This window comes from Desulfovibrio oxyclinae DSM 11498 (genome assembly GCF_000375485.1).
Classification (GTDB): Bacteria; Desulfobacterota; Desulfovibrionia; order Desulfovibrionales; family Desulfovibrionaceae; genus Pseudodesulfovibrio; species Pseudodesulfovibrio oxyclinae.
Map to the genome: position 1 here is coordinate 173,015 of NZ_AQXE01000006.1, position 46,661 is coordinate 219,675.

55 protein-coding genes and 5 tRNA genes (1 of these 60 cut by a window edge) are annotated in these 46,661 nt (G+C 59.0%); 6 read left to right on the forward strand and 54 right to left on the reverse strand.

All coding sequences use genetic code 11. From position 1 onward, the window contains the following. The 4 genes from dinB to B149_RS0108280 all read right to left on the reverse strand — a co-directional run. A protein-coding gene (gene dinB, locus B149_RS0108265; RefSeq protein WP_018124716.1) for a DNA polymerase IV crosses the window boundary here: on the reverse strand, positions 1 to 1,019 show its 5' portion. It extends 157 nt beyond the left edge of the window; the window shows 1,019 of its 1,176 coding nt (coding positions 1–1,019); its start codon is at positions 1,017 to 1,019; the stop codon falls past the left edge of the window. A 9-nt stretch (positions 1,020 to 1,028) separates the two neighbouring features. Then, on the reverse strand, positions 1,029 to 2,378 hold the full coding sequence (locus B149_RS0108270; RefSeq protein ID WP_018124717.1) for a cobyrinic acid a,c-diamide synthase CobB: 1,350 nt from the start codon (positions 2,376 to 2,378) through the stop codon (positions 1,029 to 1,031). 14 nt (positions 2,379 to 2,392) lie between these two features. Beyond that, positions 2,393 to 3,142 (reverse strand): tetratricopeptide repeat protein, encoded by a 750-nt coding sequence (locus B149_RS0108275; protein WP_018124718.1) that lies wholly within the window; start codon positions 3,140 to 3,142, stop codon positions 2,393 to 2,395. Positions 3,143 to 3,234: 92 nt separating this feature from the next. Then, complete coding sequence (locus tag B149_RS0108280) at positions 3,235 to 4,074, reverse strand: 1,4-dihydroxy-6-naphtoate synthase (protein WP_018124719.1); 840 nt, start codon at positions 4,072 to 4,074, stop codon at positions 3,235 to 3,237. A 128-nt stretch (positions 4,075 to 4,202) separates the two neighbouring features. Between B149_RS0108280 and B149_RS0108285 the strand changes: the two genes are divergently transcribed. From B149_RS0108285 to B149_RS0108300, 4 genes are read left to right on the forward strand one after another with little or no spacing between them, the layout of a single operon-like run. Next, positions 4,203 to 4,841: a TetR/AcrR family transcriptional regulator gene (locus B149_RS0108285; protein WP_026167529.1), complete on the forward strand. Its 639-nt coding sequence runs from the start codon at positions 4,203 to 4,205 to the stop codon at positions 4,839 to 4,841. Then, positions 4,838 to 5,944: an aminofutalosine synthase MqnE gene (mqnE, locus tag B149_RS0108290; protein WP_018124721.1), complete on the forward strand. Its 1,107-nt coding sequence runs from the start codon at positions 4,838 to 4,840 to the stop codon at positions 5,942 to 5,944. Before B149_RS0108285 ends, mqnE begins: the two co-directional genes overlap by 4 nt. Beyond that, positions 5,938 to 7,002 (forward strand): cyclic dehypoxanthinyl futalosine synthase, encoded by a 1,065-nt coding sequence (gene mqnC, locus B149_RS0108295; RefSeq protein ID WP_018124722.1) that lies wholly within the window; start codon positions 5,938 to 5,940, stop codon positions 7,000 to 7,002. Before mqnE ends, mqnC begins: the two co-directional genes overlap by 7 nt. Continuing rightward, entirely contained in the window at positions 6,999 to 7,829 is an 831-nt protein-coding gene (locus B149_RS0108300; protein WP_018124723.1) for a menaquinone biosynthesis protein, read from the forward strand. The genes mqnC and B149_RS0108300 overlap by 4 nt, the downstream gene beginning before the upstream one ends. Here B149_RS0108300 and B149_RS0108305 read toward each other — a convergent pair. The 48 genes from B149_RS0108305 to B149_RS0108535 form a co-directional block, all read right to left on the reverse strand. Further along, a complete protein-coding gene (locus B149_RS0108305) occupies positions 7,754 to 8,731 on the reverse strand; it encodes a selenium metabolism-associated LysR family transcriptional regulator (RefSeq protein WP_018124724.1) in 978 nt (325 codons plus the stop codon). The two genes, B149_RS0108300 and B149_RS0108305, sit on opposite strands and share 76 nt — an antisense overlap. 100 nt (positions 8,732 to 8,831) lie before the next feature. Further along, positions 8,832 to 9,245, reverse strand: coding sequence for a 50S ribosomal protein L17 (gene rplQ, locus B149_RS0108310; protein ID WP_018124725.1), 414 nt, complete (start codon positions 9,243 to 9,245; stop codon positions 8,832 to 8,834). Further along, the gene (locus B149_RS0108315) at positions 9,235 to 10,275 is read right to left on the reverse strand and encodes a DNA-directed RNA polymerase subunit alpha (protein WP_018124726.1); all 1,041 of its coding nucleotides are present in this window, start codon (positions 10,273 to 10,275) and stop codon (positions 9,235 to 9,237) included. The genes rplQ and B149_RS0108315 overlap by 11 nt, the downstream gene beginning before the upstream one ends. A gap of 12 nt (positions 10,276 to 10,287) precedes the next feature. Beyond that, positions 10,288 to 10,914, reverse strand: coding sequence for a 30S ribosomal protein S4 (gene rpsD, locus B149_RS0108320; protein WP_018124727.1), 627 nt, complete (start codon positions 10,912 to 10,914; stop codon positions 10,288 to 10,290). A gap of 18 nt (positions 10,915 to 10,932) precedes the next feature. Further along, positions 10,933 to 11,319 (reverse strand): 30S ribosomal protein S11, encoded by a 387-nt coding sequence (rpsK, locus tag B149_RS0108325; protein WP_018124728.1) that lies wholly within the window; start codon positions 11,317 to 11,319, stop codon positions 10,933 to 10,935. 71 nt (positions 11,320 to 11,390) lie between these two features. Next, a complete protein-coding gene (gene rpsM / locus B149_RS0108330) occupies positions 11,391 to 11,762 on the reverse strand; it encodes a 30S ribosomal protein S13 (protein ID WP_018124729.1) in 372 nt (123 codons plus the stop codon). Positions 11,763 to 11,776: 14 nt separating this feature from the next. Beyond that, entirely contained in the window at positions 11,777 to 11,890 is a 114-nt protein-coding gene (gene rpmJ / locus B149_RS18300) for a 50S ribosomal protein L36 (protein ID WP_083909188.1), read from the reverse strand. A 111-nt stretch (positions 11,891 to 12,001) separates the two neighbouring features. After that, positions 12,002 to 12,772 carry a type I methionyl aminopeptidase gene (gene map / locus B149_RS0108335; RefSeq protein WP_018124730.1) on the reverse strand — a complete coding sequence of 257 codons (771 nt, stop codon included), beginning with the start codon at positions 12,770 to 12,772 and terminating at the stop codon, positions 12,002 to 12,004. A gap of 2 nt (positions 12,773 to 12,774) precedes the next feature. After that, the gene (gene secY, locus B149_RS0108340) at positions 12,775 to 14,091 is read right to left on the reverse strand and encodes a preprotein translocase subunit SecY (RefSeq protein WP_026167530.1); all 1,317 of its coding nucleotides are present in this window, start codon (positions 14,089 to 14,091) and stop codon (positions 12,775 to 12,777) included. A gap of 20 nt (positions 14,092 to 14,111) precedes the next feature. After that, entirely contained in the window at positions 14,112 to 14,573 is a 462-nt protein-coding gene (gene rplO, locus B149_RS0108345) for a 50S ribosomal protein L15 (protein ID WP_018124732.1), read from the reverse strand. After that, complete coding sequence (gene rpmD / locus B149_RS0108350; RefSeq protein WP_018124733.1) at positions 14,570 to 14,743, reverse strand: 50S ribosomal protein L30; 174 nt, start codon at positions 14,741 to 14,743, stop codon at positions 14,570 to 14,572. Before rpmD ends, rplO begins: the two co-directional genes overlap by 4 nt. A gap of 10 nt (positions 14,744 to 14,753) precedes the next feature. Continuing rightward, positions 14,754 to 15,245: a 30S ribosomal protein S5 gene (rpsE, locus tag B149_RS0108355; protein WP_026167531.1), complete on the reverse strand. Its 492-nt coding sequence runs from the start codon at positions 15,243 to 15,245 to the stop codon at positions 14,754 to 14,756. A gap of 14 nt (positions 15,246 to 15,259) precedes the next feature. Then, positions 15,260 to 15,613, reverse strand: coding sequence for a 50S ribosomal protein L18 (rplR, locus tag B149_RS0108360; protein WP_018124735.1), 354 nt, complete (start codon positions 15,611 to 15,613; stop codon positions 15,260 to 15,262). 12 nt (positions 15,614 to 15,625) lie between these two features. Continuing rightward, positions 15,626 to 16,162, reverse strand: coding sequence for a 50S ribosomal protein L6 (rplF, locus tag B149_RS0108365; RefSeq protein WP_018124736.1), 537 nt, complete (start codon positions 16,160 to 16,162; stop codon positions 15,626 to 15,628). 10 nt (positions 16,163 to 16,172) lie between these two features. Continuing rightward, positions 16,173 to 16,556 (reverse strand): 30S ribosomal protein S8, encoded by a 384-nt coding sequence (gene rpsH, locus B149_RS0108370; protein ID WP_018124737.1) that lies wholly within the window; start codon positions 16,554 to 16,556, stop codon positions 16,173 to 16,175. A gap of 17 nt (positions 16,557 to 16,573) precedes the next feature. After that, a complete protein-coding gene (locus B149_RS0108375; protein ID WP_018124738.1) occupies positions 16,574 to 16,759 on the reverse strand; it encodes a type Z 30S ribosomal protein S14 in 186 nt (61 codons plus the stop codon). Positions 16,760 to 16,769: 10 nt separating this feature from the next. Then, on the reverse strand, positions 16,770 to 17,309 hold the full coding sequence (gene rplE / locus B149_RS0108380) for a 50S ribosomal protein L5 (RefSeq protein WP_018124739.1): 540 nt from the start codon (positions 17,307 to 17,309) through the stop codon (positions 16,770 to 16,772). Positions 17,310 to 17,318: 9 nt separating this feature from the next. After that, positions 17,319 to 17,633: a 50S ribosomal protein L24 gene (gene rplX, locus B149_RS0108385; protein ID WP_018124740.1), complete on the reverse strand. Its 315-nt coding sequence runs from the start codon at positions 17,631 to 17,633 to the stop codon at positions 17,319 to 17,321. A 9-nt stretch (positions 17,634 to 17,642) separates the two neighbouring features. Beyond that, complete coding sequence (gene rplN / locus B149_RS0108390) at positions 17,643 to 18,011, reverse strand: 50S ribosomal protein L14 (RefSeq protein ID WP_018124741.1); 369 nt, start codon at positions 18,009 to 18,011, stop codon at positions 17,643 to 17,645. A 9-nt stretch (positions 18,012 to 18,020) separates the two neighbouring features. Continuing rightward, on the reverse strand, positions 18,021 to 18,287 hold the full coding sequence (gene rpsQ / locus B149_RS0108395; RefSeq protein ID WP_018124742.1) for a 30S ribosomal protein S17: 267 nt from the start codon (positions 18,285 to 18,287) through the stop codon (positions 18,021 to 18,023). Between the two features lie 3 nt (positions 18,288 to 18,290). Further along, positions 18,291 to 18,482, reverse strand: a complete 192-nt coding sequence (gene rpmC / locus B149_RS0108400) for a 50S ribosomal protein L29 (RefSeq protein ID WP_018124743.1) — start codon at positions 18,480 to 18,482, stop codon at positions 18,291 to 18,293. Next, positions 18,482 to 18,898: a 50S ribosomal protein L16 gene (rplP, locus tag B149_RS0108405; protein ID WP_018124744.1), complete on the reverse strand. Its 417-nt coding sequence runs from the start codon at positions 18,896 to 18,898 to the stop codon at positions 18,482 to 18,484. The genes rpmC and rplP overlap by 1 nt, the downstream gene beginning before the upstream one ends. Beyond that, the gene (rpsC, locus tag B149_RS0108410) at positions 18,898 to 19,539 is read right to left on the reverse strand and encodes a 30S ribosomal protein S3 (protein ID WP_018124745.1); all 642 of its coding nucleotides are present in this window, start codon (positions 19,537 to 19,539) and stop codon (positions 18,898 to 18,900) included. The genes rplP and rpsC overlap by 1 nt, the downstream gene beginning before the upstream one ends. Positions 19,540 to 19,541: 2 nt before the next feature. Further along, positions 19,542 to 19,874 carry a 50S ribosomal protein L22 gene (gene rplV, locus B149_RS0108415; RefSeq protein ID WP_018124746.1) on the reverse strand — a complete coding sequence of 111 codons (333 nt, stop codon included), beginning with the start codon at positions 19,872 to 19,874 and terminating at the stop codon, positions 19,542 to 19,544. A 10-nt stretch (positions 19,875 to 19,884) separates the two neighbouring features. After that, entirely contained in the window at positions 19,885 to 20,160 is a 276-nt protein-coding gene (gene rpsS / locus B149_RS0108420) for a 30S ribosomal protein S19 (RefSeq protein WP_018124747.1), read from the reverse strand. 11 nt (positions 20,161 to 20,171) lie between these two features. Continuing rightward, the gene (gene rplB, locus B149_RS0108425; RefSeq protein ID WP_018124748.1) at positions 20,172 to 21,002 is read right to left on the reverse strand and encodes a 50S ribosomal protein L2; all 831 of its coding nucleotides are present in this window, start codon (positions 21,000 to 21,002) and stop codon (positions 20,172 to 20,174) included. Between the two features lie 3 nt (positions 21,003 to 21,005). Next, a complete protein-coding gene (gene rplW / locus B149_RS0108430) occupies positions 21,006 to 21,296 on the reverse strand; it encodes a 50S ribosomal protein L23 (RefSeq protein WP_018124749.1) in 291 nt (96 codons plus the stop codon). After that, positions 21,296 to 21,916 carry a 50S ribosomal protein L4 gene (gene rplD, locus B149_RS0108435; protein ID WP_026167532.1) on the reverse strand — a complete coding sequence of 207 codons (621 nt, stop codon included), beginning with the start codon at positions 21,914 to 21,916 and terminating at the stop codon, positions 21,296 to 21,298. Before rplD ends, rplW begins: the two co-directional genes overlap by 1 nt. A gap of 20 nt (positions 21,917 to 21,936) precedes the next feature. After that, complete coding sequence (gene rplC / locus B149_RS0108440; RefSeq protein WP_018124751.1) at positions 21,937 to 22,569, reverse strand: 50S ribosomal protein L3; 633 nt, start codon at positions 22,567 to 22,569, stop codon at positions 21,937 to 21,939. A 10-nt stretch (positions 22,570 to 22,579) separates the two neighbouring features. Beyond that, the gene (rpsJ, locus tag B149_RS0108445) at positions 22,580 to 22,897 is read right to left on the reverse strand and encodes a 30S ribosomal protein S10 (protein ID WP_018124752.1); all 318 of its coding nucleotides are present in this window, start codon (positions 22,895 to 22,897) and stop codon (positions 22,580 to 22,582) included. A gap of 120 nt (positions 22,898 to 23,017) precedes the next feature. Beyond that, positions 23,018 to 25,090, reverse strand: a complete 2,073-nt coding sequence (gene fusA / locus B149_RS0108450; RefSeq protein ID WP_026167533.1) for an elongation factor G — start codon at positions 25,088 to 25,090, stop codon at positions 23,018 to 23,020. 20 nt (positions 25,091 to 25,110) lie between these two features. Further along, entirely contained in the window at positions 25,111 to 25,581 is a 471-nt protein-coding gene (gene rpsG / locus B149_RS0108455) for a 30S ribosomal protein S7 (protein ID WP_018124754.1), read from the reverse strand. Between the two features lie 91 nt (positions 25,582 to 25,672). Further along, complete coding sequence (rpsL, locus tag B149_RS0108460; protein ID WP_018124755.1) at positions 25,673 to 26,044, reverse strand: 30S ribosomal protein S12; 372 nt, start codon at positions 26,042 to 26,044, stop codon at positions 25,673 to 25,675. A 180-nt stretch (positions 26,045 to 26,224) separates the two neighbouring features. Next, complete coding sequence (gene rpoC, locus B149_RS0108465) at positions 26,225 to 30,364, reverse strand: DNA-directed RNA polymerase subunit beta' (protein ID WP_018124756.1); 4,140 nt, start codon at positions 30,362 to 30,364, stop codon at positions 26,225 to 26,227. Between the two features lie 73 nt (positions 30,365 to 30,437). Then, on the reverse strand, positions 30,438 to 34,556 hold the full coding sequence (gene rpoB, locus B149_RS0108470) for a DNA-directed RNA polymerase subunit beta (RefSeq protein WP_018124757.1): 4,119 nt from the start codon (positions 34,554 to 34,556) through the stop codon (positions 30,438 to 30,440). A gap of 290 nt (positions 34,557 to 34,846) precedes the next feature. After that, positions 34,847 to 35,236 (reverse strand): 50S ribosomal protein L7/L12, encoded by a 390-nt coding sequence (gene rplL / locus B149_RS0108475; RefSeq protein WP_018124758.1) that lies wholly within the window; start codon positions 35,234 to 35,236, stop codon positions 34,847 to 34,849. A gap of 42 nt (positions 35,237 to 35,278) precedes the next feature. Beyond that, entirely contained in the window at positions 35,279 to 35,800 is a 522-nt protein-coding gene (gene rplJ / locus B149_RS0108480; RefSeq protein WP_018124759.1) for a 50S ribosomal protein L10, read from the reverse strand. Between the two features lie 139 nt (positions 35,801 to 35,939). After that, the gene (rplA, locus tag B149_RS0108485; protein ID WP_018124760.1) at positions 35,940 to 36,647 is read right to left on the reverse strand and encodes a 50S ribosomal protein L1; all 708 of its coding nucleotides are present in this window, start codon (positions 36,645 to 36,647) and stop codon (positions 35,940 to 35,942) included. Positions 36,648 to 36,661: 14 nt separating this feature from the next. Further along, positions 36,662 to 37,087, reverse strand: coding sequence for a 50S ribosomal protein L11 (gene rplK, locus B149_RS0108490; RefSeq protein ID WP_018124761.1), 426 nt, complete (start codon positions 37,085 to 37,087; stop codon positions 36,662 to 36,664). 54 nt (positions 37,088 to 37,141) lie between these two features. Then, the gene (gene nusG / locus B149_RS0108495; RefSeq protein WP_018124762.1) at positions 37,142 to 37,702 is read right to left on the reverse strand and encodes a transcription termination/antitermination protein NusG; all 561 of its coding nucleotides are present in this window, start codon (positions 37,700 to 37,702) and stop codon (positions 37,142 to 37,144) included. A 23-nt stretch (positions 37,703 to 37,725) separates the two neighbouring features. Beyond that, positions 37,726 to 37,983 carry a preprotein translocase subunit SecE gene (gene secE / locus B149_RS0108500; protein WP_018124763.1) on the reverse strand — a complete coding sequence of 86 codons (258 nt, stop codon included), beginning with the start codon at positions 37,981 to 37,983 and terminating at the stop codon, positions 37,726 to 37,728. A gap of 27 nt (positions 37,984 to 38,010) precedes the next feature. Continuing rightward, positions 38,011 to 38,087: transfer RNA gene (locus tag B149_RS0108505), tRNA-Trp, on the reverse strand. 13 nt (positions 38,088 to 38,100) lie between these two features. After that, positions 38,101 to 38,250 carry a 50S ribosomal protein L33 gene (gene rpmG, locus B149_RS0108510; RefSeq protein ID WP_018124764.1) on the reverse strand — a complete coding sequence of 50 codons (150 nt, stop codon included), beginning with the start codon at positions 38,248 to 38,250 and terminating at the stop codon, positions 38,101 to 38,103. Between the two features lie 3 nt (positions 38,251 to 38,253). Next, a complete protein-coding gene (tuf, locus tag B149_RS0108515) occupies positions 38,254 to 39,447 on the reverse strand; it encodes an elongation factor Tu (protein ID WP_018124765.1) in 1,194 nt (397 codons plus the stop codon). Between the two features lie 52 nt (positions 39,448 to 39,499). Further along, positions 39,500 to 39,575 (reverse strand) — tRNA-Thr (locus tag B149_RS0108520). A 52-nt stretch (positions 39,576 to 39,627) separates the two neighbouring features. Continuing rightward, positions 39,628 to 39,704: transfer RNA gene (locus B149_RS0108525), tRNA-Gly, on the reverse strand. 54 nt (positions 39,705 to 39,758) lie between these two features. Next, positions 39,759 to 39,844, reverse strand: a tRNA-Tyr gene (locus tag B149_RS0108530). A gap of 7 nt (positions 39,845 to 39,851) precedes the next feature. Continuing rightward, a tRNA-Thr gene (locus B149_RS0108535) sits at positions 39,852 to 39,927 on the reverse strand. Between the two features lie 326 nt (positions 39,928 to 40,253). Here B149_RS0108535 and B149_RS0108540 point away from each other — a divergent pair. Beyond that, positions 40,254 to 41,237: a tRNA dihydrouridine synthase gene (locus B149_RS0108540; protein ID WP_018124766.1), complete on the forward strand. Its 984-nt coding sequence runs from the start codon at positions 40,254 to 40,256 to the stop codon at positions 41,235 to 41,237. Between the two features lie 86 nt (positions 41,238 to 41,323). Then, complete coding sequence (locus B149_RS0108545; protein WP_018124767.1) at positions 41,324 to 42,286, forward strand: chemotaxis protein; 963 nt, start codon at positions 41,324 to 41,326, stop codon at positions 42,284 to 42,286. An 80-nt stretch (positions 42,287 to 42,366) separates the two neighbouring features. On the opposite strand, the gene alaS is transcribed toward B149_RS0108545, so the two are convergent. Continuing rightward, positions 42,367 to 45,003, reverse strand: coding sequence for an alanine--tRNA ligase (gene alaS, locus B149_RS0108550; protein WP_018124768.1), 2,637 nt, complete (start codon positions 45,001 to 45,003; stop codon positions 42,367 to 42,369). A 91-nt stretch (positions 45,004 to 45,094) separates the two neighbouring features. Continuing rightward, positions 45,095 to 46,150 (reverse strand): recombinase RecA, encoded by a 1,056-nt coding sequence (gene recA / locus B149_RS0108555; RefSeq protein ID WP_018124769.1) that lies wholly within the window; start codon positions 46,148 to 46,150, stop codon positions 45,095 to 45,097. Positions 46,151 to 46,661: the final 511 nt, after the last annotated feature.

The window sequence follows — 46,661 nt, forward strand, 5'->3', positions numbered from 1 at the left end:
CCGAAGTTTGACACCCCCACGCCGATCAGCCGCACGGGCAGACGCAGGGTCAGCGCGTCCAGCAGCTCCACGGCGATGTCGTATATGGTTCTGTTGCGGTCCGTGGCCTTGTCGAGGCTCTTGCTGCGGGTCACGCTGCGGTAGTCGGAAAACTTGACCTTGATGGTGACGGTGCGCCCCTTGTAGCCGTGCGCCCGAAGATCCGCGCCCACGCGTTCCGACTGAGCCAGCAACCACTTGCGAAGCGTCTCGCGGTCTGTGGTGTCTTTCTGGAAGGTGTTTTCCGCGCTACTGGATTTGGCCGCCCCGGGCCGCTGCACGCCGTTCGGGTCATAGCCGCGCGCCCGGTCGTGCAGCACGCCGCCCCATTTGCCGAGCCGCTCCTGCCAGTATTCGCGCGGGTGCCTGAGCAGATCGCCGCAATGATGCACATTCATCCGCCGCAGCGTCTCCAGCCCGCGCTTTCCCACGCCCGGCACCTTGCCCACGGGAAGCTCACGCAGAAACTGCTCCATCTGTTCGGGACGGATCACGGAAAGGCCGTCGGGCTTGTCGAGGTCTGAGGCTATCTTGGCAAGAAAACGGATCGGCGCAATACCCACGGAGCAGGTCAGGGAAGTTTCCTCCTGCACGCGCTGCTTGATGCGCCTGCCGATGTCCTCCACCGGACCGAAAAGCCGCTCCAGCCCCGTGGCGTCCACATAGGCCTCGTCAATGCTCGCGGGCTCCACCAACGGTGAGAACTCCCCGAGCACGCCCATGACCTGCCCGGATATCTCCTTGTACCGGCCCCGGCTGCCGCTCACGAGGATCAGCTGCGGACACAGCCGCTTGGCCTTGACCACGCTCATGGCCGACCGCACGCCGAACTTGCGCGCCTCGTAGGATGCGGCAGAGACAACGCCCCGGTCCGAGTCGCCGCCCACGGCCACGGGCAGGCCCCGCAGCGCCGGATTGTCCAGCTGCTCCACGGACGCGAAGAAGGCATCCATGTCGATGTGCATGATCCACTGCTGCATGTGTCGCGATCAGCCGCGCGCGGCGGCCACGAGATGTTCGGCTAGGTCCGGATTGCTGGCGAAGTGCAGGTGGACGTAGGAGCCGAGCGTGTTGTTGATGAGAAACCCCTCGCATCCGGCGGCATTGCCCTTGCGGTCCACGGTGGCGTAGATTGCGGGCATGGAATCCGGCAGAAACGCCGTTTCGATGGAGGAGTAATGAAATTCGTGGCCGCGCGCCACGGTACCCGGCGGGCCGAGGGGGCAGTCCTTGAGCGCGGTAATTTCCCGATACCCCAGCGCCTTGCGACGATCATTCATGGCGGCCCGCACCGGGAACACGCCGCACATGGCGAAACGGCCGCGCTCGGTGACCAGGTCGTTCATGAGATACATGAATCCGCCGCACTCGGCATAGATCGCTCCGCCCTTTTCCGAAAAGGCTCGCACGTCCTTTCGCATCCGGGAGTTCTGGCCCAGCTCAAAGCCGTAGAGTTCCGGATACCCGCCGCCGATGTACAGAGCGTCGAGATCCGGCGGCAAGCGCTTGTCGTGCAGCGGAGAGAAATTCACCAGCTCGGCCCCGGCCAGACGAAGCATGCGCAGATTTTCGGCGTAGTAGAAACAGAAGGCTTCGTCGCGGGCCACACCGATACGCACCGAAGGGGCAGGCGGCTCCACGTCCTCGACAGGCGCAAAGGAACGCTCCGGCATCCGCTCCAGCAAGCCGTCCACATCAATGCCCCGCTCCACCCAGTCCGCGAGGCGATCATAGACGCCCTCGTCTTCCTCTTCGGCCGTTCGAAGGCCGAGATGCCTCGAAGGGACGGCGATGTCCTCGTCACGGTCCAGACAGCCGAGCACCGGAATACCGGCAGTATCCATGGCCTCACGCAGCAAATCTTCATGGTTGGCGCTGCCAACGCGGTTGAGCACCACTCCGACCACGTTCACGCCGGGGTCAAAATTGACATACCCGGAGACAAGGGCCGCGGCTGAACGCGCCATGCTGCGCACGTCGGCCACGAGCACCACCGGCAGATTCAGAATCTTGGCGAGTTGGGCCGTGGAGCCCACTTCGTCGCTGCCGGAAGCGCCGTCGTACAGGCCCATGACACCCTCGACCACGGCGACACTTGCATCGACCGCGCGGCGCGCGAAAATTTCCGGGATGATGGACGGATCCTGCATCCAGCCGTCGAGCGTGACAGAGGGACGTCCGCAGGCGCGGGCATGGTGGCCGGGGTCAATGAAGTCGGGACCGCACTTGAAGGGCTGCACGGCGCGCCCCTTGCGCGCAAGGGCCTTCATGAGCCCGAGCGAAACGGACGACTTGCCGCACCCGCTGTGCGTTCCGGCTATGACGAATCCCCGGCACATGCGCCCTCCTGCGGCTAGGCCAGTCCCTTCTTCTCAATGTAGGCCTTGATCTTGAGCCCCTCGGGATGGTTCGGGGCCAGCGCGAGACATTCGTTCGCAGCCTCCAGCGCCTGTCGGTAATTACCGCTTTCGAACTCGGCCCGCGAGAGGTTGTAGAAAAGATTCTCATCGTCGCGGGTCAGCTCCAGCGCGCGCTGATAGTAATCCACGGCCTCGTCGAACATTTTCTTCTTGCGCAACTCGATGCCGTATTCGTTGAACAGATGCTTGTGTTCGTCCTGAAAGGCGGCGTCCAGCTTGATGATGCGGTCGAAGACCTCCTTGGCCTTGTCCTCCTCGCCGCGCTGCATGTAGCACATGCCGATGCCGAAGTTGGCGCGCACGTTCTGCTCGTCGAGCTGAAGCGCCTTGCTGAACTCGAACTCCGCCGTGAAGGTTTCGCCGCGCTTGCGTCGCTTTTCGCCGCGCGCCACGGCCTTTTGCACCTCACGGAGCTTGCTCATGACCTCGTTGTAAAGCGACGGCTCAGGAAGATAATCCTCCAGCAGCTCGTCCTTGGTGATTTCCGCCTTGGCGCCGGATGGCACGTTCTCCGGATTAAGTCCCTGAAGAACCACCGTGTCCTCATCCACCTGCTCGGCAAAGAAGTACACCTGCTGCTTGACGCGCCGCGCCGTGGTTCCGGTGCCTATTTTCCCGGTCTTTTCAATGGAAAAAACACCTTTTATGTAATTGTCTTCTTCAACATGAGGAAGCGTTGCCATGCGAGTACCTCGTCTTCAGTCCCTTTTGTGAATGTCCCGCAACCATACCGGGAAATCCGTCGCAAGAAAAGTCGCTAAACACATCTCCGGACTCAGGCAAAGACACCGCCTTCCGGCGGTTTGCAATCCGCCTCGCGACTGGCCTCGCCAAGCAGTGCCGTCACTGCCCGCTCACCTTCCTCGCCCACATCAAGGCTGTAGTCGGTCACGAATGTTTCGATATGCCGTGCGACCACTCCCGCGTCCATTTCCTGAGCGTGGGATCGTATCCACTGGCGTCCGGCTTCAGGATTCTCTCTGGCGTACAGGATGCTCCGGCGCACGGCCTCGTCCAGCTCGCGTATCATCTCCGATCCCAAGCTGCGGCGTACGGCAATGGCTCCCAGCGGAATGGGCAGGCCGCGGCTTTGCTCCCACCAGTCGCCAAGGTCCAGCAGTCTGGCAAGCCCGTGCTCGGCAAAGGTGAAGCGGCCTTCGTGGATGACCACCCCGGCCGCCACGTCGCCGCGATTCACCGCAGGCATGACCTCATCGAAAACCATCTCCATCCGCTCCGGCTTCAGGTCCTTTTCCCGGCAGCAGAGCCCGAACAGCAGGTTCGCGGTGGTCATGCGGCCCGGGATGGCCACCTTGCGGCCGTCCAGATCGTCGAGGCTCACGCCTTCCTTCGCCACGAGAATCGGGCCCACACCGAAGCCCATGGCACCGCCGGACCGCAGCAGCACATATTCATCCAGCACACCGGCGGCGGCCGCCACCGAGAGCTTGCAAACGTCTGCTTCTCCGCGCCGGGCCATGCCGTTGAGCACCTCCACATCCGCCAACACCGGATCGAAACGCACCGGGGCGTCCACGAGACCATGCAGCAGGGCGTGGAAAATAAATGTATCGTTAGGACAGGGGGATATGCCAATTCTGAGTATATCTGTCATGATTATTTCTCCGGGAACCCTTTTTCCGGTTTGACACGGACGGCGGTCATGTCTATTGGTGATGACCACCCGGTCACCGAATACCTTCGCGGACCGGCAAAGGCAAGGACGATATGGGCGGAAACGGCATGGACACCTTCAAGCGCCTCGACGTTGAGAAACGCGAGCGCATCCTCGACGCTGCTGCGGGCGAGTTCGCCTGCCACGGCTTCCACAAGGCGAGCGTCAATCGTATTGTGGGCGCAATCGGCATCGCCAAGGGCTCGCTTTTCAAATACTTCGGCACCAAACAGGGGCTGTTCGAATATCTCTTCGAACGCGCTCTTGAGCGGGTCAAGGCTCCCCTCAAGGAAGTCCGCACGAAGACCGAAGGGCAGGACTTTTTCCTGCGCCTGCACGCCGTGGCGCACGCTGCCGCAGGATTCGCCGTGGAGCATCCCCGAGCCTATCGCATCTACCTCAAGATGCTCTTTCAGGAAGACTTTCCCCTTCGCGACAGGGTGCTTCAGGCCCTGCGCGACGAGTTCGCCGACTTCCTCGGCCCCATGGTGGATGCCGCGGTCGAAGCCGGAGAACTTCGGGCGGACGTACCACGCGACGCCGTGGTCTTCCACATTCAGGCAGTCATCGACCGCCTGCTGCAGGGGGCGCAGGTTCCCGGCCTCGACGGCGGGCTGGACTTCTCGGCCCCCGGCGCACTGGCCGAAAGACTCGACGAACAGCTCTGCATCATCCGCTACGGACTTGCCGCAAAGGAGCAACAATGATCTTCAAGACAGAATATTTCGAAAGCATCGGCCTCGCGGACATTCGCGAAAAAGTGGCACGCGGTGAGCGCCTGACTGCCGAAGAAGGCCTGCGGCTCTTCGAGTGCCCCGAACCGCTGGCCGTGGGTGCCCTCGCCAACTTCTCCCGTAGCCGCATGCACGGGCAGCGCGCCTATTACGTGGTGAACCGCCATGTGAACTACACCAACGTATGCGTCAACGCCTGCACCTTCTGCGCCTATCAGCGCGAGGAGGAAGAACAGTCGGGTGCGTTCCGCCTGACCACGGAGGACGTGCTGCAAAAGCTCGCCAGCAGCCCCGCCGTACCGCGCGAAGTGCATATCGTGGGCGGCTGTCATCCCAAGCTGCCGCTTACCTATTTTGAAGAGATGCTTTCCGCGATCCGTGCCGAGTACCCGGAGACAGTTCTGAAGTGCTTCACCGCTGTGGAAATTGGTCATTTTGCCCAGCTTGAAGGCATCGACTCCAGAGAAGTGCTCGAACGCCTCCAGCGGGCCGGGCTCGATATGCTTCCCGGCGGCGGAGCCGAAATTTTCGCTCCCCGCGTCCGCGAACAGGTCTGCCCGCGCAAGCTCACCGGCGACCAGTGGCTGGACGTGCACCGCAAGGCACACGCACTCGGCATGAAGACCAACTGCACCATGCTCTTCGGCCATATCGAGACCCGCGAGGAGCGGCTTGATCATCTGACCCGGCTGCGTGAGCTGCAGGACGAACACCACGGCTTCGTGTGTTTCATCCCCCTGCCCTTCCTTACGGAGAACAGCGCCCTTCGCATCGACCACCCTCTCACCGGACTGGAAAAGCTGCGCACCATCGCCGTGAGCAGGCTCATGCTCGACAACGTCCCGCACATCAAGGCCTACTGGGTGATGCTCGGCGTCAAGGAAGCGCAGGCCGCCCTCAAGTTCGGCGCGGATGATTTCGACGGCACGGTTGTCGAGGAAAAGATCGGCCACGAAGCCGGAGCCTCCACCTCGCAGGGCATGACCCGCGAGGGTATCCGCGAAATGATCGAAGGATGCGGCTTCTCTCCCGTGGAGCGCGACTCCTACTTCAACTCCGTGGAGGAACAGTGCTGAACCGTATTTTCGAAAAAGTGATCGCCGGGGAGCGCATCGGCTTCGATGAGGCCGACCTGCTCTACTGCGAAGCCGACTTCCACGAGCTGGGGACGCTGGCCCACGCCGTTCGCATGCGCAAGCATCCCGAAAAAGCCGTCACCTATGTGGTGGATCGCAATATCAATTATTCCAATGTCTGCACCTGTGGCTGCAAGTTCTGCGCATTCTACAAGGCCCCGGACGCCGAGGGCGGCTATGTGCTGGACTTTGACGAACTGGATCGCAAGATCGAGGAAACCCTCGCGCTCGGCGGCACCCAGATTCTCATGCAGGGCGGGCACCATCCCGATCTGCCGCTGTCCTGGTACGAAGACATGCTACGCCACATCAAAGCCAATCACGCCGTGCACGTCCATGCATTCTCTCCCCCGGAGATCGTGTACTTCAGTGAACTGAACGACATGACGCCGCGCGAGGTCATCCGCAGACTGCACGAAGCCGGGCTCGATTCCATCCCCGGCGGCGGCGCCGAGATTCTTGTGGATTCCGTCCGCAGCGAGATCGCTCCGAGAAAATGCCCTGCAGGCGAATGGCTCGGGGTGATGGAGGACGCGCACCATCTGGGGCTGAAAACCACCGCCACCATGATGTTCGGCCACGTCGAATCTGCCCGGCAACGCTTGGAACACCTTTTTGCCGTTCGCGAGCTTCAGGACCGCACCGGCGGATTCACGGCGTTCATTCCGTGGACATTCCAGCCGGACCATACGGCCCTGTCCCACTGCCGCAAGCTCACCAGCATCGAATACCTGCGGATGCTCGCAGTATCGCGCATCGTGCTGGACAACGTGGACAACGTGCAGGTTTCGTGGGTGACCATGGGCCCGGACATTTCGCAGCTGGCCCTGTTCTTCGGCGGAAACGATTTCGGCTCCACCATGATCGAGGAAAACGTGGTCAAGGCGGCCGGGGTGTCCTTCAGGCTCTCGCGCAACGAGATACACCGTCTGGTGCGGGACGCAGGCTTCGAGCCGCGCCAACGCAGCATGGATTACACCGTGCTGGAGGACAGATGATCCGCCTCGGCAGGATCGGCTACCTCAACGTGTTGCCGATTTACCATCCCATCGAATCCGGAAGCATGGGCAACGGATACGAGATCGTCTCCGGTCCGCCAGCGGAGCTCAACGACCTGATGTCCCGCGGCCAGCTGGACGTGTCCTCCACGTCAAGTATCGAATACGCTCGCAATCCGGAGCGGTATTATCTGGTGCCGAATCTGGCCATCGGCAGCTGCGGGCCGGTGCAAAGCGTCCTGCTGCTTTCACGCCGGCCGGTGGAAGAGCTGGATGGCAAGACCATTCTGGTGAGCTCCCAGACCCATACTTCGGCCGCTATGCTGAAAATTCTGGCCAGCCACTGGGGCATTACCCCCGAATACGTCACCGGTGACGCCACGAGCACGTTATCTACCGGCGAACGACCGGAAGCGATTCTGGCCATCGGCGACGAGGCGCTCAACCTGCGTTATCACCCGGACTACCCCGTTCGTATTGATATGGGCGAAGCATGGCGCGACATGACCGGACTGCCGTTCGTTTTCGGCGTCTGGGTTGTCCAGCGCGCGGACTTCGAAGCACGCCCGGAAGAAGTCAGACAGGCCTGCGACGTGCTGCTGCGCTCCAAGAAATGGGGCAACGAGCACATCGAGACCATCTGCGAACTTGCCTGCGAGAACAGTTGCCTCGACATGGCGGAGATGCGCTCATACTTTGACGGGCTTGTGTACGACATCGGCCCCGAAGAGCTTGCGGGGCTGCGACGGTTCTACGCGGAGTTGGCCTCCACCAGCCTGATAGACGCCGAGCCCGAGCTGGTCTTTCTGCCCGGCATGAGCTGCTGAGGCAGCGTCTCCCGCGCGTTTTCCACATAGGCGAGAAATGCCCGCATGGCCGGATACAGCTTTCGGTCGCTGAGGTATGTCAGGTAAAAACGACGCCGCTTTCGAAGCTCCGGCACGTCAAGAAGCACCAGATCCCCGCTTTCCACATACCGCTGAACGGCAAGTTGCGACGTGGCGCTGACGCCGACTCCGGCGAGCACACATTCGATCACCGCCGTGGTGCTTCCCACGTGGGAAACCACGTTGAGATTCCTGAGTCCCCCACAGGCGTCCAGTGCGTCCTCAAGGGACTTTCTGGTACCTGACCCCTTTTCCCGCATGATCCACGGCAAGGAAAGGACACTTTCAAGCGGTGTGCCGTTCTCTCCGTCCAGGCTTTTAGCCAAAGCCGGAGAGGCAACCACAACCATATCGTCTTCCATCAAAAGACTTGATGCAAGTCCGGGCAGATCAGGCTTGGAGCCGACAAGGCCGAGCGAGAGGTCGCCGTTGTGAACGCGTTTGAGAATCTCAAGCGTGTCAGAAACATCCACTGAAAACGTCACCCCGGGGTGCATCCGCATAAACCCGGATATCAGACGAGGCAGGATCAGGTTGGCCGGAATGGTGCTGCCGCCTATCTGCAACTCACCCACGACTTTGTCGCGCAGCATGTGGATCTCTGACTGCACGTCATCAAGGCTCTGGAAGAGCTCCTTGGCCGTGCGATAGAGTAAATCCGCAGGCTGCGTGGGTACCGTGCGCTTGCCGAGCCGATCGAACAGAAGCACGCCCAATTCGTCTTCAAGATGAGAGATGTGGGAACTGATTGTCGGCTGAGAAAGAAATAGCTCCTGTCCGGCCTTCGAAAAGCTTCGCAGCTCGAAAACCTTACAGAAAGCCTCCAGCTTTCGGATATCCATGTGCAACCCCTCTATAGATATTGATAGATGGGGTCTATGGTTACGCTCAAAAAAAAGGCAGGTCAAGCGACCTGCCTTTTTGAACTCGTTGTGCTGCCGTTTATGCTTCGGCTTCTTCAGCCTTGGGGGCTTCGGGAGCTTCTGCTTCGGCAGAGCCGCGCTTGGTCAGCTCGATAATGACCATGGGAGCGCAGTCGCCGCGGCGCGGGGTGGAGAGCTTGACGATACGGGTGTATCCGCCCTGTCCGCCCTCGAAACGCGGAGCGATTTCGTCGAACAGACGCTGCACCAGCTTGTGGTTGTTGAGCGTCTTGTATGCCTGACGGCGAGCGTGCAGGTCGTTCTTCAGGGCCAGGGTGATGAGCTTTTCAACAACCCTGCGAAGTTCCTTGGCCTTGGCCTCGGTGGTGCGAATCCGCTCGTAGGTCAGCAGAGCCTTTGCCATGTTGCGGAACATGGCCCTGCGGTGGGAGTCGCTCCTATTGAGCTTGCGTCCGGATTTTCTATGCCTCATTTTTTTCCTTCCTCTTCAGCCATTCCTGATATTTCTTGTCGAAATCCTCGACGGTCATGCCGAACTTCAGGTTCATGCTGTCCAGGACACGGCGAATCTCGTCGAGAGACTTCCGCCCGAAGTTCTTAGTCTTGAGCATCTGGGCTTCGGTGCGCTGCACCAGTTCGCCCACGAGCTGGATGTTGGCGGCCTTGAGGCAGTTGGTGGCGCGCACGGAGAGTTCAAGCTCGTCGATGCTCTTGAAGAGGTTCGGATTGAGGTCGATGGTCTCTTCGTCTTCCTTGGACGACTCCGTATTCACTTCATCGAAATTGATGAACACGGAAATCTGGTCCTTGATGATTTTTGCGGCGTAGGCGCAAGCATCTTCGGGAATGACGGATCCATCGGTCCAGACCTCGAGGATCAATTTGTCATAGTTGGTCATCTGGCCAACGCGCGCCTGCTCCACGGAGTAGGCGACCTTGGTGATGGGGGAGTAACTGGCATCCATGATGATGAGCCCGATCTCGTCGGCGAGCCCTTCATGCATTTCGGCGGGCACGTAGCCCTTGCCCATGCGGACTTCCAGTTCCATCTTCAGTTCCCTGTCTTCGGACAGGGTGCAGATGACCTGATCGGGATTGAGAACCGAGACGTTCTGGTTCTCCTGAATCATGCCTGCAGTGACCTGGCCCTGCTTGTCCGCTTCGAGGGTCAGAATCTGAGCCTCGTCGGTGGTCATGGCCAGACGGACCTGCTTGAGGTTCAGAACGACCTCGGTCATGTCCTCCATGATCCCGGGCAGGGTGGTGAACTCGTGCTGAACGCCTTCGATACGCGCCGCCACGATGGCCGCTCCCTGCATGGAGGAGAGGAGCACACGGCGGAGCGCATTCCCGATGGTGGTAGCGTAGCCACGCTCAAGCGGCTCGCAGATGAACTTCCCGTAAGTCTGAGAGGACTTGGGGTCGCGCACCACCTTTTCGGGCTTTTCCAGCAGGGTCCAGTTTCTGGTGTTAACCAGTTTGTCGTCGTTCTGAATAAGCATTCATCCCACCTGTTATTTGGAGTAAAGCTCGACGATGAGCTGCTCGTTGATGGGGAACGTGATGTCTTCCCTCTTGGGCAGGGCCTTCACAACGCCCTTGAAGTTATCGGCGTCCACTTCCAGCCACTCGGGGCAGCCGCGGCGGCCGATGACTTCCTGAGCCTCGCCGATGACGGGAATCTTGCGGGACTCTTCACGCACGGTGATCACGTCTTCCACCTTGACGAGCATGGACGGAATATTCACGCGACGACCGTTCAGAACGAAAATGCCGTGCAGAACGAGCTGACGGGCCTGATCGCGGGAGTTTGCGTAACCCATGCGGTAGACCACGTTGTCGAGACGACGTTCGAGAAGGGTGAGCAGGTTGTGACCCGTGTGACCCTTCATCGAGTCAGCGCGCTGATAGTAGGTGCGGAACTGGCCTTCCAGCACGCCGTACATGCGGCGAACCTTCTGCTTTTCACGCAGCTGAACGGCGTAGTCGCTGAGCTTCTTGCGCATGCGACCGGCGTGACCCGGAGCGTAAGGGCGCTTGTCGTAAGCGCACTTGTCCGTGTAGCAGCGGTCGCCCTTGAGAAACAGCTTACCACCTTCACGGCGGCAGAGCTTGCATTTGGCTTCGGTATATCTTGCCACGACTGAACTCCTTGGAACTTAAACCCTGCGGCGTTTGGGCGGACGGCAGCCGTTGTGCGGAATCGGGGTGATATCCCGAATGTACGCTACCTTGAAGCCGACTGCGTTGATTGCACGCATGGCGGCTTCACGACCGGAACCGGGGCCCTTCACCATCACGCCGACAGTACGCATACCGTGTTCCTGGGCGCGACGCGCTGCGGATTCGGCTGCGATCTGGGCGGCGAACGGAGTGCTCTTGCGGGAACCCTTGAAATGGGCGCCGGCAGAGGCCCAGCTCACCACATTGCCCTTCGCATCAGTGAAGGTAATGATGGTGTTGTTGAACGTGGCCTTGATGTGGGCCACGCCAACAGGGACGTTCTTTTTCTCTCTTTTCTTGCCGGTACGGCGGGGTCTAGCCATTGCTGACTCTCCCTATAGTAAGTATTTGCTAGCACGTCGAAGGCCGAAGCCCGCGACGTCCATGTATAGCGCTATTTTTTCTTCCTGCCGACCACGGAACGACGCGGACCCTTGCGGGTGCGTGCGTTGGTGTGGGTGCGCTGTCCGTGACAGGGCAGCCCACGACGGTGGCGAAGCCCACGATAGCAGCCGATATCCATCAGGCGCTTGATGTTGGAGGAGACTTCGCGACGGAGGTCGCCTTCAACCTTGTAGTTGGCTTCGATCTCGTTACGGATGGAGTTGACTTCTTCAGCAGAGAGGTCGTCGGACTTCTTCTGCCAGTCAATCTTGACCGAGTCGAGAATCTCCAGGGCCGTGGTGCGGCCGATTCCATAGATGTAGGTCAGCGCAATATCCATGCGCTTGTTCCTAGGCAGGTCTACACCAGCGATACGTGCCACAGCTAATACCCCTCTTAACCTTGACGCTGTTTGTGCCGGGGGTTGTCACAGATGACCCGCAGCACGCCATTGCGCCTGATGATTTTGCACTTAGGACACATTTTTTTCACAGAAGGTCTGACTTTCATGACCGTCTCCAGTGAATGCTTATTCGGCCTTATGAGGCCAACTTAAAAACGAAGCTGTCTCTTCTACAGCAGCGGCTGCAAAAGAGCAAGTATTTTAGTTATGGTCCCTTCCTAGTCGGAAAGGCTCAGTATTTGCGGTCCCGAAGACGTTATCGCCACCGTGTGCTCGAAGTGAGCAGACAACTTTCTGTCCTTGGTAACGGCGGTCCAGTCGTCGTCGAGGACCTCTACTTCGTGACTCCCGGCGGTGACCATCGGTTCGATGGCGATCACCATGCCCGCCTTGAGCGGAACGCCAGTGATTCCCTGGGGCACGAAGTTCGGGATCTCGGGCTTTTCATGAAGCCGCGCGCCGATCCCGTGTCCGACGAAACGCCGGACGATCCCGAAGTCGAAACCTTCAACATACGTCTGTATTGCCGCGGAGACGTCGAAGAGGTTATTGCCGGGACGGGCCTGTTCTATTCCCTTCATCAGCGATTCCTTGGTGACGTCCATAAGCTGACGGGCCTCATCAGTCACCTGGCCCACCGGAAAAGTCCGGGCGGAATCGCCGCAGAATCCTTCGTACACGACGCCCATGTCGAAGCTGACTATGTCTCCTTCCTTCAGGATACGGTCCTTGGAAGGAAAGCCGTGCACTATCTCCTCGTTGACGGAGCAACACAGGGCGAAGGGAAAGCCCTGATAGCCCAAAAATGCCGGGCGGACGCCGTGCTCTTCGCACCTTGCCCGGCAGATTTCCTCGAAGTGAATGGTGGGAACGCCTGGCTCAACATTCCGGCCCAATTCATCGAGAATCGTCGAAACAATGCGATTGGCCTCACGCATGAGGCCAATCTCTTTATCGTTCTTGAGGAAAATTCCTCTGTATTTCTTCAAGGCTATTGCCTTCCTTTCACTTTGGCGCCCTTGCCCATCAGACCTTCGTACTGACGAGAAATCAGGTGGGATTCCACCTGGCCCATGAAGTCCATGGCCACGCCGACGACAATGAGCAGGGCCGTACCGCCGAAGTAGAACGGCACGTTGAGTTGGGCGATCAGCAGCATCGGCAGCACACAGATGGCGGCCACGTACAGGGACCCCCACAGGGTGATGCGGGCGAGAACCCGGTCGATGTATTCGCGGGTCTTGGCACCCGGACGGATGCCCGGGATGAAGCCGCCCTGCTTCTGGATATTCTCGGAGATGCCCTTCGGATCGAAGATAATCGCCGTGTAGAAGTAGCAGAAGAAGATGATGATCGCCACATACAGTACGTTGTAGAGCACCGAGGTCGGGGTCAGCATCTGACTGATCGACTGGAGCCACTCAACGCTGGAGAAGTTCGCGACGGTGGCCGGGAACATCAGGATCGAGGAGGCGAAGATGGGCGGAATAACACCTGCGGTGTTGATGCGCAGGGGCAGATGCGTTGTCTGCCCGCCGAACATTTTGCGACCCATCTGCCGCTTCGCGTAGTGAATGGGAATCCGACGCTGGCCGCGTTCCATGAACACGATGAACGCCAGCGTAGCCACCATGACCGCCATGATGATCAGCAGCAGGAAAAGGCTGATCTCGCCAACGGTCATGAGGCGGAAGGTGTTGAAGATGGCGGAAGGAAGACCGGCAACGATACCTGCAAAAATGATCAGGGATATTCCGTTGCCGATCCCTTTTTCCGTCAACTGTTCACCCAGCCACATAAGGAAGACGGTTCCCGTCGTCAGGGTCAGGATGGTCATCAGCTTGAAGCTCCAGCCGGCATGCATCACCACCGGAGAACCGGAGGGAGAGGTCATGCCTTCGAGGCCTACTGCGATGCCGAAACCCTGAACGATCGTGATGAGCACGGTGCCGTAGCGGGTATACTGGGTGATCTTCTTGCGTCCTGCTTCGCCCTCTTCCTTCTGCATACGCTTCAGCTCGGGGCTGACCACGGTCAGCAGCTGAAGGATAATAGAGGCGGAGATATAGGGCATGATGCCCAGTGCGAATATGGACAGATTCTTCAGGCCGCCGCCGGAGAACATGTCGAACAGGCCGAACAGTGTGTTCTGCGCGTTCGCAAAGAAGTCGGCGAGAGCGCTGCTGTCGACGCCCGGAACGGGAATATGAATTCCCAGTCGGTAGACAGCGAGCAGCACAAACGTCCACAAGAGCTTCTTCTTCAGCTCGGGCAGGCGGGCCAGGTTTTCCACTCCAGACAGTGCCACGGGTACCCCTTCCGTTTTATCTATTCAGGCGAGTTTTCGCCTTCAATGGCCTTGGCGTTGCCGCCGGCCTTGGCGATCTTGTCGGCAGCGGAGGCGCTGAAACGGTGCGCTTCCACGGTAACCTTGCGATCAACCTCACCCATGCCGAGGACCTTGACCGGAGCGCCGCGCTTGGCGAGACCGCGATCGTAGATGTCGACCAGAGTGATTTCTTCCTTGCCATCGAACATGGCCAGCAGCTGCCCCACGTTCACGACTTCGTATTCCGCACGGAAGATGTTCTTGAAGCCGCGCTTGGGCAGGCGGCGGGCAAGAGGCATCTGACCGCCCTCGAAGCCGGGGCGAACACCGCCGCCGGAGCGGCTGTTCTGACCCTTGTGGCCCTTGGCACTGGTCTTGCCCCAGCCGGAACCGGAACCGCGGCCTATGCGACGGCGGTTCTTGTATTCTTCCGGGAACGGGTAGAGTTCATGAAGTCTCATTGTTCCGTAACCTCCACCAGGTGCTTCACTTTTTCGATCATGCCCCGGATTTCGGGACGGTCCTCAAAGGTCTTCTCCTGGCGGATTTTGCGCAGGCCCAGGGCGTCCAGAGTGGCCACCTGTTTGGGCTTGTTTCCGCATTTGCTTCTGATGAGCTTAACCTTAAGCATTTCCGTCTCCTTACTTCCTGGGCGTGGAAACCGGGCAACCGCGCAGCTTGGAAACGTCCTCGGCGCTGCGCAGGGAGGCCAGGCCTTCCACGGTGGCACGAAGCACGTTGTGCGGGTTGTTGGTTCCGATTGCCTTGGTCAGGATATCATGGACGCCCACGGCTTCCATGACAGCACGCACCGGGCCACCGGCGATGATACCGGTACCGCGGCTTGCGGGCTTCATCAGCACCCGGCCGGCACCGTAGCGACCCAGAACCTGATAAGGCAGGGTGCCCTCGAGCAGCGGCACGGAGATCATGTTTTTCTTGGCTCTGTCGGAAGCCTTACGGATGGCCTCGGGGACCTCGTTGGCCTTTCCGAGTCCATATCCGACACTACCTTCGCCATCGCCGACAACCACAAGGCAGCTGAAGCTGAAGCGGCGGCCGCCCTTGACGACCTTGGCAACGCGATTGAGGTAGACGATCTTCTCGATGAGACCGGATTCGTTCTGTTCCATCATGGCGTCAACCCCTAGAACTTCAGGCCACCTTCACGAGCGCCGTCGGCCAGAGCCTTGACTTTGCCGTGATAGATGAAGCCGTTGCGGTCGAATACGACCGATTCAATCTTCTGCTCAATGGCCCTAGCCGCGATATCCTTACCGACTTTGGCAGCGCTCTCGCGGTTGGCCTTCATCTCGGTGTCGTCCTTGCCCAGCACCTGCGTAGAGGCGCTGCACAGGGTCTGGCCGGCATTGTCGTCCACGAGCTGGGCGTAAATGTGCCGGTTGGAGCGGAAGACGACCAGCCTCGGCCTTTCGGCGGTACCGAAGATCTTCTTGCGAATGCGGATCTTCCTGCGGTGTCTTGCGTTCATGTTTTTCATTTTTTACCCATCCTACTTGGAGCCGGACTTGCCAGCCTTGCGCTTGATGATTTCGTCAGCGTACTTGATGCCCTTGCCCTTGTAGGGTTCCGGCGGACGCACGCGACGGATCTGAGCCGCAGTCTCGCCAACGAGCTGCTTGTCAGAGCCGGAGATGGTCAGCTTGCTACCTTCGGCAGCGGCCTCGATTCCGGCGGGGAGATCAAACTCAACCGGATGGGAGTAGCCGACGTTCAGGACGACTTTCTTGCCCTGCACTGACACCTTGTAACCAACACCGATCACTTCCAGACCTTTCTGGAAGCCCTTGGTGACACCTTCCACGCAGTTGGCGAGGAGGGTGCGACGGAGACCGTGCTGGCTACGGGCGATACGGGACTCATCAGCGCGACCGACATTGATCACGCCGCCTTCAACGGTATAGACGACCTTCGGGTGCACCGGAGTGGACAGGGTCCCCTTGGGGCCCTTGACCGTGATCTCCTCCGCGCCGACCTGAATGTCGACGCCCGAAGGAATCTCTATTGGTTTTTTACCGATTCTGGACATGTGTACCTCGTTACCAGATTTCGCAGAGCAGTTCGCCGCCCACGTTGGCTTCGTGAGCTTTTGCACCCTCGAGCACGCCCTTGGACGTGGAGACGATGCAGATACCAATGCCGTTCTGCACGCGAGGGATGTCCTCGACGCCCACGTAGCGACGGCGACCCGGGGTGCTCACCTTCTTCATTCCGGTGACAAGGGGTTTGCCGTTTGCGTACTTCAGGGTGATGACGATATCCCCGCCCTCGACAGTGTAATCGGCGATGTAGCCTTCCTCTTTCAGGATGCCGGCGATGCCTTCCTTGATCTTGGAAGCGGGCACCGCAACGCTGGTGTGGTATGCACCGTAAGCGTTCCTGACACGGGTCAGCATATCGGCTATGGGATCAACAACAGCCATTATATTCTCCTTGGAAATTACCAGCTCGACTTGCGCACGCCGGGCAGTTCGCCTGCCAGGGCCTTGTTCCTGAAGCAGATACGGCAGATGCCGTAGCGGCGCAGGAAGGCCCGGGGACGTCCGCAAATGGGGCAGCGGTTGTATGCGCGCACCTTGAATTTGGGCTTGCGCTGTGCCTTCACTTTCAGAGCAGTTCTGGCCATGGTATTTCTCCTACTTTTTGAAGGGCATTCCGAGAAGGTCAAGAAGCTTCTTGCCTTCCTTGTCAGTCTTGGCCGACGTCACCACGGTGATGTTCATGCCCTTGACTCGTTCCACACCGTCGATCTCCAGTTCAGGGAAGATCGTGTGTTCCTTCACGCCCAGGGTGAAATTGCCACGACCGTCAAACCCTCTGTCCGGCACGCCGCGGAAGTCGCGAACGCGCGGAAGGGCGAAATTGACAAGCTTGTCGTAGAAGTCCCACATCCTGTCCTCACGGACGGTGACGCGGACGCCGACAGGCATGCCTTCACGAAGCTTGAACGCTGCGATGGACTTCTTGGCCCGAGTCACCACGGCACGCTGGCCAGCGATGCGGGAGAGTTCCTCCACTGCGTCTTCAATCAGCTTGTTGTTCTGGCTGCCCTCGCCCAGACCGATGTTCAGAGAAATCTTCTGCAGTCTGGGGATTTCCATGGGGCTCTTGTATCCGAACTCTTTCTGCAGTTCGGACACGACCTTTTCTTTATATACGCTTTCCAGACGAGTCATAACGCCACCTTACTTGAAGGTCTCACTGCATTTCTTGCAGTAACGGACCTTCTTGCCGTCTTCGGTCTTCTTGTACCCGATGCGAGTCGGCTTGGTGCAGGCGTCGCAAACGACGGCCACATTCGACACGTTGATCGGAGCTTCCTTTTCAACAATACCGCCGGGCTGGTTGACGTACGGGTTGGGCTTGGTGTGGCGCTTGACCATATTCACCTTCTCAACCAGGACCTTGTCCTTCTTGCGGAGGATCTTCAGGACCTTGCCGATTTTTCCCTTGTCCTTCCCGGCGATCACCATGACCTTGTCATCTTTGCGGATTTTCATGGTTACCTCTTAGAGAACCTCGGGAGCGAGGGAAACGATCTTCATGAAGCCGGCGGCACGCAGTTCGCGTGCGACGGGTCCGAAAATACGGGTTCCGACGGGCTCCATGTTATTGTTCAGCAATACGGCGGAGTTGTTGTCGAACTTGATGAAGGAACCGTCCGGGCGGGCGATTTCCTTCTTGGTCCGGACAACGACAGCCTTCATGACCGCGCCCTTCTTCACCTTGGAATGGGGCATGGCCTCCTTCACGGAAACGACGATGATGTCTCCGACACTGGCGTAACGACGACGGGAACCGCCAAGCACCTTCAGACAGGATACTTTTTTGGCCCCCGAGTTGTCAGCCACGTCGAGCTTGGATTCAACCTGAATCATCTCTCTACCCTACTTGGCTTTTTCGACAATTTGCACGAGGTGCCACCGCTTGCGGCGGCTGAGGGGCCTCGATTCCACGATCTGGACCTTATCACCGGTGTTGCAGTCGTTGGCCGGATCATGCGCCATGACTTTCTTGCGCCGACGAATATACTTCTTCAGAAGCGGATGCTTGACCAGAGTCTCAACACGAACGACAACGGTCTTATCGGCCTTGTCGCTGATGACGAGACCGGTCAGCATGCGCCGGTTGCCTTGATTATTCAGCTCAGCCATTGGCTACGCTCCCTGCCTTTCCCGCTGAATCGTCAGGATGCGGGCTATGGTACGTTTCACGTCATTAAGCTGGCGGATGTTTTCAAGCTGCGCGGTGGCGTGCTTGAAGCGAAGGTCGAAAAGATCCTTGCGGAATTCGACCAGCTTTTCAGCCAGCTGGGTGTCGTCAAGTTCACGAAGTTCTTTGACGGTCATTACTCCGTTCCCTCCTTAACGACGATGGCGCACTTGACAGGGAGCTTGTAGGAAGCGCGCTTCAGCGCTTCGCGTGCGAGCTCGATGTTCACGCCTTTTACCTCATACATGATACGGCCCGGTCTCACGGGGGCGCACCAGCCTTCCGGGGCGCCTTTACCCTTACCCATGCGGACTTCCGCGGGCTTGGACGTGATGGGGAAGTCAGGGAAAACGCGGATCCAAACCTTACCGCCACGCTTGATGTGGCGCATGATCGCGACACGTGCGGACTCGATCTGCTGGCTGGTCAGTTTTCCATGCTCCAGTGCCTTCAGCCCAATATCGCCGAAGGACACGCTGTTACCCCTTTGGGCCTTGCCTCTGACGCGGCCTTTTTGCCGCTTGCGGTGTTTAACCTTCTTCGGAGCAAGCATTACTGTTCGACCTCTTTGTCAAGGATTTCACCCTTGAAGACCCACACACGGACCCCAATCACACCGTACGTCGTGGACGCGGTGGCGTAACCGTAGTCAATGTCGGCGCGAAGAGTGTGCAGGGGCACGCGGCCATCGCGGTACCATTCGGAACGCGCGATTTCTGCACCGGCCAGACGACCGGAACAAGCGACCTTGATGCCCTCGGCACCGAATTTCCTGGCAAGGCCCACCGTGCGCTTCATGGCACGGCGGAAGGCAATCCGGCGCTCCAGCTGCTGCGCGATGTTCTCGGCAACGAGCTGTGCTTCAGTTTCGGGCCTGCGGATCTCGCTAACCTCTATCGTAAACTCGGTCTGGAACTTCCTGCGAAGATCCTCCCGGAGTTTCTCAATTTCAACGCCCTTGCGACCGATAACGATACCGGGGCGGGCGGTGGAGATGATCAGGCGGATCTTGCCGCCGGCGCGTTCGATTTCGATGCGTGCGACGCCAGCCTGATACAGTTTTTTCTTCACGTACTTGCGGACCTTGTCGTCCTGCAGGACGTACGCGGGATAGTCCTTCTTACTGAACCAGCGGGACTGCCAGTTCTTGTTGTATCCCAGCCTGAAACCGTAAGGATGTACTTTCTGACCCATAGCTAAGCTTCCTTGACCACAACGGTGATGTGGCTCGTACGTTTGCGGATGCGGTAGGCACGACCCATTGCACGGGGCTTGATGCGCTTCCAAGTGGGACCTTCATTGACGATGATCTTGTCGATGACAAGGGCGTCAACGTCCACACCGGGCTTTTGTTCCGCATTGGCAATGGCAGAGTACAGGACTTTGCTCAGGATGCGGGCCGGCTTCTTCGGGGTGAAGCGCAGGACGTTCAGAGCGTCCTCCACCGGCTTACCTTTTACGGTCTCAGCCACAAGACGAGTCTTGCGCGGAGACACACGGATGAATTTGGCAACAGCTTTGGCTTCCATATTCTACCCCCTACTTACCCTTCTTCTTGTCGGCCACGTGGCCGTAGTAGGTACGGGTCGGGGAGAACTCGCCAAACTTGTGACCGACCATATTTTCAGTAACGAACACCGGGATGAACTTCCGGCCGTTGTGAACGGCGAAAGTCATGCCGACCATCTCGGGGATGATCGTGGACCGACGGGACCAGGTCTTGATGACGCGGCGATCGCCGGACTCGGAGGCCTTGTCGACCTTCTTGAGCAGGTGTCCGTCTATAAAGGGACCTTTCTTAAGAGACCTAGGCATGATCTAAACTCCTACTTCTGGCCGCGGCGCTTAACGATAAGCTTGGAAGAGGCCTTCTTCTTGTTGCGAGTACGGTAACCCTTTGCAGGCATGCCCCACGGAGAGACGGGGTGACGTCCACCGGAGCTTCTGCCTTCACCACCACCGAGGGGGTGGTCGATCGGGTTCATTGCCACGCCGCGAACCTGGGGACGGCGGCCCTGCCAACGATTGCGGCCGGCCTTGCCCAGTCTGATGCTCTCATGGTGCACGTTGCCGACCTGACCAACAGTGGCCATACAGGTAACGAGGACCTTGCGGACTTCACCGGAGGGCATGCGAAGCAGGCCGTACTTGCCTTCCTTCGCCACGAGCTGTGCATACGTGCCGGCTGCGCGGCAGAACTGTCCGCCACGACCGGGCTGCAGTTCGATGTTGTGCAGCACGGTACCAGTCGGGATGTCGCTGATGCGCAGGGCGTTGCCCGGCTTGATATCAGCGCCCTTCCCGGACAGAACGGAATCGCCCTGCTTCAGACCGACGGGAGCGATGATGTACCGCTTTTCGCCGTCTGCGTAGGTCAACAGCGCAATGCGTGCGCTGCGGTTCGGATCGTATTCGATCTCGGTGACCTTGGCGGGGATGCCCAGCTTGGACCGCTTGAAGTCGATAACGCGGTAAAGACGCTTGTGTCCTCCGCCGCGACGGCGAGAGGTCACGCGGCCGTAGTTGTTCCTGCCGGATTTTTTGGTCAGGCCTACGGTAAGGGACTTCTCGGGAGTGGTTCTCGTAATCTCCGAGAATTCGGAGACGGTCTGGAACCGCCGGCCCGGAGAAGTAGGCTTCATCTTACGGGTTGCCATTTGTTACACTCCCTCGAAGAATTCGATTTTTTCGCCCTCGGCCAGCTTCACGTAAGCTTTCTTGGAACCGGAGATGCGACCCATCACCCGGCCAAAGCGCTTGCGCTCGGAAGGCCTTTTCTTGACGATGTTCACGGATTCGACCTTGACGCTAAATGCCTCTTCGACGGCTTTCTTCACCTCGATCTTGTTCGAATCGGGGTGGACGTAGAAGGAGACGCAGTTCCCGGCTTCCTTGGCTTCGGTAGCCTTCTCGGAAATGACGGGCTTGATGAGAACTTGTGTGTAATCCATTACTTCAACCTCTCCTGCACGTCTTTGGCCGCGCCCTCGAACATAACCAGTTCGGGGTAACGCAGCACGTCGTAGACATTGAGCTTCTCGGCTTCGAGAATCTTGATGCCGGGAACATTCCGGGCAGAAAGGACGAGATTCTTATCAGCTTCCGAGACGACTATCAAGGCCTTTTCCAGACCGAGGCTCTTGACGACCTCGACAAAGCCCTTGGTTTTGATCTCGGGAAGATCAATGGTGTTGAGAACCGTCAGCTTCTCTTCGCCCAGACGGGAGGAGAGTGCCATACGCATGGCAAGCCTGCGGATCTTCTTGTTTACTTTAAAGCTGTAGTCACGGGGCTGGGGACCAAAAGTGGTCGCACCGCCACGCCACAGCGGGGAGCGCATGGTACCGGCGCGTGCGCGTCCGGTGCCTTTCTGGCGCCAGGGCTTGCGGCCGCCGCCGCGGATCGTAGAACGGGTCTTGGTCGCGTGGGTTCCACTCCTGCGGGCGGCGAGCTGCGAACGAACAACGAGCTGCAGAATCTCGGGGCGGATTTCAACCTCGAAGATTTCCGGAGCCAGCTCGATGGCGCCCACTTCTTTCTTACTCTGATCGAAAACTTTTACGTTTGCCATGATCATTTACCTCTAGCTCGCTAGCCGATTTTGCGGATCACAACCAAGCCGTCTTTCGGACCCGGAATCTGACCCTTCACCACAAGGATGTTTTCTTCGGGACGGATGTCCACGATTTCAACGCTGGGAACCGTGACGTTCTTGTTGCCCATCTGGCCGGGCATCTTCTTGCCCTTCCAGATGCGACCGGGGAACGTCGCGTTACCAACGGAACCAGTGGCGCGGTGGACCTTCTCGGCACCGTGCGATGCACGCTGACCGGCGAAGTTCCAGCGCTTCATGACGCCCTGGAAGCCTTTACCCTTGCTGCGGCCGGACACCTTGACCTTTTCACCCAGGGTGAACAGGTCGACGGAGAGTTCCTGGCCGAGTTCATATTCTTCAGGGTTCGCAATGCGGAACTCCTTAAGGTGACGGAACACGCCCTTGCCGGCCTTTTCGTGGTGGCCGCGCTGGGGCTTGTTGGTCAACCTTTCCGGCAGCTCGTCGTAGCCGAGCTGAACCGCACTGTACCCTTCCTTGTCGGTGGTCTTGATCTGCGTCACCGGGCACGGACCCGCCTGAATGACAGTGACAGGACAAATGGTGCCGTCATCCTTGAAGATACGGGTCATCCCCAGCTTCTTTCCGAGAATTCCAAGCGTTTTCGGCATGATATCCTCTCTAAAGCTTGATTTCCACATCGACACCGGCAGGCAGGGAAAGCTTGCCAAGGGAATCGACGGTCTGCTGGGTCGGCTCAAGGATGTCCAGCAGGCGTTTATGAATCCGCATCTCGAATTGTTCGCGGGACTTCTTGTCAACGTGTACCGACTTCTGCACCGTGGTACGGTGAATCTCGGTCGGAAGCGGGATGGGACCGGCAATGGCCGCACCGGTATTCCGTGCGGTATCGACGATCTCGGTCACCGCTTTGTCGAGAATGCGGTAATCGTACGCCTTCAGTTTGATCCTGATGCGATCGCTTGTCATGGAAGCCATAACTAGTTTCTCCTAAATGGTGGTCTCCGAATGACTGCTGGAGTCAAAGCGGTCGGGCAACCTATCTGATGACAGGTGCCTACGTCAAGGAAGCCCGACTTATGCTTGAAGACTCAGCGATCAGTTCTTCTTGATTATTTCCTCTGCCAAGCTGGCGGGCACTTTCTCGTAATGATCGAACTGCATGGTGAAGGTCGCGCGGCCCTGCGTCTTGGAACGAAGGTCGGTTGCGTAACCGAACATTTCGGACAGGGGGACGTTGGCGCGAACAGCCTGCACGCCGGGACGGGCTTCCATTTCGCCCACCCGACCGCGACGGCCGTTCAGGTCACCCATGACATCGCCGAGGTATTCCTCGGGGGTGACCACTTCAACAGCCATGATCGGCTCGAGCAGTGCCGGAGCAGCCTTGCTGCAAGCCTCTTTGATCGCCATGGAACCGGCGATGTAGAAGGCCTGCTCACTGGAGTCGACGTCGTGGTACGAACCGAACACCAGCTTAACTTTCAGGTCGACGACCGGGAAGCCGGCGTAAACACCGGTTTTCAGGGCATCCTGAATACCCTTGTCGACGGCCGGAATATATTCTTTCGGAATCACGCCGCCCTTAATCTCGTCGGAGAACTCGTATCCTTCTTCGGAGTTGGGTTCCACTTCGAGAACGACGTGACCGTACTGACCGCGACCACCGGACTGCTTGGCGTGCTTCACGTCAACCTTCACCGGCTTGGTGATGGTTTCGCGGTAGGCAACCTGCGGGGCGCCCACGTTCGCGTTGACGTTGAATTCGCGCAGCAGGCGGTCAACGATGATCTCAAGGTGCAGCTCGCCCATACCGGCGACCAGGGTCTGGCCGGTGTCGTCGTCACTCTTGACGCGGAAACTGGGGTCTTCCTTGGCGAGCTTGGCCAGGGCGTTGGTGAGCTGATCACGGTCGGCCTTGGTCTTGGGCTCAATGGCAACCTCGATGACCGGCTCGGGAACCTCAAGGGATTCCAGAACGATCGGGTTCTTGAGGTCGGCCAGGGTGTCACCGGTGGCGACGTGCTTCAGACCAACGGCGGCAACGATGTCACCGGCGTAGGCTTCTTTGATCTCCTCACGCTTGTCTGCATGCATCTTCAGCAGGCGGCCGATGCGCTCCTTCTTGCCGGAAGCGCCGTTCATGACGCTGTCGCCGGAGACGATCTTGCCGGAGTAGATGCGCAGGAAGCTCAGGTGGCCGACGAAGGGGTCGGTCATGAGCTTGAACGCCAGAGCCGCGAGGGGCTTGTCGTCGTCGCATTCGCAAGGGACGTCTTCACCGGTGTCCGGATTCAGGCCGACAATGGCCTTAACGTCCAGCGGGGAAGGCAGGTAGTCCACAACAGCGTCGAGGAGCATCTGCACGCCCTTGTTCTTGAATGCGCTGCCGCAGAGCACGGGGCAGATGGCCAAGGCGTTGGTAGCCTTGCGAACACCTTCACGAAGTTCTGCCGGGGTCAGGTCTTCGCCGCCGAGGTACTTTTCGAGGAGATCCTCGTCTTCTTCGGCGATGGCTTCGATCATTTCACCGCGCAGCTCTTCGAACTGCTCCTGGTATTCGGCCGGAATTTCCTCGGTGAGGTATTCCTTACCCATGGCGCGGTTGTCGGCATAAACGAAGGCCTTGCCTTCGATCAGGTCGACGACGCCGATGAATTCGTCCTCCGAGCCCATGGGGATCTGCAGGGGAACGGCCTTGGAACCGAGACGGTTCTTGATCATGTCGCAGGCGCGGAAGAAGTTGGCGCCGATACGGTCCATCTTGTTAACGAATGCGATACGGGGAACGCCATAACGGTCCGCCTGACGCCAAACGGTTTCGGACTGCGGCTCAACACCGGCAACGGAGTCGAAGACCGCCACGGCACCATCGAGGACGCGAAGCGCGCGCTCGACTTCCATGGTGAAGTCCACGTGGCCGGGAGTGTCAATGATGTTGACGCGGTGATCGCGCCAGAAACACTGGGTGGCAGCAGAGGTAATGGTAATGCCGCGTTCCTGCTCCTGGGCCATCCAGTCCATGGTGGATTCGCCGTCATGTGTTTCACCAATTTTGTGAGACACACCGGTGTAGAAGAGGATACGCTCAGTGGTGGTAGTCTTGCCCGCATCGATGTGGGCCATGATACCAATATTGCGCTGTTTATCTCTGGGAACCTGTCTTGGCACTGTACTATTCCTCTCTGAAGCTACCAGCGGTAGTGTGCAAAGGCCTTGTTGGCCTCAGCCATCTTGAGCGTGTCTTCACGCTTCTTGACGGCACCACCACGGTTATTGAAAGCGTCAAGCAGTTCACCGGAAAGACGCGAAATCATGCCCTTTTCGCCGCGGCCACGCGAATATGCGATGAGCCAGCGGATTGCGAGGGCGACCTGACGGTCGGGGCGCACTTCCATGGGAACCTGATACGTCGCACCGCCCACACGCCTGGACTTGACTTCCAGGGAGGGCTTGACGTTGTCCAGGGCCTTCTCGAAAGCCTTGACGGGTTCTTCGTTGGTCTTTTCGCCGAGGACTTCGAGAGCCTGGTAGAAAATTCTTTCCGCGGTGCTCTTCTTACCGTCGAGCATGAGGCGGTTGATGAACCTGGTGATCAGCTTGCTGCCGTACACCGGATCCGGCAGAATCTGCCGCTTGGGGACTGGGCCTTTACGAGGCATAGCCTTCTCCTGAATTTTGGCCGGGGGGACATTATTTCGGATGCCTCATCCTACTTTGTCGTCGCACCCTGGGCATTACGAACGAATGAATCTACTTGGGACGCTTTGCGCCGTACTTGGAACGGCCGCGGCGACGATCGGCGACGCCGGAGGTGTCGAGGGAACCGCGAACGATGTGGTAACGCACACCGGGAAGGTCCTTGACACGACCGCCGCGGATCAGAACCACGGAGTGTTCCTGAAGGTTGTGACCTTCGCCGCCGATGTAGGCGGTCACTTCGATACCGTTGGTCAGACGCACACGGGCAACCTTGCGAAGCGCGGAGTTCGGCTTCTTGGGAGTCGTGGTATAGACCCTGGTGCAGACGCCGCGGCGCTGCGGGCACTCGTGCAGTGCGGGGGTCTTTTTGCGCTTGACCATCTTGTTCCGCTTGTTGCGGATCAACTGATTGATGGTGGGCATTCTTCCTCCAATTTTGATTCCAGACTTCCCTGCCAACGAGGGCAAAGAGGACCGTCTGTATTCTCAAAACAAACAGCTTGTCAAGGTTTTTCTCCTTGACAGCCGCCTTCCATAAAAAAGGCCGGAGGAGTCGGGCTCCTCCGGCCGGGTGGATTATGATGGGCCCGGGCCCTGCTCGATCTACACGAGCAACGGGTTTTCCTCCAGTTCTTCGAGGAACTTGTCGGAACGTTCGGGCTGTTCGGGCACAACGATGTCGGTGTTGGCGTAACGGCGGTAACCGGTACCTGCCGGAACCAGACGGCCGACGATCACGTTTTCCTTCAAGCCGCGCAGGTAGTCGGACTTGCCGCGCAGCGCGGCTTCGGTCAGCACCTTGGTGGTCTCCTGGAAGGAGGCCGCGGAGATGAAGGAGTCGGTGGACAGGGATGCCTGCGTGATTCCGAGGACCAGATTCTGTGCCACGGCCGGGATACCTTCCTCGGCCACGATCTTCTGGTTCTCTTCCTGGAAGCGCTGCTTGTCCACCTGCTCGCCCATGAGGAAGCTGGTGTCGCCGGGATCGACGATGCTCACCTTCTTCAGCATCTGGCGAACGATGATCTCGATGTGCTTGTCGTTGATGTTAACGCCCTGGAAGCGGTACACGTCCTGAATTTCCTCAACGAGGTAGCGAGCAAGGTGCTTTTCGCCCTTGATCTTCAGGATGTCGTGCAGCTCGGGGCTGCCTTCGGTCATGAGGTCGCCGGCTTCGACAAAATCGCCGTCCGTAACCGTGATGTGCTTGCCCTTGGGAATGAGGTATTCGCGGGGCTCGCCGGTTTCGGGGGTGACGATGAGCTTGCGCTTGCCCTTGGTATCCGGGCCGAAGGTCACCACGCCGTCGATTTCGGAGACGACGCCCATGTCCTTGGGCTTGCGGACTTCGAAGAGCTCTGCAACGCGCGGCAGACCACCGACGATGTCCTTGGTCTTGGAAGACTCACGCGGCTTACGTGCGATGACGTCACCGGCGCGGACTTCGTCGCCGTCCTTGGCCATGAGAATCGCGCCCACGGGCATGGAAAAATGCGCCGGGGTTGCGGAGCCGGGACGGGTGAGCACCTTGCCGTCCTTGTCCACGATGGACAGCGCGGGACGGTAACTGGTGGTGCGGTATTCCATGACGGTGTAGGAGGATCTGGATGTGCGGTCCTCCTGCACGGTCTTGCCTTCTATGATGTCGTGGAAGCGGATGTAACCCGCCACGTCGGTGATGAACGGTTCGATGAACGGTTCCCACTCGGCCATGAGGGTGCCCTTCTTGACTTCCTGACCTTCCTCGACCATGAGACGCGCGCCCGAAGGCAGCACGTACTTTTCACGCTCGCGGCCCTGATCGTCCACGATGCCGACCTGGCAGCTCTTGCCGAGCACCATGACCTGGCCCTCGGAGTTGCTGACGGTGCGCATACGGGAGAAGGTCACGCGCCCCTGATGCTGGGCTTCAATGGTGGACTGCTCGATCTCCTTGGATGCGGTACCACCGATGTGGAAGGTACGCATGGTCAGCTGGGTACCGGGCTCACCGATGGACTGTGCCGCGATGATGCCGACGGTCTCGCCAACGTTGACCAGATGACCGCGGGCAAGGTCGCGTCCGTAGCAGTATGCGCAGACGCCCCGCTTGCTGCGGCAGGTCAGCGCCGAGCGGATCAGGATGGAGTTGATGCCCGCGTTGTCCAGCTTGTCGGCGTAGGCTTCATCGATGAGCGTATTGGCCGGAATGACCAGCTCGCCGGTGCCTTCGTCGTACACGTCGAACATGGTGACGCGTCCGAGCACACGCTCGGCCAGACGCTGCTTGATTTCACCACCCTTAATGTAGTGGGTGAGCTCAAGTCCGTCCACGGTGCCGCAGTCCTTCTCCGCGATGGTCACGTCCTGAACCACGTCCACGAGGCGACGGGTCAGGTAACCGGAGTTCGCGGTCTTGAGTGCGGTGTCCGCGAGACCCTTACGAGCGCCGTGAGTCGAGATGAAGTACTGCAGAATGGACAGACCTTCACGGAACGACGCGGTAATCGGCGTCTCGATGATCTCGCCGGAGGGCTTGGCCATGAGACCGCGCATACCTGCGAGCTGACGCATCTGGTCCTGGTTGCCTCGAGCGCCCGAGGTCGCCATCATGTAGATGGGGTTGAAGCTCGGGTTCTCTTCGGTCTTGCCGGTCTTCGGGTCCGAGATCACATCGATGGACATCTCCTGCATCATTTCATTGGAGACATCATTGGTGGTCTTGGTCCAGACGTCGACGACCTTATTGTATTTCTCGGTACGGGTGATGATGCCGTCCCGGAACTGGTTTTCAATGGTCTCCACCTCGGCGGTGGCGGTACCGATGAGCTCCGGCTTCTTGTCCGGAATCTTCAGGTCCTGCACCGCAATGGTCACGCCCGCGCGGGTGGCGTACTCGTAACCGAGGTCCTTGAGCTTGTCGCAGAGAATGACCGAGGCCTTGGTGCCTGCCAGACGGTAGGCACCGCCGACCAGACGGCCGATGTTCTTCTTGTTCAGCGTGCAGTTGACCAGATCAAAGGGCAGCTTGCCCGGGATGATCGCGTGCACGAGGATGCGACCGCAGGTGGTTTCCTCCAGCTTGCCGTCAATACGCACCTTGATGCGCGAATGCAGGCTGATGACGCCGGCGTCGTTGGCGCGGATGACCTCATCCGGATCCGAGAAGATCATGCCTTCACCCGGCTCGAAGGAACGCGGGCTGGTCAGGTAGTACAGACCAAGCACGATGTCCTGCGAGGGGTTGATGACCGGCGAGCCGTTGGAGGGGCTCATGATGTTGTTGGAACTCATCATCAGCACGCGGCACTCGATCTGCGCCTCTACGGAGAGAGGCACGTGCACGGCCATCTGGTCACCGTCGAAGTCCGCGTTGTATGCGGAGCAGACGAGCGGGTGCAGCTGAATGGCCTTGCCTTCGACGAGCAGCGGCTCGAAAGCCTGAATGCCGAGGCGGTGCAGCGTCGGTGCGCGGTTGAGCATGATGGGATATTCGCGGACCACGTCCTCCAGGATGTCCCAGACAACAAGGTCTTCGCGCTCGACCATCTTCTTGGCGCTCTTAATGGTGGTGGCGATTTCGCGCTTTTCAAGCTCGGAATAGATGAACGGCTTGAACAGCTCCAGCGCCATCTTTTTGGGCAGGCCGCACTGGTGCAGCTTCAGCTTGGGGCCGACCACGATGACCGAACGACCGGAGTAGTCGACGCGCTTGCCGAGCAGGTTCTGACGGAAGCGGCCCTGCTTGCCCTTGATCATGTCGGAAAGCGACTTGAGCGGACGACCGTTGGTGCCGGTGATGGCCCGGCCGCGGCGTCCGTTGTCGAACAGGGCGTCAACGGATTCCTGCAGCATGCGCTTTTCGTTGCGGATGATGATCTCGGGCGCGCCGAGTTCCAGCAGCCTGCGCAGGCGGTTGTTCCTGTTGATGACCCTGCGGTACAGGTCGTTGAGGTCCGAGGTGGCAAAACGGCCGCCGTCCAAGGGGACGAGCGGGCGCAACTCGGGCGGAATGACCGGAATCACTTCCATGATCATCCACTCGGGCTTGTTGCCGGATTCGAGGAATGCCTCGACGATCTTGAGTCGCTTGGTAAGTTTCTTCTTCTTGGTCTGCGAACGGGTGCTGCGGGATTCCTCGCGCAGTTCCACGCGCAGGGTCTCCAGGTCGAGCTGTTCCAGAAGACCCTTGATGGTCTCGGCGCCCATGCCCACTTCGATGGCGTCTTCGCCAAAGTGGTCGATAACCTGAAGGAACTGATCCTCGGAGATGACCTGCAGCTTTTTCAGTGGGGTCTCGCCGGGATCGAGCACGAGATAGGAATCGAAGTACAGAACCTTCTCCAGATCGGCCATGGTGATGTCCAGCAGGGTACCGATCTTGGAAGGCAGGGTCTTCAGAAACCAGATGTGCGCCACGGGAGCGGCAAGCTCGATGTGGCCCATGCGCTCGCGCCTCACCTTGGAGGCAATGACCTCGACACCGCACTTTTCGCACACGATGCCGCGGTGCTTCATGCGTTTGTATTTGCCGCAGTTGCACTCGTAGTCCTTCACGGGGCCGAAGATCTTGGCACAGAAAAGGCCGTCGCGCTCCGGCTTGAAGGTACGGTAGTTGATGGTCTCCGGCTTCTTGACCTCGCCGAAAGACCACTCCCTGATGCTCTCAGGGGCGGCTATTGATATCTGGATCGCCTTGAGTCCCTTGCCGTCCATATTGGCGTTAGGGGCTCCGCGCAGGGTGAACAGGTCGTCCAACGTCATCTGATAACCCTCTTGATCTAAAAGTTATCTTGACCCGGCCCCCCGCAAGGAGGGCCGGGTATATATATTTTGCTTAGCCGTTGCGGGTTTCCTCGTAAGGAATCCTGCGGTCGGCCTGCTTCACGGGTTTTTCCTCGTGCTTGAGCGTCACGTCGAGGCCGAGGGACATGAGTTCCTTGACCAGAACGTTGAAGGACTCGGGGAGTCCCGCTTCGAGGAAGTTGTCACCCTTGACGATCTTCTCGTACATCTTCACGCGGCCCTGCACATCGTCTGACTTGACGGTGAGGAACTCCTGCAGGAGATAGGCCGCGCCATAGGCTTCGAGAGCCCAGACTTCCATTTCACCGAGCCGCTGTCCGCCGAACTGGGCCTTACCGCCCAGAGGCTGCTGGGTGACCAGCGAGTACGGACCGGTGGAACGGGCGTGTATCTTTTCGTCAACAAGGTGGTGGAGCTTCAGCATGTACATGATGCCCACGGTCACCCTGTTGTGGAACGGCTCGCCGGTGCGTCCGTCGTACAGGACCATCTTGCCGTCGCGAGGCACGCGGGCACGGTCCAGCCAGTCCCAGATCTCCTCTTCCAACGCACCGTCGAAGACCGGAGTCTTGGCAACGATGCCGCGACGGACGCGACGCACGGCCTTGACGAACTCTTCGTCGTCCATCCCGTCCACGAGGGAAGCGATTTCATCGGACTTGAAGATGTCCTTGACCTCGTCGCGCACTTCGGAGAGCTGGTCGTGCTCGTCCATGTAGCGGTTGATCTGGCGGCCGAGTTCATATCCGGCCCAGCCCAGATGGGTTTCCATGATCTGCCCGATGTTCATACGGGAAGGAACGCCCAGCGGGTTGAGCACGATGTCCATCGGCGTGCCGTCGGCGAAGAAAGGCATGTCCTCTTCCGGCAGAATGCAGGAGACGACACCCTTGTTACCGTGGCGGCCCGCCATTTTGTCACCAACGTTGAGCTTGCGCTTAACGGCGACGTAGACCTTGACCATCTTGATGACGCCCGGGGGCAGATCGTCGCCTTCGGTGACTTTCTCGCGCTTGACGTCATAGATGTTCTTGATGGCCCGCACCTGATTCTCGTAGTCGGCAATCAGCTGCTTGACCTGGTCGTTGACCTCGGAATCGAAGATGCCGAGAAGCTTCTTGACCGGGACGCCGAACACGGCCTCGCGGGTCACCGGCTGACCGGGTTTTCCGAGCACGGCCTTGCGGGCGCCACTCAGCTCCCTGGCGAAGGTGGTACCTTCTGCTGCCTGCCAGATCTTCTCGCGGGTCTCGTCGGAAAGCGCAGCGATGTGCTTGCTTTCCTTGGCGTCGAACTTGGACAGCTCCCATTCCTCGATGGACTTGGTACGCTCGTCCTTCTCGCCGGAGCGACGGTTGAAGACCTTGACATCGACGACGGTGCCGTCGATTCCCGGCGGGACCTTGAGGGACGTGTTCTTCACGTCGCGGGCCTTGTCGCCGAATATCGCGCGCAGCAGCTTTTCCTCGGGGGTCAGCTGCGTCTCGCCCTTGGGCGTGATCTTACCGACCATGATGTCGTCGGGCTTGACGCGCGCGCCGATGCGGATGATGCCGCAATCGTCGAGGTTTCGCAGCATCTCTTCGGAAACGTTCGAGATGTCGCGGGTTATTTCTTCGGGTCCGAGCTTGGTGTCACGGGCGACGACTTCGAACTCCTCGATGTGAATCGAGGTGTAGACGTCTTCCTTGACCATACGCTCGGAGATGAGGATGGAGTCCTCGAAGTTGAAACCGCACCAGGGCATGAACGCCACGAGCAGGTTCTTGCCGATGGCAAGCTCGCCGTCTTCAATGGCCGGACCGTCCGCAAGAACGTCGCCCTTCTTGACCTTCTGCCCCACCTGTACGCGGGAACGCTGGCCGAAGCAGGAGTTCTGGTTGGACTTGTGCCACTTCTGCAGCTCGTAGTGCTTGGTGCCGCCCGTGGCAGGGGAGAATCCGTTGCCGTAGTTGAGGATCAGGCGCTCGGCGTCCACGTAGTGGACGAGACCGTCTTCCTCGGCAAGGATGCATGCTCCGGAGTCGCGGGCAACAATGCCTTCCATACCGGTTCCGACCAGCGGTTCCTCGGCACGCAGCAGAGGCACTGCCTGGCGCTGCATGTTGGAACCCATGAGTGCACGGTTCGCGTCGTCGTGCTCAAGGAACGGAATCAGCGCGGCGGAGATCGAAACGATCTGGGACGGGCTGATGTCCATAAGGGTCACGTCTTCACGAAGCGACATCTGGACGTCGCCGGTGATGCGGGTCTGGACACGCGGGTTCGCGAAGGTGCGGTCTTCGGCGATGATGGAGTTGGCCTGAGCCACCACCTCGCCGGCTTCGCGGGACGCGTCCATATATATGACATCGTCCGTTACCTGATGGTCCTTGACCACGCGGTACGGAGTTTCGATGAATCCGTAGTCGTTGACCTTGGCGTAGCAGGTCAGGGACACGATCAGACCGATGTTCGGGCCTTCCGGCGTTTCAATCGGGCAGATGCGTCCGTAGTGCGACGTATGCACGTCGCGAACCTCGAACCCTGCGCGTTCGCGGGTCAGACCGCCGGGGCCCAGTGCGGACAGGCGGCGCTTGTGAGTGACCTCGGAAAGCGGGTTGGTCTGGTCCATGAACTGCGAGAGCTGGGAGGTTCCGAAGAACTCCTTGAGCACCGCGGCCACGGGCTTGGGGTTGATGAGGTCGTGGGGCATGAGCGTGGCGACTTCCTGCAGGCTCATGCGCTCCTTGATGGCGCGCTCCATGCGGACAAGGCCGATGCGATACTGGTTCTCCACCAGTTCGCCGACAGGACGCACACGGCGGTTGCCGAGGTGGTCGATGTCGTCGGCCGGGCCGTGCTCGTCCTTGAGGCGGATGAGCTCTCTGATGGCCTGGAGGATGTCGTTGTTGCTCAGGGTCCGCAGGTCCTTGTCCTCATCCACGCCGAGGCGGGAATTGAGTTTGTACCGACCGACCGTGGAGAGGTCGTAGTAGTCGGAACTGCGGAAGAGGTTTTCGAAGAAGCTGGATGCGACTTCGGGCGTCGGCGGCGAACTGGGCCGCAGACGGCGGTATATCTCGATCTGAGCTGTCTCGGTGTCCGTGGTCTTGTCCAGCATGAGGCTGTCGCGCAGGGACGAGGAGACGCCGGAACCCTTGGTGTGCAGAACGGGCAGGTCGGTAACGCCTGCTTCGATCAGCTTGGTCAGGGATTCAGCGCTGATTTCCTCGGCAGCCTGAACGAGCACTTCGCCGTTGCTGTCGACAATATCGCGTGCGGCAAACAGTCCGATGGGCGCGTCGGGATCGACTTCGATCCACTCCACGCCTGCGCGGATGAGTTTGCGCCAGGCTCCCTTCGTGATGAGGGCGCCTTTTTTGGTGACCACCTTGTCACCCGCTTCAAGGTCGATGTGCGCCGGTTCCTTGCGGAACTGGTTTTCAACGACCTTGCGCTCGACCTTGCCGTTGGCAATGCTGTATTCTTCGACATCATAGAAGAAGTTGAGAATGTCGGCACTGGTCATGCCCATGGCCTTGAGCAGCACCGTGCAGGGCATCTTGCGACGGCGGTCGATACGCACGTGCAGGATGTCCTTGTGGTCGAAGTCGAAGTCGAGCCACGATCCCCTCATGGGGATGACGCGGGCGGAATACAGAACCTTGCGGCTGGAGTGCGACTTGCCGGAATCATGTTCGAAGATGATACCGGGGCTGCGCTGCAGCTGGTTGACGATGACGCGCTCGGTGCCGTTTATGACAAACGTGCCCTTCTCGGTCATCAGCGGCAAGGTGCCGAAGTAGATGTCCTGTTCCTTGATGTCGCGAATGGTGCGATTCTCGGTTTCCTCGTCCACGTCGAAAACCACAAGGCGGACCTTGATCCGCAGCGGGGTTTCGTAGGTGAGGCCCTTCGAGATACACTCGTCGACGTCGTACTTGGGTTCGCCTATTTCATAGCTGACGAACTCAAGACTTGCCGTACGGTTGAAGTCCTCGATGGGAAAAACCGAACGAAAAACACCTTCGAGGCCGAGGTCGCCCCGGCTGGCCGGAGAAACTTCGTCTTGAAGGAATCGTTTGTAGGAATCCACCTGCAGTTCGAGCAGGTGGGGAAAAGGCAAGGTATTTTCGATCTTACCGAAATACTTTCTGAGCTGACCCATTGTACCCTCATGCCGTACGTTTGCTGTTGGGATGGATGCTCGGCTTGGACGCTGGCCCTCAACGGCCGGTTTCAGCCTAGGACGCCGAAACGACTTATGGAAATCGGGTGGCAGTGCAATCTCCGCGCACGCTGTGCACGAAAAACGAAGACCCCGGTCACCCGGTGACCGGTCTCTTCATAACCAAAAGTCAAAGCGAATTCTGACAGTATATACACAGACAGGACAAAGAGCGCAACACCCTTACAAAGGGCTTGCGCTCTTTGTTCTGTATATTGAAATCGCTGAGCTTACTTGACTTCAACTTCAGCGCCAGCTTCTTCAAGCTGCTTTTTGGCTTCTTCGGCTTCGTCCTTGGAAGCGCCTTCCTTGAGCGGCTTCGGAGCTTCGTCGACGATGGCCTTGGCTTCTTTGAGGCCGAGACCGGTGATGGCGCGAACAGCCTTGATGACGGCGATCTTGTTGCCGCCGGGGCTCTTCAGGACCACGTCGAATTCGGTCTTTTCTTCTTCTTCAGCGCCTTCTGCGCCACCAGCGGCCGGAGCGGCCATGACGGCGGCGGCCGGAGCAGCGGCTTCAACGCCGAACTTCTCTTCCAGCTCGCTGATAAACTCGGACAGTTCCAGAACGGTCATGTTGCCGATGAACTCGACAACCTGCTCTTTGGTGATGTCAGCCATTGTTTTCCTCCTGGGAAATCGATTCGCTTTTTTTGGTTCCGGTTACGCGGTTTCCTGCTGGTCCTTAATAGCAGTAAGGGCCCAGAGGAGCTTGCGCTGCACATTGGCAAACAGGCACACGAAGTTTCTCGGGACAGCCTGCATGGTGCCGAGCATGGAGCTGAGGAGCTCCGGCCTGCTGGGCATCTTGGCGAGCTCTTTCACCGCCGCTTCGTCAAGATACTTGCCCTCAAGGGATGCGAACTTCAGCTCGAATTTCTTCGAGGTCTTGGCGAAATCCGCAAGCGCCTTGGCTGCTGCTACGGGATCATCGTAGCCCAGCGCAACTGCGCAGTTTTCCTTGAACTGCTCCGAGAGGTGTTCGTGATCGGTACCTTCCAGAGCCAACCGGGCCAGGGTATTCTTGACGACCTGGTAGTCTACGCCGACTTCATTGAGCTTGTCGCGAAGGACGTTCGTCTCTTCAACGCTCATGCCCTTGAAATCGGAGACGACGGCAATACTCGCCTTCGAGGCCCTCTCGTTGAGGCTCTCGATGATCTGAGCTTTCTCTTGCCTATTCATCCCAACTCCTAGTCGTTCGGCCCGGAAAGCGAGTCAGTTTGTCTCGGCAGAATTTAAGGGTCGCCCCACCTGCTTTCTCTGACACAACTTCCCGTGCTGTATTCATTCCCGGTCGAAAACCGACCGGGAGGTCCACTATTTACGCGCCGATGAAACGGCGAACCGACAGGGGGTCGACCTTAACGCCGGGGCCCATGGTCGTGGCGATGGCCACAGCCTTCATGTAGGTGCCCTTGGCGGAGGACGGCTTCATGCGGTTGATGGTGTCGAGCAACGTGCGCAGATTGTCCTGGAGCTTTTCAGCGCCGAAGGAAACCTTGCCGATGGGAGCGTGCAGGACGCCTGCCTTGTCCACCTTGAACTCGACCTTACCGGCCTTGAGTTCGGAGATGGCGTTGCCGATTTCGAAAGTTACGGTTCCGGTCTTGGCGTTGGGCATCATGCCGCGGGGGCCGAGCACCTTACCGATGCGGCCGACGAGCGCCATCATGTCCGGGGTGGCCACGGCCTTGTCGAACTCGAGCCATCCGCCCTGAATCTTCTCGACCAGGTCATCGGCACCGACGATGTCGGCTCCGGCTTCCTTGGCTTCGGCTTCCTTGTCGCCCTTACAGAAGGCGGCGACGCGGACGTCCTTGCCGAGGCCGTGGGGCAGGCTGACTGCACCACGAACCATCTGATCGGAATACTTCGGGTCAACACCAAGGTTGATGGCGACATCCACGGTTTCGTCAAACTTGGCGAAAGCATTGTCGATGGCGATCTGGAGACCAGCTTCGACGTCGTGCTTTGCCGTGGTGTCGGTACCTTCCACAGCGTTGCGGTATTTCTTTCCGTGCTTGGGCATTGCTTGTATCCTCACTAACCCTTGACTTCGAGGCCCATGCTGCGGGCGGTGCCTTCGATGGTGATCATGGCGGCCTCGACATCGCGGGCGTTCAGATCGGGCATTTTCAGTTCCGCAATTTCGCGAATCTGAGCCTTGGTGACCTTGCCGACCTTTTTCTTGTTGGGCTCACCGGATCCCTTTTCGATCTTGGCAGCCTTGCGCAGCAGAACCGCCGCCGGGGGAGTCTTGGTGATGAAGGTGAAGGAGCGGTCCGCAAAGACGGTGATGATCACCGGGATGATCATGCCCTTCTGGTCCTGCGTCTTGGCATTGAATGCCTTGCAGAATTCCATTATGTTCACGCCGTGCTGGCCCAGAGCCGGACCAACCGGAGGCGACGGGTTCGCCGAGCCGGCGGGAATCTGCAGCTTGATCTTTCCGATTTCTTTCTTGGCCATCGTATCGTTCCTTAATGAATAAATTCGCTATGGTGGTAGCGATTGGAACGGTCGTTATCCCTTGTCGACCTGGACGAAGTCCAGTTCCACGGGAGTCTGACGACCGAATATGGACACGGAGACGCGGAGTTTGCCCTTATCGTAGTTGACTTCCTCGACCACGCCGTTGAAGCCGCTGAAGGGGCCGTCGATGACGCGCACGTCGTCGCCGCGCTCAAAGTTGTACTTGGGACGAGGCTTTTCCTGACGGGATTCCATCATGGAAAGGATGTTCTTGGCCTCGCTGTCCCGCATCGGAGTGGGTCGGTTCTTGCCGCCCACAAACCCGGTCACCCGGGGAATAGACTGAATCAGGTGCCAGGAGTCGTCCGTCAGGACCATCTTGATCATGACGTACCCGGGGTAGAACTTCCGGGTAGACGTGCGCTTCTCGCCCTTGACCATCTCCACGACCTTTTCGGTGGGCATGACAACCTCCTCGATGAGGCCTTTGTCCTGCCCTGTCCGCATCATTTCGCGGATGGTCTGCTCGACGCGCTGTTCGAATCCGGAATAGGTATGGACGATATACCACCGTCCGTTCCCTGTGGATTCTGTCCTGTCTTCTGTGCTCATGACTTCAGTCTTCCTGTGGGACTTTAGGACAGGATTGCTTCGACCAGCTTACTGAGGCCAAAGTCAACGATGCCCAGGTACAACGCTATGACCAGGGTAACGACGAGGACGGCGATGCAGGTGGTGGTTGTCTCCTTGCGGGAGGGCCAGACCACCTTCTTTATCTCGACCTTGGATTCCTCGAAGAAGGTCCGCAGTTCCCTGCCCTTCTCCACAAGTCCGCCGCCAGCCGGCTTTTCGGCCTGCTGCGCGGCGGAATTTTTGCCCTTTTTCTTGGCCATAACGATATCTATCCCAGTAAAATTGAGTGGCAGGGGTGGAGGGATTCGAACCCCCAACCTCCGGTTTTGGAGACCGGCACTCTAGCCGTTCGAGTTACACCCCTGCTCTATCGAAGACTACTTGGACTCTTTGTGAACCGTGTGCTTCCTGTCCCAGGGACAGAATTTCTTCAGTTCGATACGTCCAGTAGTGTTCTTCTTGTTCTTCCGAGTAGCGTAGTTCTTACGCTTGCACTCGGTGCACTGCAACTGAATGTTGACGCGCATGCCTTACTCCAGGATTTCGGTCACGACACCCGCGCCGACGGTGCGGCCGCCTTCGCGAATGGCGAAACGCAGGCCCTGCTCCATGGCGATGGGGGCGATCAGTTCGACGGTGAAGGTCGCGTTGTCGCCGGGCATGACCATCTCGACTCCGTCTTCCAAGGTAACCACGCCGGTGACGTCGGTCGTACGGAAGTAGAACTGCGGACGGTAGCCGGAGAAGAACGGGGTGTGACGTCCACCTTCGTCCTTGGACATGACGAACACTTCTGCCTTGAACTTGGTGTGCGGGGTGATGGAGCCGGGACGGGCAGCAACCTGACCGCGTTCGACTTCGTCACGCTTGATGCCGCGAAGCAGCAGACCGACGTTGTCACCAGCCTGACCCTGGTCGAGGATCTTGCGGAACATTTCCACACCGGTGCAGGTGGTCTTCTGGGTGTTCTTGATGCCGATGATTTCGATTTCTTCACCCACGTTGATGATGCCGCGCTCAACACGACCGGTGACGACGGTGCCGCGACCGGAGATGGAGAAGACGTCTTCGATGGGCATCAGGAACGGCTTGTCCACGTCGCGCTCGGGCTCGGGGATGTAGCTGTCCAGGGCGTCAAGCAGTTCGTAGATCGGCTTGGCGTCATCGGAGTCGGCGGAATCGGCTTCCAGGGCCTTCAGGGCAGAGCCGAGAATGACCGGGCAGTCGTCGCCGGGGAAGTCGTACTTGGAGAGCAGTTCGCGAACTTCGAGTTCCACGAGTTCGAGCAGCTCTTCGTCGTCGACCATGTCGCACTTGTTCAGGAACACGACCATGGCGGGGACGCCGACCTGACGACCGAGCAGGATGTGCTCGCGAGTCTGGGGCATCGGACCGTCGGTGGCGGCGACGACGAGGATAGCGCCGTCCATCTGCGCAGCACCGGTGATCATGTTCTTAACGTAGTCCGCGTGACCCGGGCAGTCCACGTGAGCGTAGTGACGGGTAGCGGTTTCGTACTCAACGTGAGCGGTGGCGATGGTGATGCCGCGCTCTTTTTCTTCCGGAGCCTTGTCGATTTCGTCAAAGGCCACGTACTCGCCGTGTCCGGCCATGGCGGCCAGCTTAGTCACGGCGGCAGTCAGAGTGGTCTTGCCGTGGTCGATGTGGCCGATGGTTCCAACGTTTACGTGCGGCTTACTCCGCTCGAATTTAGCCTTTCCCATGGTAGTTTCCCCCTGAAAGTCTCGTTTAGGTTTCTCTCAGTTATAAAATGTATGGAGCCCACAGGCAGACTTGAACTGCCGACCTCGTCCTTACCAAGGACGCGCTCTACCGCCTGAGCTATGTGGGCCTTCCAGCTTCGCTTTGGGAGAAATGGATTGGACGGGGTGACAATATGCGGGTGGAGCGGGAAACGAGACTCGAACTCGCAACCCTCAGCTTGGAAGGCTGATGCTCTAGCCAATTGAGCTATTCCCGCTCACTCCTGTAGTCCGTCAGCAAATCCATGCCTCCTACAGCGTGGCTTTCAATGTGGTGGTGGGGGGAGGATTCGAACCTCCGAAGGCGAATGCCGACAGATTTACAGTCTGTTCCCTTTGGCCACTCGGGAACCCCACCACTGTACTGGAGCTGGCGATGGGACTTGAACCCGCAACCTGCTGATTACAAGTCAGCTGCTCTACCAATTGAGCTACGCCAGCTCGCGAGCGATGACCTATATCCGCTCATTTGGTAGAACGCAAGGATTATTTTCAACAACCCTTTGCGTGGGTGCCCCGTTTCGCCCGAGGACGTGGCTCTTTACTTAGAGAACTCCGATCTTGTCAACCCTTCACCACCATTTTTCTGAAAAAACCCTCATTTTTTCCATATTATCCCGAAATGAGGTTCAGACTATCATGCCGATTCCACTCGCTCTATCATATCATTATATATATGGCGAGCTCTCCACTTCCCTGCCACGTCGCCATTTTTTCCTGTCCCTTTGCTTTACACCCCGGCCGGGGCGGCTTATGAGCATCCCGTCATGAACGCATTCAGCATCACACCTTCCGAACCATGGCTGGCTCCGCTGGCGGGATATTCCGACCTGCCCTTCAGGCTGCTCTGCCAGCAATACGGCTGCGCGGTGACCAACTCCGAAATGGTCAGCGTCAAGGGGCTTCACTTCCAGAGTTCCGGTACGGTTCGGCTTCTGCAGACCTGCCCGGAAGACTCCCCTATGGTTCTTCAGCTCTTCGGATCGGAACCCGAGCTGTTCGGTCCGGTCATGGAACAGCTCGTCGAACAGGGCTTCCGCAACTTCGATCTCAATGCCGGATGCCCCGTGCGCAAGGTTCTCAAATCCGGCTCCGGCTGCGGCCTCATGCGCGACCTTGATTTGCTCGTATCCATTGCGAAGGTCATGGTCCGAAAGGCAGCAGCCCATCCGGACGGGGGGCGCGTCGGCGTCAAATTCCGCCTCGGTTTCGAAAACGGCGATGACCGCTTCATTGAACTCGCCCAGCGACTTGAGGACATAGGCGTGGACTGGGTGACCATGCACCCGCGCTACGGCAAGCAGATGTTCACCGGCGACGCAGACTGGTCGCGGCTGAAAGAGCTGAAGGAAGCGGTCTCCATTCCGGTTGTTGGCTCGGGTGATCTTTATACTGCGCATGATGGTGTGCGGTGCCTGGAAACCACTGGCATCGACGCAATCATGTTTGCCCGCGGCGCCATGTTCGACCCCGCGATTTTCAATCGGTTCCGTGACGCTTTTGCCGGTCGCCCCGTCAGCTCCATGGACGGCGAACAACTCATCCAGATAGTCCGCGAACACATCCGCCTCACGCGAGAGTACGAAGGCACAGAACGTTCATTCCGGAAAATTCGCTCCATTATCCCACGATATGCCAAGGGCCTTGAAGGCATCCGCGCCTTCCGCAACGATCTGGTAGCCTGCGAGAATTGGGAAGAGCTCGACGAGGTAGTGAGCACCATACGGGATATGCGACCAGCGGAGCGCTGAAAAAACCTCGTATTGACGAACACCTGTCACTGCGTTTAACTATCTGTTGACGTGCTATTGCAACTACACTGAATCAAGGAAGCACCATGCCCCAGACCACCGACATTCTTCTTGAGGCCGGAACCAACGAACTGGAAATCGTCGAGTTCTACCTTGAGGAAGAGCCCCGAGGGGAGAAGGACGGCGAGTCCTACAAGGCTTTCTACGGCGTGAACGTGGCCAAGGTTCTTGAGATCATCAGGATGCCTGAAGTTACCGAGATGCCAGAAGTTTCTCACCCAGCCGTACTCGGAGCCTTCAACCTGCGCTCGCGCATTATCCCGCTTCTGGACCTGGCCTCCTGGCTCAAGAAGAAACGCGTGGAAAACGAGCCGCCCAAGGTCATCGTCACCGAGTTCAACAACGTGACCTCGGCCTTCATGGTCTCCGGTGTGACACGCATTCACCGTATCAGCTGGGAGGATGTGGAGGCACCCAACAAGTACGTGTCCGCCCTGTCCAGCGACTCCATTACCGGCGTGGTCAAATTTCAGGACCGCATGGTTTTCATACTTGACCTCGAACGCATCGTGGCCGAGCTGAATCCGGACCTCTCGCTCAAGCTGGATGACAACATCAGCTTCGACGAAGAAACCGGCTACCGCGCCCTGATCTCCGACGACTCCCCGCTGATCCGCGAAATGATCCGCGACCTGCTCGTGCAGGCCGGATACAAGGTCGAAAAGACCAACAACGGCAAGGAATGCTGGGACCGCCTTCAGGAGATCAAGGAATCCGCCAAGGCCGACGGCCGCCCGATCACGGACTACGTACAGGTGGTTATCTCCGACATTGAGATGCCGGTCATGGACGGGCACAGCCTGACCCGACACATCAAGGAAGACCTCGCCCTGCGTGACCTTCCAGTCATTCTCTTTTCGTCCCTGATCACCGAGCGGCTTCGCCACAAGGGGGAATCCGTGGGGGCGGACGATCAGATATCCAAACCCGAGATCACCCAGCTCGCTCTGCGCGCCGCCAAGCTTATCGAAGGCGCCGAGGAAGGCTGACTCCCTCCCGATTTCAAGCAATAAAAAAACCCCGTTCGGCTCGCCGAACGGGGTTTTTTTATTGCTTATGGTCAGACGGGCTAGCCGATAAGCTCCTTGACCTTGGCAAGCGCAGCGTCGATACCTGCGGGATTCGAACCGCCCGCACGGGCCAGGTCCGGACGACCGCCGCCGGAACCGCCCACTTCCGCAGCCACGGGCTTGATGAGTTCGCCCGCCTTGAAACGGTCGTGGAGGTCCTTGGTGACCGCGATGGCCAGCGAGACCTTGCCGCCCTCATGTTCAGCCGTCAGGGCGATGATGCCGGAGTCCATGCGGGAGCGCAGGTCGTCGAGCTGGTCGAGGATGACCTTCATGTTGGGCGCTTCGAGGCGCGCGGCCAGCACCTTCACGCCGCCGATTTCCTCGGTCTCCGACATGAGGTCGCGACCCGCGCCGGAAGCCAGCTTGGCCTGAAGTTTTTCCATCTCCTTGGACATTTCCTTGACCTGCTTCTGCAACGCGGAAAGCTTTTCGGGCAGATCTTCGGGCTTGGCCTTCAGCATCTTTGCGGCTTCCTCGGCAGCCTTGCGGCGACCGTTGAAGTACTCCAGCGCGTTGGCGCCGGTGGCTGCCTCGATGCGGCGAATGCCGGCGGCCACGCCGCTTTCGGACAGGATGGCGAAGGTGCCGATCTGCCCGGTATTCTCAAGGTGCGTGCCGCCGCAGAGTTCCATGGACACGCCGGGCACTTCGACAACGCTCACGTCGGCCTCGTACTTCTCGCCGAACAATGCGGTGGCGCCCTTTTCGCGTGCGGCCTCTATGCTCATGATTTCTCGCACCACCGGGCTGGCATCGAGAATGGCGCGGTTCACGCGCTCTTCTATGTCCGCAATCTCCTCGGGAGTAAGCGCCTTGATGTGGGTGAAGTCGAACCGCAGACGGTCCGGGCCGACCAGCGAACCGGCCTGATTGGCGTGATCGCCCAGCACGGCCTTCAGTGCAGCGTGCAGCAGGTGCGTGGCGGTGTGGTTGCGTGCAGAGGCCAGACGCTGCTCGCGATTCACCGTCATGACGGCGGTTTCGCCGGTCTTGATCTCGCCTTCATCCACGAGCAGACGATGGCCGGTCAGCGCGGGCGCGGGCTTCACGGTGTCCGCCACTTCCGCCTTGCCGGAGGGCGTCTCCACCAGTCCCTGATCGCCAAGCTGTCCGCCGGATTCACCGTAGAACGGGGTCAGCTGCGTGACCAACCAGCCGGACTCGCCGGCCTTGATGGATTCGACACGCTCACCGCTCTCGCTCAGCAGCGCCACCACGGTGGATTCTGCCGCGAGAGCGTCATAGCCGGTGAAATCGCAGGTGAGGGACTCTTCCAGCAGAGTCTGGAACGTGGAGGCCACGTCCTTTTCGCCGGACCCCTTCCAAGCCTTCTTGGAGCGCTCCTTCTGCTCGTCCATCAGCTTGTTGAAACCGGGTTCGTCAACGCCGAGGCCTCGCTTTTCAGCCACGTCGTTCACGATGTCGATGGGAAATCCGTAGGTGTCGTAGAGCTGGAAGACCACTTCGCCCGGAACAATGGACGCCTTCTGCGCCACCAGTCGGTCGAGGTCGGTTTCGAGCATTTCCAATCCCTTGTCGAGGGTCTTGGCAAAACGCTCCTCTTCCTCCCTGACCACCTTGACCATGAAGTCACGATGCTCGTTCAGTTCGGGATAGTGCCCGCCCATGTCATCGCAGACCTTGGAGGCGGTCTTGTACAGGAACGATTCGTCAAAGCCGAGCATCCGTCCGAAACGGTAGGCGCGGCGAATCAGGCGGCGCAGCACGTAACCGCGGCCCTCGTTGGACGGCAGCACCTGATCCGGAATCAGGAAGGCAATGGCGCGGGAGTGGTCGGCAATGACCCGAAGCGCGGTGTCCTTGTCACAGTCGTCACCGTACTTCACGCCCGCCATGTCCGCGGTGTGATTGATGATGGAAAGGAACAGGTCGGTGTCGTAGTTGGAGTACACGCCCTGACACACCGCAGCGATGCGCTCCAGCCCCATGCCGGTGTCGATGGACGGACGCGGCAGGTCCGTGCGGGTGCCGTCAGCCGCCTGATCGTACTGCATGAACACGAGGTTCCAGATCTCAAGATACCGATCGCAATCGCATTGCCCGATGCCGCAATCCGGACCGCAGCACATGTGCTCGCCCTGATCGATATGCACCTCGGAACAGGGACCGCAAGGCCCGGTGTCGCCCATGGACCAGAAGTTGTCCTTCTCGCCCAGTCGATAAATGCGCTCGGAAGGGACGTCGCACAGGCGCTTCCACATCTCGCCCGCTTCATCGTCGTCCTTGTAGATGGTGATGTACAGCTTGTCCTTGGGCAGGCCCAGCTCTTCAGTCAGGAACTCCCAGCAGAACTTGATGGCGTCTTCCTTGAAATAATCGCCGAACGAGAAGTTGCCGAGCATCTCGAAGAAGGTGTGGTGCCGCGCGGTGCGCCCCACGTTCTCAAGGTCGTTGTGCTTGCCGCCCACACGCAGGCACTTCTGCGAGGTGGTGGCGCGGGAATAGCCCCGCTTCTCCTGCCCGAGGAACAGGCGCTTGAACTGCACCATTCCCGCATTGGTAAACAGAAGCGTCGGGTCATCCTTGGGAATGAGCGGCGAGGATTCCACGATCGTGTGGCCCTTGCTCTCGAAATATTTAAGGAAACGTTCACGAATTTCTTGGGCTTTCATTATCGGTCACTCCGAAGAAAAAGGTTCTCTCCTATACGGCGAAACGCCCCAACAACCATGCCGGGGCGCTTTTCCATACAGTATATGTCGTCTAAGACTCGCCTTCAGTCTCCCCGGCCTCTTCCGTCACCGGAAGGATGCCGAGATGTTCCTTGAGCTTTTGCTCGATGCGCTGGGCGATGTCCGGATTTTCCTGAAGGTACTGGCGCACATTCTCTTTGCCCTGGCCGAGGCGCTCCGATCCGAAGGCGTACCACGCCCCGGACTTGTCCACGACCTTGGCCTCCACCCCCATGTCGAGCAGCTCGCCCTCTCGCGATATGCCCGTGCCATAGAGAATATCCATCTGCGCCTCACGGAACGGCGGAGCCACCTTGTTCTTGATGACCCTAACCCGCGCCCGGATGCCGTAGGCCTCGTCCTTGTCCTTGAGCGTCTGGATGCGCCGGATGTCCATGCGTACCGAAGAATAGAACTTGAGCGCGTTGCCGCCCGTGGTGGTCTCGGGGCTGCCATAGCCCGTCATGCCGATCTTCATGCGGATCTGGTTGATGAAAACCACCGCGCACTTGGACTTGTGGATCGAGCCCGTCAGCTTGCGAAGCGCATGCGACATCAGCCGCGCCTGGCTTCCCACCTGCGTCTCTCCCATCTGCCCCTCAAGCTCGGACTGGGGAATCAACGCCGCCACCGAGTCAATCACCACAATGTCCACGGCATTGGAACGAACCAGCAGATCCGCAATCTCCAACGCCTGCTCACCGTAGTCCGGCTGCGAAATCAGAAGGTCCTCGGTGTTCACGCCCAGACGCTTCGCATAATTCATATCAAGAGCATGCTCGGCATCCACAAACGCCGCCGTGCCGCCACCCTTCTGCGTCTCCGCAACAAGGTGCAACGACAATGTCGTCTTACCAGAAGATTCCGGCCCGTAGACCTCAATCACGCGGCCCTTGGGAACTCCGCCCACACCCAAAGCCATGTCCAGACCGATCGAGCCCGTAGGAATCGTCGGAACTTCGGGAATGGCATCGTCATCAAGACGCATGATGGCACCCTTGCCATACTTGCGCTCAATCGTGGTAATTGCGGTCCCGAGCGCCTCTTTGCGCATTTCCTCGGGACTGAGTGTCGGTTTCCTCGCCATGATATCTCCTTGATGCGGCCCGATCCGGACCGTTTGCGGCGTCAAGCGTTGAGCAACCATCGGTCAATACCAGATACCCACAAAGCGCGCAACGACACGGTACGCGCCCCAAAGAACCAAACGCAGGCCTCCGGCGGGTCTCCGACGGGCCCTTCAGGCGGACCAAAGGGGCGGCCCCCCTTTGGAATCCCTGAGTTGTCAGCGGCGTTGCAGCTCCCGGGTCCATGCGACCGCACAATTCGCGTTCTGGCTGCAACCCCGCTGACGGGGATTTATGGTTCTGTGCGTTTTGGCTTACGGACTGCTTAAATCAAACTTAATCCTTGGAAACTCCTTCNGCGAACAGGTTCCCCCTCAGAACTCCCAACAGAGCATCGAATCCCGCCAACCAAGTACCGCAACAATGCCGATCGAGGCCTAGAGGCTCTTTTGGCCGGTCACGCAGGTCCGGGTGGTGTTTGTATCCACAAACGTTTCACCCGGAGCAGTGACCGCGCCATAGAGCCTCTCG

Excerpts from the sequence above, each read along its gene's own strand:
- rplP (WP_018124744.1), bottom strand. The coding sequence starts at position 18,898 with ATGCTTGCTCCGAAGAAGGTTAAACACCGCAAGCGGCAAAAAGGCCGC.
- rpsQ (WP_018124742.1), bottom strand. The coding sequence starts at position 18,287 with ATGGCTGAGCTGAATAATCAAGGCAACCGGCGCATGCTGACCGGTCTC.
- rplW (WP_018124749.1), bottom strand. The coding sequence starts at position 21,296 with ATGGATTACACACAAGTTCTCATCAAGCCCGTCATTTCCGAGAAGGCT.
- rpsJ (WP_018124752.1), bottom strand. The coding sequence starts at position 22,897 with ATGGCTTCCATGACAAGCGATCGCATCAGGATCAAACTGAAGGCGTAC.
- mqnE (WP_018124721.1), top strand. The coding sequence starts at position 4,838 with ATGATCTTCAAGACAGAATATTTCGAAAGCATCGGCCTCGCGGACATT.
- rpsC (WP_018124745.1), bottom strand. The coding sequence starts at position 19,539 with ATGGGTCAGAAAGTACATCCTTACGGTTTCAGGCTGGGATACAACAAG.
- rpmJ (WP_083909188.1), bottom strand. The coding sequence starts at position 11,890 with ATGAAAGTCAGACCTTCTGTGAAAAAAATGTGTCCTAAGTGCAAAATC.
- B149_RS0108540 (WP_018124766.1), top strand. The coding sequence starts at position 40,254 with ATGAACGCATTCAGCATCACACCTTCCGAACCATGGCTGGCTCCGCTG.
- rpsL (WP_018124755.1), bottom strand. The coding sequence starts at position 26,044 with ATGCCCACCATCAATCAGTTGATCCGCAACAAGCGGAACAAGATGGTC.
- rplN (WP_018124741.1), bottom strand. The coding sequence starts at position 18,011 with ATGATTCAGGTTGAATCCAAGCTCGACGTGGCTGACAACTCGGGGGCC.
- B149_RS0108305 (WP_018124724.1), bottom strand. The coding sequence starts at position 8,731 with ATGGATATCCGAAAGCTGGAGGCTTTCTGTAAGGTTTTCGAGCTGCGA.
- rplD (WP_026167532.1), bottom strand. The coding sequence starts at position 21,916 with ATGGCAAACGTAAAAGTTTTCGATCAGAGTAAGAAAGAAGTGGGCGCC.
- B149_RS0108280 (WP_018124719.1), bottom strand. The coding sequence starts at position 4,074 with ATGACAGATATACTCAGAATTGGCATATCCCCCTGTCCTAACGATACA.
- rpsS (WP_018124747.1), bottom strand. The coding sequence starts at position 20,160 with ATGCCTAGGTCTCTTAAGAAAGGTCCCTTTATAGACGGACACCTGCTC.
- rplC (WP_018124751.1), bottom strand. The coding sequence starts at position 22,569 with ATGCCGAAAACGCTTGGAATTCTCGGAAAGAAGCTGGGGATGACCCGT.
- B149_RS0108300 (WP_018124723.1), top strand. The coding sequence starts at position 6,999 with ATGATCCGCCTCGGCAGGATCGGCTACCTCAACGTGTTGCCGATTTAC.
- rpsH (WP_018124737.1), bottom strand. The coding sequence starts at position 16,556 with ATGGCTGTTGTTGATCCCATAGCCGATATGCTGACCCGTGTCAGGAAC.
- B149_RS0108315 (WP_018124726.1), bottom strand. The coding sequence starts at position 10,275 with ATGCTTATTCAGAACGACGACAAACTGGTTAACACCAGAAACTGGACC.
- rplE (WP_018124739.1), bottom strand. The coding sequence starts at position 17,309 with ATGACTCGTCTGGAAAGCGTATATAAAGAAAAGGTCGTGTCCGAACTG.
- rpsE (WP_026167531.1), bottom strand. The coding sequence starts at position 15,245 with ATGGAACAGAACGAATCCGGTCTCATCGAGAAGATCGTCTACCTCAAT.
- rpoC (WP_018124756.1), bottom strand. The coding sequence starts at position 30,364 with ATGACGTTGGACGACCTGTTCACCCTGCGCGGAGCCCCTAACGCCAAT.
- rplA (WP_018124760.1), bottom strand. The coding sequence starts at position 36,647 with ATGCCCAAGCACGGAAAGAAATACCGCAACGCTGTGGAAGGTACCGAC.
- rplF (WP_018124736.1), bottom strand. The coding sequence starts at position 16,162 with ATGTCCAGAATCGGTAAAAAACCAATAGAGATTCCTTCGGGCGTCGAC.
- rplX (WP_018124740.1), bottom strand. The coding sequence starts at position 17,633 with ATGAAAATCCGCAAAGATGACAAGGTCATGGTGATCGCCGGGAAGGAC.
- B149_RS0108545 (WP_018124767.1), top strand. The coding sequence starts at position 41,324 with ATGCCCCAGACCACCGACATTCTTCTTGAGGCCGGAACCAACGAACTG.
- rplB (WP_018124748.1), bottom strand. The coding sequence starts at position 21,002 with ATGGCAACCCGTAAGATGAAGCCTACTTCTCCGGGCCGGCGGTTCCAG.
- rplJ (WP_018124759.1), bottom strand. The coding sequence starts at position 35,800 with ATGAATAGGCAAGAGAAAGCTCAGATCATCGAGAGCCTCAACGAGAGG.
- rpsK (WP_018124728.1), bottom strand. The coding sequence starts at position 11,319 with ATGGCTAGACCCCGCCGTACCGGCAAGAAAAGAGAGAAAAAGAACGTC.
- rplK (WP_018124761.1), bottom strand. The coding sequence starts at position 37,087 with ATGGCCAAGAAAGAAATCGGAAAGATCAAGCTGCAGATTCCCGCCGGC.
- recA (WP_018124769.1), bottom strand. The coding sequence starts at position 46,150 with ATGGCGAGGAAACCGACACTCAGTCCCGAGGAAATGCGCAAAGAGGCG.
- rpmG (WP_018124764.1), bottom strand. The coding sequence starts at position 38,250 with ATGCGCGTCAACATTCAGTTGCAGTGCACCGAGTGCAAGCGTAAGAAC.
- B149_RS0108275 (WP_018124718.1), bottom strand. The coding sequence starts at position 3,142 with ATGGCAACGCTTCCTCATGTTGAAGAAGACAATTACATAAAAGGTGTT.
- rpsG (WP_018124754.1), bottom strand. The coding sequence starts at position 25,581 with ATGCCTCGTAAAGGCCCAGTCCCCAAGCGGCAGATTCTGCCGGATCCG.
- B149_RS0108270 (WP_018124717.1), bottom strand. The coding sequence starts at position 2,378 with ATGTGCCGGGGATTCGTCATAGCCGGAACGCACAGCGGGTGCGGCAAG.
- nusG (WP_018124762.1), bottom strand. The coding sequence starts at position 37,702 with ATGAGCACAGAAGACAGGACAGAATCCACAGGGAACGGACGGTGGTAT.
- tuf (WP_018124765.1), bottom strand. The coding sequence starts at position 39,447 with ATGGGAAAGGCTAAATTCGAGCGGAGTAAGCCGCACGTAAACGTTGGA.
- rplQ (WP_018124725.1), bottom strand. The coding sequence starts at position 9,245 with ATGAGGCATAGAAAATCCGGACGCAAGCTCAATAGGAGCGACTCCCAC.
- rplL (WP_018124758.1), bottom strand. The coding sequence starts at position 35,236 with ATGGCTGACATCACCAAAGAGCAGGTTGTCGAGTTCATCGGCAACATG.
- rplV (WP_018124746.1), bottom strand. The coding sequence starts at position 19,874 with ATGGAAGCCAAAGCTGTTGCCAAATTCATCCGTGTGTCTCCGCGCAAG.
- rplR (WP_018124735.1), bottom strand. The coding sequence starts at position 15,613 with ATGAAAAACATGAACGCAAGACACCGCAGGAAGATCCGCATTCGCAAG.
- rplO (WP_018124732.1), bottom strand. The coding sequence starts at position 14,573 with ATGAGACTTCATGAACTCTACCCGTTCCCGGAAGAATACAAGAACCGC.
- rpoB (WP_018124757.1), bottom strand. The coding sequence starts at position 34,556 with ATGGGTCAGCTCAGAAAGTATTTCGGTAAGATCGAAAATACCTTGCCT.
- alaS (WP_018124768.1), bottom strand. The coding sequence starts at position 45,003 with ATGAAAGCCCAAGAAATTCGTGAACGTTTCCTTAAATATTTCGAGAGC.
- rpmC (WP_018124743.1), bottom strand. The coding sequence starts at position 18,482 with ATGACCGTCAAAGAACTTCGTGAACTTGACGACACCCAGCTGGCTGAA.
- B149_RS0108285 (WP_026167529.1), top strand. The coding sequence starts at position 4,203 with ATGGACACCTTCAAGCGCCTCGACGTTGAGAAACGCGAGCGCATCCTC.
- secE (WP_018124763.1), bottom strand. The coding sequence starts at position 37,983 with ATGGCCAAGAAAAAGGGCAAAAATTCCGCCGCGCAGCAGGCCGAAAAG.
- rpmD (WP_018124733.1), bottom strand. The coding sequence starts at position 14,743 with ATGCTTAAGGTTAAGCTCATCAGAAGCAAATGCGGAAACAAGCCCAAA.
- B149_RS0108375 (WP_018124738.1), bottom strand. The coding sequence starts at position 16,759 with ATGGCCAGAACTGCTCTGAAAGTGAAGGCACAGCGCAAGCCCAAATTC.